Here is a 47,314-nt window from a genome sequence, read left to right as displayed (position 1 = left end):
ACGCCGCCGACGACTTGGAGACCCCGGCCGAGCAGTAGTCGGCGGCTGTTCGGTCGGGCCTATCGCTTAGACCCCACCCTAAAGGACGGGGCTTCCGCTTACTATACGTCAGTCGTCGCCCGGCGGCTCGAGATAACTACCGAGTGCGTCGACGACGGTTTGGACGAACGACTCCTTGAGTCGCCCCTGCCGGCGAACGATCGCGGCGTGCTTGGGCGAGGCGTAGCTTTGCCGAGGCATTCCGCCTTCGACCCAATCGGCGTCAGCAAGAGGGATCCCCTCATCGTGGGGCGTCGTCGCCAGCGTGATCGTCATATACTCTTCGTCACCGAACGGGTGGCTACCGTTGTTGAGGATCAGCCACGGCCGCGGGTTTTCACCCGTTTTGAACGGATCGGGTCCCCAAACGACATCAGGCGTTTCGAACTTCGAGCGAGTTTCTCATCGATACTCCGAGATCGTTCGATACGGTACGTAGTATCCGATCTCGTCGATCCACGTCGATAGCCACTCGTCAGCAGTCACTTCATCGATCTTCCCAGCGTCGATCGCAGCCAACAGAACTCCGACGGACCCGACAACAGTCACGCCCTGATCTTTCGCAAACGACCGGGCATCCCCGTCGTCGGTCAGTAGGCGGCCGTCCGCTGCGTCCGCCAAGGCGAATGCTTGGGCCTCGCCAGGATCGAGATGCCCACCAACAACGGCCTCTCTATTTGCGACGGTATCCGAAATCGTCGCGACAGGAATCTCGTCGTCGAGTGTATCGAGTGCTGACTGAAGATACGGATGGTCGTCGACGCCGTGTTCGAGTTCCTCGCGAACGACTGGAACCGTACAAATTTCAGAGAGACCTACAACCACCCACAGCTGGTCGATATACCCGAAATTCGAGAGGACAGTCGTATTCAGGACGCTCGGATTTGCTGGAATCCCGTCATCTATCATTTCGCAGGTGACTCCACGTCGTCCGAGTCCTCATCATCGAATTCGAGTTCGGTTGCTGCCTCTACCTCGGAGGCTGCGTCGTCTTCGTCAACGAGCCCGAGACGGAGCTCGACGCCGTGCTCACGGAGGATATCACGCATCGTCCAGCGGTCGACATCGGCGAGTCTCGCAGCATCACCGAGTGTGATCCGCTCGCGTTCGTAGAGGGCGACCGCAGCTGCAATACGTTCGTTCTCGTTGTCCTCGAAGTATTCACGCACGAACTCGCGCAACGCATCGCTCTTGCCGCCAAACACACCAGCCTCGACAGCCCCCTCAATGAGGAGGTCAAGATCATCTGGATAGGACCCGGTGATTCGTGCCATTGTTCTATCTCAAACTACGCCTTCATACTATTTATGAACTGTCCTGGAATGCTATATGCATTGAGACAGTTGGTCTCAACTCCTGGAGATCGTCACCGTACATCCGACGGGGACCCGACGACAAGGATCCACCTTATACGCCGTCAGCATCCGTACCGACGTGTGGACACCTTCACGACGCTTTCCGCCGAGCGCCCCGATCCGGCGTCGCTCCCGGAGTGGTGTGACGTCGACGTGCGGTCGATCCCGGCGGTTCCCGAGCGGTGCATCGAGGCCTTCAGCGACCCCGGGGACGCCGTGATCGACCCCTTCGCGGGCTTCGGCACCACGATCGCCGCTGCCGACCGACTCGACAGGGACGCCTACGGCATCGAACGCGATCCACGACGCGTGGCGTACGTCCGGGAACGCGTCGCGCATCCCCGGCGCGTCGTGGTCGGGGACGCCCGCGATGGCCGGTCGGCGTTTATAAGCGATGGCGAGACCGGTAACGGTGCCGAGGCCGATGGCGCTCCCGAGGCCGATGCCGAGACCGATGACGGGACCGAAACCGGCGACGACGATCCCGTCGATCCGCCGGCGTTCGACCTCTGTTGTACCGCGCCGCCGTTTATGCTCGACTGGATGGATACCGACCCCTTCGCGGGCTATGAATCCGACGGGACCTACGACGCCTACCTCGATGACGCCACCGCGGCCTTCGAGGCGATCGCCGATCTGCTCGCCCCCGACGCCGTCGCGGCGGTCGAGGTCTCGAACGTCCGGTTCGGCCCCGGGGTGAGCACCCTCGCGTGGGACCTCGCGGACGCGATCGGCGATGCGGAGGGGCTTCGGTTCCGCACCGAGGTCGTGGTCGGGATCGAGGCCGACGTCGATGGCGATGCTGAACCCCGAGAAGCCGAGGTGGCCGACGACGATGGTCCACCGTGGAGCCCCGAAACCGGGCGCTACGGTTACGGCTACGACCACTGTTACTGTCTCGTCTTCGATCGCGAAACGTGAACGGGATCGGGAGAACGTCCGCTCGAGCGGGTTTATAAACGTCGTCGAACGGCTCAGTCGTCGGCCGGCGAGGCGGCCGCGCCGTCGCCGGCTCCGAGGTCGGTCGCGATCGGCTCGATCCGGTCATCGGGAAGGGTGCCGTCCTCGCGGAGCCCGCGCGCCTCGTAGTACTCCTGAATGGCTGCCTCCAGGTCCGGGATCTCGTAGGGGAGGGCGTCGGCGTCAGCGTCGATCCCGCGCCGGTTATTGAAGTGGCGCTCGCGCTCGATCGTCCGCGCGCCGACCGCGAGCAGCTCCTCGTAGTCGGTCTCCAGCAGCGCGGCGAGGCGCTCGTCGGTGATGTGGCCGCTGGCGAAGGCGCAGACGATCGCCGAGTCCCGGATCGCGTTGCGGTTCTCGTGCTCGACGAGGAGGTCGGCCTTCCCGAGAGTCCCCTCGGGGTCGATCTCGCCGGCGTACTCGGGTGAGAGCAGCCCGCCGTACATGTGGTCGGCCCCACGGTTCGCGACCGCGTACGAGAGGCCCTGTCCGTGCAGCACGCGGCCGTCGTGGGCGGCGAACTCCATCCCCTTGACGGTGTAGTCGTCGACGCCGAGCTGATCGTGCACGCGGTGTACGCCCTCGGCGAGGTCGTCGCCGATCCCCTCGCGGCGGGCGATCTTCTCGACCGTCTCGCGGGCCAGCTCGGCGTTTCCGAACTCGTCCTCGCTGGCGAGATAGGCCGCAACGGTGACCCCCGCGGAGATCGTGTCAAGCCCGTACCGGTCACACAGGTCGTTCGCCTTCATCACGTCGACGATGTCGCCGACACCCTGGTTCGACCCGAACGCGTAGACCGTCTCGAACTCCGGCCCCTCCGTCTCGAAGCCGGTCTCCTCGTCGCGGGTCGGCAGCTTGCAGGCGTAGGCACACCGCGAGCACGCGCCCTTCTTGTACTTCTTCTCCTCGACGGCGTTCCCGCCGATGTCGGCGGCCGATTCGAACTCGTACTCGGAGAAATATCGCGTGGGTAACGAGAAGTTCTCGTTGATGAACTCCGTGTTGCCGGTGGTCCCCTGCCGACGCATCAGGTCGTCCGAGGTGGCCGCCTCCCGGTGGATCTCCATCTCCGGCGGGTCGGGGATCTCGATCTCGGGCGCCGAGTCGCCCTCGAAGGTGACCGCCTTGAGGTTCTTCGACCCCAGCACCGCGCCGAGCCCGCCGCGGCCGAACGCCCGGGAGTCGAAGGTCATCACGGACGCGAATCGGACTCGGTTCTCGCCGGCGGGGCCGATCGCGATGCAGTTCTCCGGGCCGAGGTCCCGGGTTTCGGCGACGTGATCGGAGACCTCGGGCACCGTGGCGCCGATGAGCTCCGGGACCGGCTCGAACTCGACCTCCTCGTCGGTGACGTGGGCGATCAGGAGCTCGTCGCTCGCCCCGGTCACCTCCAGCGTCGAGATGCCCGTCGCGGCGAACTCCCGGGAGAGGAAGCCGCCGGCGTTCGTCGAGACCAGCCCGTCGGTCAACGGCGAGAGGCCGGTCATCGAGAGTCGCCCGGTGAAGGAGGTGCTCGACAGCTGCAGCGGGCCGGTCGCGAGGTACGCACGGTTCTCCGGCCCGAACGGGTCGGCGTCGAACGGGATGCGGTCGTGTGCGAGCGCGGTCGCGACGCCGCGGCCGCCGATGAACGACTCGAGGACGTCGTCGATCGGCGTTCTGGTCGCCGATCGGTCGGTGAGATCGATGGTGAGCAGTGGGCCCTCCGCGTGAAGCATACATATAGCCTCGAGGTAGATCCCCAAATAGCCTTGCCTCGCGGAGCGAACGTCGGCCTCGCTATCGACGTTCGGCCTGCGCCGCAGCCACCAACTGATCCACCATCCCGGAATCGACGTGGCGGTGTGCGTAGGTGCCGACGGTCCGATACGCGGTCAGCCCGTCGTGGTCGCCGTCGATCCCGTCGCCGCGGCGGACGTCGAAGGCGAACCTGGCATCGACGGCGGGATCGATCGTGTGCTCGGAGTAGTGAAACTCGTGGCCGCGATGCGTCCGGCCGTCGGTCGCCGCGGGCGTTCCCCGGACGGCCCGAAGCTCGACGTGGTCGAGCGCCTGATACCGGTCGTGCATTCGGACGTCGCCGGGCAACACGCCGGCCATCGGGTACGTCTCCCCGTCGGCGGTCGTCAGCGACTCCGAGAGGGCCATCAATCCGCCACACTCTCCGAGGACTGGAAGCCCGTCCGCGGCCCAATCGGCGATCGTCGACAGCGCCGGCGAGTCCGATAGCGCCTCGGCGTGCAACTCCGGATAGCCGCCGGGCAGATAGACGGCGTCGCAGTCGGGCAGGTCGTCCCCGGCGACCGGCGCGAACGGTTCGACCGTCGCGAGCGCCGCGAGTCGCTCGCGAACCGCCGGATAGAGGAACCGGAACGCGGCGTCCTCGGCGACCGCGATCGTGGGCTCGTCGCCCTCGGTACCGGTCGCCGCTGCCGACGCGCCCGGACGCTCCGGATCGGTGGCGGAACGCGTTCCGGAACCGGACTGCGTCTCGAGATCGGAGGCGGACCCCGCCGATCGACGGGCGACCGACAGGAGGCGATCCACGTCGAGCGCCGACGCGGCGGTCGTGAGAACGTCCGGATCGATCGGAGCCTCGTCACCCATTCGCAGGCCGAGATGCCGGTCGGGGATCTCGAGGTCCTCCGTCGGCGGGATCCGACCGAGGTAGGTGATCCCGTCCGGCAGCGACTCCCGAATCCCGTCCGCGTGCCGGCCCCCGTGAGCGCGTTGGGCGATGACGCCGGCGACGTCGAGGGACGGGGGATCACCGTCGAACGCGGTTCGAACGTCCTCCGGAAGCGGACTGTGCGCGGCATACTCACGGAACCCGAGCGCGGTCGCGCCGACGCTTTGCATTCCGGCGCTTGCGTCGACGACGAGGACGACCGGGAGATCGAGGGCGGCGGCGGTGGCCGCAGTCGAGGTGACGCTGCCGTCGTACAGCCCCATCATCCCCTCTATCACGGCGACGTCCCCGTCGGTACGCGCGATCGAACGACGGACGCCGTCGACGCCCTGCATCCAGGTGTCCAGGGTTCGTGAGGGGGCCCCGGTCACCGCGGCGTGGTGGCTCGGATCGATGAAGTCGGGGCCGGCCTTTGCCGGAACGGGGTCGTAGCCGGCGTCGTCGAGGGCCTGGAGGACCGCAAGCGTCGCGACCGTCTTGCCGACGCCGGAGGCGGTGCCGCCGATGACGATCCCGGCGTCGGGTGCGGTCGTCGGACGAGTATCAACCATAGGAAATCGTTCGCGAGGAACGGGTTCATCCTTCCGGTGGCCACCGATCCCTCCCCACCGGGCGTCTCGCTGGACGTCTCGCCGATCGTCGCGCGAGGAGCGTGGGCGGGGTGGATCGACCTGAGACCCGCCGATCGACCATCGGTCTGCCGGTGAGAACACGGGAATCGAGTGAACGGAGAAATACATTTAGAAACCGTTATGAAGAATCTAAGAGCATCACAGGCGTTTCTAAAACGTTAGGGTGACCTGTTGAAAGGTCGTAAAACGTCGCGAGTCGGCGTTAATCGACGTGAATCTGCGCTAACGCTCGTCCTATTATATACTCCTGTGGACCAGTGATGAAATTGAGGCAGGTGACACAGATGTCGAACCACTCCCTCCGACCCAACACGACGCTTCCCACGCGGCTCCGCCGGAGCACCGGCCGACGGCTCCGAGCGGTGGCCTTCTGGGCAGCGGTGTTGCTCCCGCTGACGTACCTCCCGGTCCTGCACGGGATCGTCATCGACGCGAGCGCGGAGCTGTTCCTGCTCCTGCTGGCGTCGAACGTCGTGGCCGCATACGTCGGTCACGACTACAGTCCCCGCACTGACCACGAACACCGCACCGACGAACACGGATCGTCCCACGACGAACACGGAGCGCCCCCGCGTGACGGCCGCGAATCACCCGCCAGGAACGCACACAACCTATGAGCACCAACACCACCAGCACGGACGGATCGTACGGCTCCCCGAAGGCACGGCGACTCGCGGAGTTCCTCCGCGAAGAGGCGAAAAACGGCGAAGTGTACATCAAGGGGAAGTTCATCGCCGACGACGTCGACCTCTCGCCGAAGGAGATCGGTGCGCTGATGCTCCAGCTCCAGGGCTCGCTCCCCGACCTCGAGATCGAGAAGTGGTCCTACACCGGTGCGACCACCTGGCGCGTCCAGTCGCAGTAGCGACCGGGGACCCCGTCGATCGTCACCGCATCACGGTTCGATTTTCGATCGCCGCAACCAACGCACATTTACGCCTGCTCGTCCGAGAACCGGTGAATGAGCGCGGACCCGAGCACGGCCGAAGAGATCATGGCCGGCGTCCATCACGCCCTGCGTGAATACGGGTACGCGGACCTCACGATGCAGGACATCGCCGACGCCTGCTCGAAGAGCAAGTCGCTGTTACACTACCACTACGACACGAAGGAGGATCTGCTCGTGGCGTTTCTCGACCACCTCATCACGACGTTCGAACGGTGTGTCGAGACCGGACGGGACCGTCCTGCGACCGAGCGGCTCGTCGAGTTCATCGCCTGGTTCGGCTTCGATCCCGACGAAACCGACCGGGAACATTTCCACATCGCGCTGTTGGAGTTGCGGTCACAGGGACCGTTCAACGACCGGATCCGCTCCCGGCTCCAGCGAAGCGACCGGGTCTTTCGGGACACGGTTGCGGAGATCCTCGAGCAGGGCATCGAGGAGGGCGTCTTCGAACCGGTCGACGTCACCGAGACGGCCGCGCTGCTCGTTGCGACGCTCGACGGCGCGCGGACGAGACAGATCACGCTCGGAGAACTCGACGTCGACGGCGACACCTACACCCGAACGGTGGCACGAACCCTCATCGACAGGGTTGTCGACCCGATCCTCGTCGACGGGGTGGAGCTCCCTGACGTCTCGGCCGTCGAGATACTGCTCCCCCGCGACGAGCCGGTCACGGTTCCGTCGGCCGACGACCCACCCGCGACCGGCGACGACCGGTGACGATCGTCACCGGTCGTCGTCGATAGCCGTCGATCGACGCCCCGCATTCGTCGGCGTCGATCCGGACCACGTCACTCGATGTATAACGAGTAGACGATCACGCCGAACCCGAACGCGGTCAGGACGCTGTTTATCGCGATCCCGATCGCGAAGTCGAGATTGAGTATCTGGTGAGAGATCCCGCCGAGCATCGCGCCGACCGTCACGACCCCGAAGCCGATCGACAGGGCACGTAACGAGGGATCCCCGGTGCGGCGGTACGCGCGCCCCGCGTAGTACGTGATGCTGCCACCGAGCAGTAGGATGGCGGTCTTCGCGGCGATGATGAGCAGGTTGATGTACACGTCAGTAGCCATTGGTTGGTCCTCCGTGTGCGGGTGTCGTGGGTCGATTCATGTTTCCTCTCTGACCTGTGACCAGAGGGCGGCGAGCCGTTCGTCCGTCGCCCGCTCGGGTCGCGAGAACTCGATCGACAGCGTGTTGTCCTCGTCCAGTTCGACGGTGACCGAATCGAAGGCGACGTCGTACCGCGTCGTATGCTGGCCGTCACGGCGGATCTCCGTCGACTCCTGCAACAGGTCGGCCTCGGTCAGTCGTTCCAGCTTCCGATAGGTGGTCGACAGCGGGATGTCACACTCCTCGGAGAGCTCGCTTGCGGTCTTCGGCGCGTCGAGCGCGGCGATGATGTCGACGGCGTCGTCGTCGCTCAACGCCGACAGCACCGCCTGCGGGTCGGGCGGTTCCTCTCGCCGTGACGGGTCCCGCACCATACTCGGGCCTACCGCTCGGATCGGATAAAGGCACCCGATCCGTCGTGTGGAACCCGTCCTGGAGACGACGCCGTGGAACCCGCCCTGAAGACTATGCCGTGAGGCTCACCCTGGAGACGGCACCATCACTCGACGGTCAAGACCCTCGATCCCTACTCCGTCCCGGATCCGGACAGCCGAGCGTACACCGGCCAGGAGGAGTCTCCGTCCGGCGGGCTCGTCTTCTCGCCGTCGATGACGACGCGGGCGTTTCCGTCGTCGCCGCTTCCGTCGGCATCGCGACGCACCTCGCCGACGACCGCGGCCGGAGTCCCCCGATCCTGAAGCGCCGCCACGACCTCGTCGGCGACCGATGGGGAAACCGCAGCGAGGAGGGTGCCGGCGGTCGTGGCCCGCCAGGGGTCCATCCCGAGCGCGGCGCAGGTCTCCTCGACGCCGGGTTGCCACGGGACGTGATCGGCGTCGACGCGAAGCCGAACGTCGCCGGCGCTCGCCAGTTCGTGGAACGCACCCAGCAGGCCGCCCTCGGTCGCGTCGTGCATCGCGTGGACGCCCTCGTGATCAGCGATCGCGATCGCGTCCTCGACGAGGCGAACGTCGTCGAGGCGCCGCTGGGCAGTCGCAACCGTTTCGGCCGACAGGCCATCGAGCGCTTCGGGATACAGCGAGGCGAACAGGCCGGTCGCCTCGACGGCCGGGCCCTTGGTCACGACGATCCGGTCGCCGGGGCGCGCGCCGTCCGGACGCACGATCCGGTCGGGATCGCCGCGGCCGATCGCCGTCGCGGCCCCGACCCAGGGGAACGTGCTGCCCGGATACCGCGCGGTGTGGCCGGTCGTCACCGCGATCCCGAGATCGGTACACTCCTCGTGGATCGCGGTCCAGACTCCGTCGAACGCCTCGTCGGTCATTTCCCCGGGCAGCGAGAAGGCGATCGACAGATGGCTCGGGGCGATCCCCGAGACCGCGACGTCCGAGAGAACGATATGGAGCGCGAACCGACCCGCGCGCTCGAACCCGAGATCCGGCAGGATCGAGATCGGGTCCGTCGCGAGCACAGTCGCGGTTTCCTCCTCGGAACCCCGGATCACCCCGAAGTCGCAGCCGTGTTTCGGTCCGAGCCGGACGTCCTCGCGGTCGGCCCCGAGCTGGGGCGCAATGCGGCGCCGGAAGAACGCCTCGGAGATCTTCCCGTCAGTCGGCATTCCGGCCACCTCGCGCGCCGACGCGTTGCATACGGGATCGTTGCCAGGAACTATTTATAAACACGGCGAGACGTGTCGGTATGCTCCGCGAGGCGATCGCGACACCCGGCCGCGGCCCCGACGTCGTGGCGACGGTGCTCGCCGGAACGGCCCTCCTCGTCCTCGGTCGGATCGCTGCCCTGGCCTGGTTCGTCGGCGTCGCCGTCGATCCCCGTGTCGTGGCCCTCCTCCCGATCGCCGGCGCACCGCTGTTCATCCTGCGCGGCTACGACGTCGCCGTCGTCCGGGCCGGGATCGAGGGCGATCCCGGCGCACCCGCGTTTCGAAACCTTTCGTCGCTGTACGTCGACGGCGTCAAGTCGGTCGTGCTGTCGATCGGCTATGCACTTCCCGTCGTGCTCGTTCCCGTGATCGGGGTCGCGGCAATGACCGTTCAGTCCGCCCGCGAGTCGGGCGTCCCGGTTGGTGAAGCGCTCGTGTGGTCACGATTCGCTGGCTCCGGCGTGTTCGGGAGCGGGGTGGACGTCGCCCCGATCGGAATCGTGTCGGGACTGATGGAGGGGATGCGGTCCCTCGCCGTCGCGATCGTGACCCTCGTTCCCGATCCGGGGAGCGCATCGGCCATCACGATCGCGATCGGCGTCGTGACGATCGCCACGACGTGCAGCGCGGCTGCGGGCGCCATCTACGTCCAGCCCGCGGGGCTCGCCTGCTTCGCCGCGACCGGCCGACTGCGTGACGGGCTCCGCCCCCGCCGCGTCCTCCGCGTCGCCGGCTCCGGGGAGTACGTCGTCGGCTGGCTCCTGGAGGCGGTCGTCGGCATCGTCGGCACGGCGGCGGCGCTGGCGCTGTCGCCGTTCCTCGTCGGGATCGCCGGCCTGTTCGTGGTTCGGGTGGTGACCCGGTCGCTGTACGGTCGCGGTTCCGCCCCTGTGCTCCGGCCCGATGCCGGCGGCGGCAGCGGTGGCACCAGCGGCAGCGGTGGCACCGGCGGCGGTGACGGCGGCGTCGACAACGGCGATGGCGGTGATGATCACGATGGTGGCAGTGACGATGGTGGCAGTGACGCTGATCGCAACGACGACGACGGACCTCCAGCGGACGACCGCGTCGCGATCGAATCCGATGATCGGGCGGAGCTCCCGGTCGGTCGCGAGACGGACCCGGCGATCCAGGTCGGACGCCGCGTCGGTCCCGTCGATGCTAGTGAGTCGGCCGATGAGTCGAGCGGTGAGTCGGCCGATGAGTCGAGCGGTGAGTCGGCCGATGGGTCGAGCGGTGAGTCGGCTGACGAGTCGGCCGACGGATTCGTCTGGGGCGCTGGCGGGACGGCGGGTCGAGAAGACAAGCGTTGATACCTCGGCGGGCGAACCGTCGGTATGCGAATCACGGAGCGCGGCCACGGGGAGGAGGGACGCGAGCGGATCGCCCTCGTCCCGGAGACCGTCGACGACCTCTGGCACCTCTCACACGTCCTCGAACCGGGCGACCGCGTCGAGGGGGACACGACGCGGCGGATCCAGCGAAACGACGACCGAATGCGGGACACCGGCGGGGAGCGGGAGCACCTGTTCGTCACGCTCGCGGTCGAGACCGTGGAGTTCGCCCGGTTCGCCAACCGGCTGCGGGTCGGGGGCGAGATCGTCGGGTGCTCGCGGGAGGACCAGCTCGGGCAACACCACACGATCAACGTCGAGGAACACGACGAGATAACCGTCGAGAAGCGCTTCAAACCGGACCAGCTCGACCGTATCGAGGAGGCGACGGAGGCCGCGGAGAACCCCGACGTCGCGATCGCGACCGTCGAGGAGGGGGCGGCGTTCATCCACACGGTCGAACAGTACGGCACCGAGGAGTACGCCTCCTTCACGCGGCCGACCGGGAAGGGCGAGTACGCCCGCCCGCGAACCGAACTCTTCGAGGAACTCGGGTCCGCGCTCGTCCACCTCGACGCCGACGCGGTCATCCTCGCGGGCCCGGGGTTCACGAAGCGGGACGCACGCGAGTACGTCGCCGAGGAGTTCCCCGAACTGGACGCGTCGATCCGCGTCGTCGACACCGCGAGCGTGGGCGACCGCGGCGTTCACGAGGTCCTCAAGCGGGGCGCCGTCGAGGAGGTCCAGACCGAGACCCGGATCGCGAGGGAGGCGGAACTCATCGACGAGCTGACCGAACGGATCGCCGAGGGCGCGAAGGCCACCTACGGCCCGGAGGACGTCGCCGAGGCCGCGGAGTTCGGCGCGGTGGAGACGCTGTTGGTCGTCGACGACCGCCTCCGGACCGAGCGCCAGGACGACGGCGACTGGGAGATCGACGTCAACGGCGTGATCGAATCGGTCGAACAGCAGGGCGGCGAGGTCGTCGTCTTCTCGAGTGAGTTTGCCCCTGGCGAACAGCTCCACAATCTCGGCGGGATCGCGGCGATCCTTCGGTATCGGCTGGAGTGATCGCCGGACGTGAGGGGGTCCCCGCCTACCGCCCCGTCAGCGCCTCGCTACCGGGCGACAGGGAGATCGTCTCTCCAAGCCCCTGCTCGACGGCGCGTTCGTACAGGAGGTTGGCGGCCGCGACGGTCTCGATCCCGGTGCCGCCGGAGTCGAAGACGGTCACCGCCTCCGGGTCCGTGCGACCCGGCGCCGATCCGACGATGATCTCGCCGAGTTCGGCGTGGACGTGTGCCTCCGGGTCCGCCTCGTTGATCAGCCCCGCGTCGATCGCCGCGAGGAACGACCCGGCGTCCTGCAGCACACGGTCGCGGAGATCGGGAACGTAGGTGGCTCGAGCGACCGTCTCCGGCGGCAGTTCGTTCTTGCCGGGCGTGTACTGTCCCATCGCCGTGATGTGGGTCCCTGGCTCGACGTCGGCGTCGTCGATCACCGGGTCCGAGGCGTTCGTCGCCGTGATCACGACGTCGGCGTCCGCGAGCGCCGCGGCGGATGAGTCCACCGCCTCCACGGGGAACGACAGCGTCTCGGTCAGCTCCGTGGCGAACGTCTCCCGGCTTTCGGGGGTCGGCGAGTACACCCGGCCGGCCTCGAAGTCCCGAACCGTTGCGGTCGCCCGGAGCTGGCCACGGGCCTGTGCGCCGGCACCGATGACGGCGACCTCGGCGGCATCGTCGCGCGCGAGCGCGTCGACGCCGACCGCGCCGGCCGCGCCGGTCTTAAAGGGGTTCATCGACGCGCCGTCGATGAGCGCGAGCGGCTCGCCCGAGTCGGCGTCGAACAGCGGCGTCATAAACCAGACGTCCTGCTCGCCGAAGCCGGCCGCGTACATGTACCCACCCATCGCGCCGGTTTCGGGGAGGATCGCGGCGTAGGTGGTCAACATCCCCGCCGGATCCCGGTTCACGAGTTTCGTCCGCGGCTCGGCGGGTGCACCCTCGCCGACCTGCCGGTAGCCGTCACGGACGGCGTCGACGTACTCGGCCGGCTCCGCGAGCCCCGCGACCTCGTCGCTGGTGAGAAACAGTGTCTCTGTCACACTCGTCGTTCGGCGGCGAGCGATAAAACGGTTATCGAGAGCCGAGAGCTGATACCGGAGACCGAGACCGAGCGATCGTGGACGACCTCAATCCGCGTTCTGTGCGGACATCCCGGAGTTCCCTGAGGGCGTCCGTGCGGCGTGATCGACGCCGGCGGCGCCGCGGCCGTCCGGGTCGATGGAGGGCGTCTCGGGGACTGGACCCTTCACGAACATCGCGTGGCCCATCAACCCGATCGCGACCGTGGCGCCGGCGGGAACCGCCGACACCACGGGGAGGCCCACGAGGGTCAACGCGAAAGTGATCCCGATGAGCGTCGCGGGGATGAGGCCGAGGATGTAGTCGTAGTATCCAGACATAATACATCAGATGGTACGTGAAATGAGTATATAATTGTTTCCCGTGACACCCATATCACAGTTGTGTTGTATTTTTATATTATTCTTATAACTTATGAGATCGCCGCGACGGACGGCGACCGCGATCGACGACCACGGCCGTGGATCGGTGCGATAAACAGTCCTCGCCACGGAGCTACCGGGCGTGAACCGCAACGATCGATCCATCACCGCCGTCGTGATGCTGGGACACGGGATGGTCCACACCTACGAGCTCGCGATCCCGATCTTCGTCACGATCTGGCTGACGGAGTTCTCGGTCATCGACCTCGGCGTGGTGACCCTCGAGGTGACGACCGCGACCCTCGGCGTCGTGGTGACGGTCGGCTACGGCCTGTTCGGGCTCGGCGCACTTCCGGGTGGAATCCTGGTCGATCGCATCGGATCCCGGCGGCTCATCACGTGGTGTCTGGTCGGGATGGGCGTCTCCTTCGGCCTGCTCGCGCTCGCTCCGAGCGTGGTGGTGATCACGCTGGCGCTCGTCGTGTGGGGACTCGCCGCCTCGGTGTATCACCCCGCCGGCCTCTCGCTCATCTCGAAGGGGATCGAGGAGCGCGGCACCGGCTTCGCGTATCACGGCATCGCCGGCAACCTCGGCATCGGCCTCGGGCCCCTCATCGCGGCCACGCTGCTTTTGGTCCTTGGCTGGCGCGTCGTCGCGGGGGTCCTCGCGATCCCGGCGCTGTTCGCCGCGGTGTACGCCTTCCGGGCGAACATCGATCCGGAGGCTGCCGTCGAAACGGACGGGAGCGACGGCGCGGACGACGACGCCGCGGCGACCGCCGGCGTCGAGTCGCTTGCGGCCTTCCGGTCGGAGTCACGCGCGCTGTTCGCGGGGAGCTTCGCGCTCGTCTTCCTGGTCGTGATGTGTTCGGGACTCTACTACCGTGGCTTCCTCACGTTCCTGCCGGAACTGTTGGGACGGCTCGAGGGGTTCGAGCCGATCGCGGTCGCGTCGCTGCTCCCCGAGGCCGTCCACGGTCCACTTGGGATCGACCCGAGCGACGGGAACACGCTCGCACCGAGCGACTACTTCTACTCCGGGCTGTTGCTGGTCGGCGTGATCGGCCAGTACGTCGGCGGCAAGTTGACGGACCGCCTGCCGGTGGAATACGGGATCGCCGTCGGATTCGGCGGCCTCACGGTGCTTGCGCTCGTGTTCCTTCCAGCGGCCGGGATGGGACTCGTGCCGCTTGCGATCGTCGGGGCGCTGATGGGCGTGTTCCTCTTCGTCGTCCAGCCGCTGTATCAGGCGACCGTCGCGGAGTACACGCCCGCCGGCACGCGCGGACTCTCGTACGGCTACACGTATCTCGGCGTCTTCGGCGTCGGAGCGCTCGGCGGCGCGATCGCGGGGACCATCCTCGAGTACGCCACCGAATCGGCGCTGTTCCTCGTCCTCGCTGGGTTTGCGACCGTCGCGTCGATCACCGGGATCGTTCTCGGTCGTCGAAACGCGGCGTAGCGCGACTCCCTCGGAACGCGACGACGGCGGAGCAGTCCGTCGTCGTCAGCCCTCGTAGCCCGCGTACTCCATCAGGTCGGCGAAGATGTCGGTATCCATCGCGTCGCGGTAGACGATCGCCGAGAGCATCCCGCCGGGATAGACGTTCCCGTTCATCACGTGGTCGACCTTGTGGCAGTGCATCGGGTAGATCCCGGGATCGGCGTCCGCCGTGAACTCGACGGTGTGTCGCTCCGCCGGCGCGACGTTACAGACGTCCATCTCGTGGCGGGCGGCCTCGGGGATCGTGCCGCCGTCCTTCTCGGTCCGCGTAAACCGATGGTTGTGGATGTGCAGCGGGTGGCTCATGTAGCCGGCGTTGACCCAGTGGAGCCGGACCGTGTCGCCGTGGTCGACGATCATCGGCGAACCGTCCTCGGGGTGGAACGTTCGGGGGGCGACCTTGCCGTTGACCGTGAAGACGTCCGGATTCCGGTTTCGCGGGCTGTAGGAGACGTCCTCGCCGGCCATCATTCGGTTGAGCCGGGAGTCCCAGTCTTTCACCGTCATGAAGTACTCCCGGTCGGCCGGCTCGTAGCCCGCCGGATCGACGCGGAAGACCCCGTACATCCCCATATCGATGTGCCGCTGGGTCTGGAAGTGGCAGTGGTAGAAGTGCGTGCCGGGGACGTTGGCCGGGATCTCGTAGGTGTGCGTCTCACCGGGCGCGACCGTGATCCCGGTCGTCGTCGGGACGCCGTCGTCCTTCCAGGCCTTCTGCGAGCCGTGGAAGTGGATCGTGTGGGGAAGGTGACCGTCGGTGTTGTCGAGGGTGACCTCGATGTCCTCGCCCTCCGTCGTCCGGATGATCGGCCCCGGAACGCTCGGGTCGCCGTCGTCGGCCCGGAACGCCCACACGCGGGGCAGCTCGACGGGGCCGCCCATCGAGTCGAGCGGGTGGGCGGCGTGGACCGCGGGCTGGGTCGACAGCGTCACCGAGCCGCCCTGCTCGTCGACGTCGACGACCTCGGGCGGGCTCGTCCGCGGCAGCGCCTCCTCGGAGGTCTGTGCCGGCGTCGAGTCGGTCACCGCCTTCGCGCCGCCGCCGTCCGAGGGTGCTTGACAGCCCGCCAGCAGCGTGGATCCGACCCCGCCGGTCGCAGCCAGGAATTCGCGTCGCGACACGTCCGATCCGGGGGCACCGATGCGGTCGTTCATCACGAGTGGAACGAAGAGACCATCATAAATAGGGGGAAAGCAGGTTCCCGACCCGCGAGAAGGGCGGCGAACGTATTCGACTGGATCCATATAAAGAACGGAACGTGTTCGACGTCGCCTTTATGTGCCAATGCGGAACAACCGACACGACCGTCCCCGTGACGACTCCTGTCGGCGGAACCCGATCGTCGTGACCGGTCCCGGGCCGAACGTGGAACCCACACGCGGATCGACGTCGATCTCGGGTCCGGCGAGTCGCACCGTCACCGGAGCTTGAAGTAGAGGGTCCGCCAGACGGCGAGCGCGACCGCACCGGTCACGACCATCACGACCACGAAGATCGCCTGCACGCCGCCGTGGAAAAACGGGGTCGCTCGGAGCCCGAGCCCGATCAGCGCGGCGGGCACCCACGACCGAACGACGAGCGGAACCGACGCCTTCGCTGACTCGACGGCACCCGGCGAGTACGCGCCGATCAGTGGCGCCACGAGCACCCACCCGATCAGGAAGGGTGCGTAGATCCCGAGCAGATACAGCGGGTTCTCGATCAGGAAGTCGGTCGGATTGTGCTGGTTCGCGCCGATCGTCAACACCACCACGATCGCGACGATATCGCCCACGGCCAGGGGGATCGCCGCCCGGTCCAGGCGGGTCTCGAGGAACGTTTCGACGTCCATACCCTCGATCCGGACGGGGGGCCCTTGGGTCGTGCGGATCGTCGCCGGCTGGCTCGTCGGGAGCGTGGCCGGATGAATCGTCGTCGAACGACGACGTACGCGCCCCCGCCGCAGCGGTCGCTCAGCGGTCGGCGTCACCGCGGTCCGGAACTTGCCCGACGACGGTGTAGGTGAATCCCCGGTCGAGAACGGTCGCGTCGAACCCGGTCGTCTCGAGATCGCGGCGGAGGTCGTCGGGCGCGAGGAACGTCGAGTCCATCCCGATCGCTCGTTCCCCGACCGCCAGGACGCGTCCAAGCGGGTGGGACGGATCGAACTCGCGAACCACGACGACGCCGCCGGGACGTATCGCCCGAGACAGTTCCGTGAACGCTCCGGGCACGTCGGGGAAATGGTGGAGCGCGTCGACGATCACGGCCGCGTCGACCGCGTTCGAGTGGACCGGGAGCCGCGCCGCATCGCCGCGAACGGCGCCGAATCCGCGGTCCCGAGCCCGTGTGAGCATCCCGGCGCTCGCGTCGACCACGACCGGTCCGTCGGCGTCCAGGCCGGCGGGCAGCGCTGCGGACGCGCGTCCCGAGCCGCCCCCGACGTCGATCACGCGTCGAACCGGCCCGGTCGCGACCGCGAGCGCGTCCGCGAGGACATCCGGATCGGCGCCGGGCATCAGCCGATCGTACAGCGGGGCAACGCGGTCGAAGAAGTCGACGTCGCCGGGGCCGAACATCGGCGGTTAAGAGAGGCGTTCGACCGGAGCAACGAAGACGATCTCCGTCCCGGCCGGTCCCTCCCGGCTCGTTTTGTGATTGAACCCGTTCGCCCGGTAGAACTCCCGGCTCGTCGGGTCGTCGTGTGGAACCGTCGTTCGGATCGCCTCGACCCCGTCACGGGCCAGCGAACGAGCGACGTTGCCGAGCAAGGTCGTTTCGACGTCGTCGGTCGCGTGGTCGGGATGGACCCACAGCGCGAGCAACTCGGCCTCGGATCCGTCGGCGTCCGGATGGGCGAGCGCCACGCCGATCGGCTTGCCGTCCGATTCGACGAGGAACGAACAGTCGGCCGTCGCCGCGGCCTCACGAACCCCCGCCGCGGAGACGTCGAGCATCGGTGCACCGAAATCGTCGAACACGGCTGTCTCGCCCGCTCGCGAAACCGCCGCCCGTAGTGCCTCGGCATCGCCGGGACACGCCGGTCGGACGTGCATCGTACTGATCATCACGGCCGACGACTTCGAATATCTTTCGGAGGGTCGGTCGTCCGGATCGTCCGGATCGTCCGGATGGATCCGGCTCTTCAGACGCGGTCGATCCCGATCGTGACGGCGATGCCCTCGACGTCCCACTCCTCGTGGGCGTCGGTCGCGGCGTCGGGATCGTCGAGCCACTCGGTCGCACGGGTCTCCTCGGCGATGAGGTCGCGGTGCTCGTCGACCAGGTCGGCGACGCGGTCGTCGTCGATCGTGACGCCGAGCCGGATGCTCGCGTCGACGTCGAGGTCGAGGTCCTTGCGCATCTCCTGGACGCGGCGGATGACGTCGCGGGCGTATCCCTCAGCCTCGATGTCGTCAGTGAGCGTCGTGTCGACGTAGACCGTGCCGTCCGCGAACGGGGCCGCGCTCACGCCCGCCGGCGGGGTGGCCTCGTACTCGACCATCTCCGGCTCGAGGTCGATCGGCTCGCCGTCGACGGTGACGTCACCGTTCTCGACGGCGGAGCGGGACGCGCCCTCGACGGCGGTCATCACCTCCTGCGCCTGGCCGCCGAAGGCGGGCCCGATCTCGGCCATCTCCGGCTGTGCGAGCTCCTCGAGCTCCGCGAACCGCTCGGTCACCACGAGCGACCGCGCGTTCACGCGGTCGAGGATCAGATCCTCAAGCGCCGCGACGGCGTCGGCGACGTCGTCGTCCTCGGTCTCGACGATCACGCGCGAAACCGGCCAACGGAGCTTCCGGCCGGCCTGCTGGCGCGCGGTCGCGGCGGCCTCCTCCACCTCGCGCATCACCGCGACGTCGTGTTCGAGGTCCGGATCGTGGAGCTCGTCGTCCGCCGTCGGGAACGGGAGCGCGTGGACCGTCGTCGCCTCGCCGTCGAGCGTTCGGTACATTCGCTCCGTGAGGTAGGGCGCGATCGGGGCAAGCATCCGGATCGTCTCGTCGAGGACGGTGGCGATCGTGGCGTACGCGCCGCGTTTGGAGGCCGAGTCCGCCTCCTCCCACATCCGGTCGCGCACCGCCTTGATGTAGAATCGGGAGACGTCCTGGGTGACGAACTCGATCAGCGCGTTGACGGCGTCGCTGACGCGGTACTGGTCCCACGCTTCCGCGACCTCCTGCTCGACCGACTGGAGTCGCGAGAGGACCCACTCGTCGACGAGTTCGAGCTCGCCGTCCTCGAGGGACGCCTCGGCCGGATCGTAGTCGTCGAGATCCATATACGGCAGCGGGAACCGGAACGTGTTCCAGAGGATGTTGAGTTTGCCCTGGATCTCGCCGAGCCCGTCCCACTCGAAGGAGAGGTCGATCCCCTGCTGGTCGTGGCTCAACAGATACGTCCGGAGGGGGTCGCGGCCGGCGCGCTCGATCGCCTCCTCGGGCGTGACGATGTTGCCGACCGACTTCGACATCTTGCGGCCCTCGCTGTCGTTGACGAACCCGTGCATCAACACCTGCTCGTAGGGCGTCTCGCCGAAGGCGGCCGTCGCCATCCCGAGCTGGGACCAGAACCAGCCGCGGGTCTGGTCGTGCGCCTCGACGATCAGGTCGGCGGGCCACAGCTCCTCGAAGGCCTCGGTCTCGCCGGGGTAGCCGATCGTCGCCCAGGAGGCCACCGAGGAGTCGAGCCAGACGTCGAAGACGTCCTCGACGCGCCGGTAGGTCGTCCCGTCCTCGGTGATCGTGAGATCGTCGACGGTCGGCCGGTGGAGGTCGACCTCGGTCGGGTCGATCGACTGGTCGACGCGCTCGGCAAGCTCCTCGCGCGTGCCGATCACGATCATCTCCTCGCCGAAGGACTCGGGATCGGCGTCCTCTGGCACCCAGATCGGGATCGGGATGCCCCAGTAGCGCTGCCGGGAGACGTTCCAGTCCGGCGCGTCCTCGATGAAGTCCCGGAACCGCTGGTCGCGGGCCCAACTCGGGAACCACTCCGAGTCGGTCATGTTCTCGAGGAGGTCGTCCTTGACGTCGGTGATCGAGATGAACCACTGGTCGGTGACGAGCTGGATGATCCCCGTGTCACACCGCCAGCAGTGGCCGTAACTGTGCTCGACCGTGCCGTGGGCGAGCATCCGCCCGTCCTCGATCAGGTCCGCGATGATGTCGTCGTTCGCGTCGCGGACGAACTGCCCGGCGTACTCCCCCGCGGCGCCGGTGAACTCGCCGTTCGGCTCGACCGGGCAGGCGATCTCCAGTCCGAGCTCGCGGCCGCGCTCGAAGTCGACCTCACCGTGGCCGGGCGCGGAGTGGACGAGACCGGTTCGGTCCGCCTCGACGTAGTCGGCGGCATATACCTGTCCGGCGCCCTCGAAGTCGGGATACTCGGCGAGGTGGTCCGCGAGCGGGTGGTCGTACGCCCAGCCGACGAGCTCGGCACCCGACAGCTCCGCCTCGATCTCGTAGTCGTCGTAGCGGCCCTGCGTGAGGACGTCCTCGACGCAGTCGGCGGCGACGTACAGCAGGTCCTCGGTCGCCGCCTCGCCCCCGTCGCCGTCCGTGGTCGCGCGGACCGCGTTGTAGGTGAGCTCCTCGTCGACCGCGACGAAGGTGTTCGCGGGAATCGTCCACGGCGTCGTGGTCCAGATGACGAGGCTCCCCTCACGATCGCTCAGGGGGAATTTTACGTAGATGGACGGGTCCTCGACGTCCTCGTACTCGACCTCGTTGTTCGCGAGGCCGGTCTCACACCGGGGACACTGGGAGATCGACCGCTTGCCGCGCTCGACGAGGCCGCGGTCGGCGACCTCCGAGAACGCCCACCAGGCGGACTCCATATACTCCGGATCGATCGTCTTGTAGGGGTCGTCCCAGTCCATCCACGCGCCGATGGACTTGAAGTCCTCGTCCATCGCCTCGCGGTTGGACTCGGCGAACTCCATGCACTCCTCGATGAACGCCTCCATTCCGTATTCCTCGATCTCGGTCTTGGAGTCGAACCCGAGCTTCTCCTCGACTTTCACCTCGATCGGGAGCCCGTGCATGTCGTACCCCGGCCGGTCGGTCACCCGATGGCCGGTCATCCGCTTGTAGCGGATGATCGCGTCCTTCAGCGTCTTGTTCCAGGCGGTTCCGAGATGCATCTGCCCCGAGGTGTACGGCGGGCCGTCGACGAAGAAGAACGGCGGGTCGTCGGCGTGGGCCTCCGTTGCCGCCTCGTAGGCGTCGGCGTCGTCCCAGTACGACTCGACCGTGGACTCGACGTCCGCGGGAGTATACTGGTCGTCGATCTGCTCCATATCCGAGCGTGTTGGGCCGTGTATTTGAATACGACGGAGTCGCGGTCCGCGTCGCCGTCGCGGTCTCCACCCCGTTCACGGGCCGCCGTCGTGGTGCCCGCAGTCCCCACTCCCGTTCACGAGCCGCGGTCGTGGTGTCTGCAGTCCCTCACGGTTCGCCGTCGAGCCCGATGTCGTCGAAGGTCGCCATCTCTCGGTGGGTCGCACAGGCCGATCGATAGATCGGCAGTGCCAGACAGGCGCCGGTTCCCTCGCCCAACCGGAGGTCGTACGCGAACAGCGGGTCGAGGTCGAGCGCGTCGAGTTGGATCGCGTGTGCGGGCTCCGCGCCCGCGTGTGACGGAAGCAGGAAGGGGCGGACGGCGGGATCGATCGCGTCCGCGACGAGGGCGGCGGCCCCGCTGATGACGCCGTCGACGACGACAGGGGTTCGGTCGGCCGCACAGCCCAGCGCGACGCCGGCGAGCACGCCAACCTCGAACCCGCCGACGCGAGCAAACGCGTCGATGGGGTCGGGCAGCTCCGACGATGGGTCGGATTCACCGATGGACGTCGCCCCGCTCTCGGTCGACGAGAGCGCCGCATCGAGACCGTTCGTCGCGAGCGCGTCCTCGACGACGGCCACCTTTCGTTCGAGCGCCTCGTCGTCGATCCCGGTTCCGTATCCGGTCGCCTCGGCCGGGGCGGCGTCGGTCAGCGCGGCCGTGATCGCCGCCGCGATCGTGGTGTTCCCGATCCCCATCTCGCCGAGCGCGACGACGTCGGCGTCCGCAAGCTCCGATCCCGCGATCCGAACGCCGGCCTCGATCGCCTCGATCGCGTCGGCCCGGGACATCGCCGGGCCGCGGGATGCGTCGTTCGTTCCGGAGTCGATGCGAACCGAGAGTGCTCCCGGAACCGGATCGCCCACGATCCCGGCGTCAACGACGAGCGTCTCGGCGCCGACGGCGTCGGCGATCGCGTTGACCGCGGCGCCCCCGTTCAGGAAGTTCTCGAGCATCGCCCGCGTGGCGGCCTGCGGGTACGCGGAGACGCCGCGATCGACGACGCCGTGGTCGCCGGCCGCGACCACGACGGTCGCGTCGTCGAGGTCCGGGTGGGGATCGCCGGTGAGCCCGGCGATCGCGACCGCGAGGTCCTCGAGCCGGCCGAGGCTTCCGGGCGGCTTCGTGAGCGTCGGCTGTCGCTCGAGCGCGGCGCGTTCGGCCGTCCCGTCGATCGACGGGATCTCCGGGCGGTCGAGATCGTGGGGTGACGGCTCGTTGTCGACGGCGTGGGTGACGCCGTCAGGATGGTGCCCCACCATCGGTCAGGCGTCGAAGTCCGGAAGGTCGTCCGGCGCCTCGTAGTCGGCTTCCCAGTCGATGTACTCCGCCTTGAGCGTCTCACAGACGATCTGACCGAGCTCGGTCAGGCCGGCGTTGATCCCGGAGACGGTCCCCCACGAGTCGAGGTCGGGGTGGAGATCACGCTCTCGCCAGTCCTCGGGCAGACCGGGAGCGTGGTAGCCGACACGGTCGGCAAACGAATCCCAGAAGAAGTCGAACCGGGAGACGAGATCGAGGTCGCGAACGATCTGCCACTCGGCCTCGTCGAGGTCGCTCGTCGCCGCCCACTCCTCGAAGGCGTCCGCCCACGCGCCCTCCCGGAGGAGGGCCTCGATCTCCTCACGCTTGTACTCCGAGTCTCCGGCCACGTCGGCGTCCTCGTACTCGTTCGGATCGATCGCCGCGAGTTCCGGCGAGTCGGGAACCGGCACGTCGAGAGTCATACGCCGGTATTGGGGCGGCGACCGAAAAGACCCGTCGACTCCGGCGGTCGGGGTCGACCCGATTATCCGAACCCACCTGCGGCGGACGAACCCACCGTCCGCCGTCCGGAGCTCCCGTCTGGAGCTAGCGTCCGAAGCTACCGTCCGGAGCTACCGTCCACCGACACACCGAGCTCCCACCGACACACCGAGCTTCCACCGACACCGAGCTTCCGGGGACTTAACGGGCCGCCGATCGATCCCGAGGTATGCAACGAACGCGACGGGAGTTCCTCGGGCTGCTCGGCGGCGGCGCGGCCGGTTCGACGGCGGGCTGTGTGGCTCCGGCACGCAACGATCCGGTCGGTGAGCGGCGGTTCGCGATGCTCTACGAGGACGTCGCACCCTCGGTGGCGCGCGTCCAGACGACGGCGGACGGCCGAACCGGACAGGGGTCCGGGTTTCGCTACCGAACGGGGCTCGACGACGACGACTCCTACGTCGTGACGAACCAGCACGTCGTCGGGCCCGATCCCGATGCGGTCCGGATCCAGTACGCCGACGGCGAGTGGGTCGAGGTCGCGGTCGTCGGAACCGACCCCTACAGCGATCTCGCGGTCTTGGATCCGGGTGCGGACATCGGCTCGGAGCCGTTGCCGCTCCGAGAGACCGTGCCGCCGATCGGCACCGAGGTGCTCGTCGTCGGATCGCCGCTCGGCTTCTCGGGGAGCGCGAGCCAGGGGATCATCAGCGGGCGCAACCGGAGCATTCCCGCGGCGGGGAACTACACGATCGCCGACGCGATACAGACCGACGCCGCGTTGAACCCCGGAAACAGTGGCGGCCCCATCCTGACCCTCGACGGCGACGTCGTCGCGGTCGCGACGGCCCGCGCCTCCGGCAGCGACAACGTCGGGTTCGGCGTCTCCGCCCCGTTGGCCCGTCGCGTCGTCCCGTCGCTGATCGAGAATGGTCGGTACGACCATTCACACATGGGGATCGCGATCCGTGACGTCGGACCGTTGCTCGCCGAGGCGAACGATCTGCCCGCGGCCCGCGGGGTCTACGTCACGGCGACCGAAGCCGGAGGCCCAGCGGATGGCGTGCTCCGCGGATCGACGGGCCAGACGGTCGTCGACGGGACCCCGATCCCGGCCGGCGGCGACGTCATCGTTGGGCTCGGGAAAACGGCGATCGACACCCAAAGCGGGCTGTCGCGGTACCTCGCGCTCGAGACTGCCCCGGGAGACGTGATCGACGTCCGGATCCGGCGGGAGGGATCCGAACGGACCGTCCAACTCGAGCTCGGAACGCGCCCCGATCCCCGGAGCTGAGCGGCGGCGATCGACTCGTCGACGCGTCGCGACCGACTCGGTATGCGATCGCAAAACACCGTCAGTACACATCCGTGACGTTTAAGTATCGATGACGGGTTCCTCAACACGCACGTACTGCAGGGGCGCGGCGCCCCGAGTCCGGAAGGGCGACGATACACGCGGGTTGCGGTAGCCAAGTCTGGCCCAAGGCGCAGGGTTGCTAACTCTGTGGCGGTCACGCCTCCGGGGTTCGAATCCCCGCCGCAACGCTCGAATCGAACCGGCGGACGATGGACGTCCATCGTCCGCACCGACACTCCAGACACCAATGAGTGCAGAAGAACCACAGGACGGCTCGGCGGAGGAGGACGAAGACCTCCAGTACTTCGTCCGGATCGGGGGCGCGGACCTCGACGGGACGAAGTCGGTCGAGCGGAGCCTGACAGACCTCAACGGAATCGGCACGCGCACGGCGCGACTCGTCGCGGAGACCGCCGACGTGGACCGCACAGCCACGTTCGGATTGCTCGACGACGACGACATCGACGCCGTCGTCGACGTCGTCGAGAACTTCGAGGACCACGTCCCGGAGTGGATGGTCAACCGGAAGAAGGACTTCTTCACCGGCGAGACCGACCACAAGATCGGGACGGACCTCTCGGAGCAGCGACGACACGACATCAACCGCATGAAGATGATCGACTCCTACAAGGGAGTCCGACACAAGCGCGGACAGAAGGTCCGCGGACAGCGAACCAAGTCCACGGGACGAACCGAGGGCACCATCGGCGTTAACGTCGAGGAGATCCGCGAGGACATGGCTGAGGAAGAGGCAGCGGCCGAAGAGGCCGGTGAGGAAGAATGACGACCGGCAAGAACACCAAGTCCTACGAGACGCCCAACCACCCGTACCAGGGCGACCGGATCGCCGAGGAGGCGGACCTCGTTTCGCGGTACGGACTCAAGAACAAAGAGGAGTTCTGGCGCGCACAGTCCGAGCTCCGAAACATGCGCCGTGAGGCGCGACGACTGCTCGGCGAGGCACAGGGCGACGTCGAAGCCGCCCAGGAGGCCGGATCGGAGTTCCTCGCGCGACTCCGTCGGCTCGGCATCCTCGGCGAGAACGACGACATCTCGTCGGTGCTGTCGCTCGACGTCACCGACCTGCTCGAGCGTCGTCTCCAGACGGTCGCCTACCGCAAGGGACTGGCGTCGTCGACGAAGCAGGCGCGGCAGTTCATCGTTCACGGACACGTCACCGTCGACGGCGCACGCGTTACGCGCCCGTCCAAGAAGGTCGATACGGCCGAGGAAGGGACGGTCACCTTCGACGAGACGAGTCCGCTCGCCGACGAACTACACCCGGAACGCGCGGACGCACAGGAGTAACCATCCATGAGCGACTCAGAAGACGGAAAGTGGGGAATCGCCCACGTTTACGCATCGTTCAACAACACGCTCATCACGGTCACCGACGAGACCGGCGCGGAGACGATCGCGAAGTCATCCGGCGGGACCGTGGTGAAACAGAACCGCGACGAGGCGTCGCCGTACGCCGCCATGCAGATGGCCGAGGTCGTCGCCGAGGAGGTCAAGGCGGCCGGCCTCGAGGGCGTGCACGTTCGCGTGCGCGGCCCCGGCGGCAACCTCAACAAGTCGACGGGCCCCGGTGCCCAGGCGACGATCCGAGCGCTCGCGCGCGCCGGCGTGGAGATCGGCCGGATCGAGGACGTTACCCCGATCCCGCACGACGGAACGAAGGCGCCGAAGAACAAACGGATCTAACATGAGCGAGGTCGACTACGACGTGCAGTACATCGAACGCGACGACCGGAGCGCGCGGGTGCTGATCCGCGGGCTGTCGCCGGCGTTCGCCAACGGCATCCGCCGGGCGATGATCGCCGACGTCCCGACGTTCTCGATCGACACCGTTCGGTTCGTCGAGAACTCCTCGGTGATGTTCGATGAGATGCTCGGGCTCCGGCTCGGGCTCGTCCCACTTACGACGCCGATCGACGACTTCGAGATCGGTGACGAGGTGACGCTCGCGCTCGACGTCGAGGGGCCCGGAACCGCCTACTCCGGGGATCTCGCGTCCGCGGAGCCGCTCGTGAAACCCGCCGACGAGAACATCCCCATCATCGAGTTGAAGGAGGGGCAGCGGATCGAACTCGAGGCGGACGCGGTACTCGACACCGGCAAGGAGCACGCCAAACACCAGGGCGGCGTCTCCGTCGGCTATCGACACCTCCAGCGCGTCACCGTCGACGGCGACATCGGCGAGTTCGACGAGGAGGAGACGCGGATCCTGCGGGGCGTCATCGAGACGGAGGACGGGGAGATCGTTCCGTCCGAGACCTTCGACCACGACCTCACGGAGCGGTATCCCGGAAAGGACCTCACCGTCGAGGACGTTTCCGGCGCCTTCGTCTTCCACATCGAGACCGACGGCTCCGTCGACGTCGAGGAGCTGATCCTGCGGGCGATCGACACGATCGAGGACCGCGCGGACGAGCTGCGAACCACCATCGCCGTCTGAATAGCCAATGTCCCTTCATCCCACCACTCCGACGCGCTCGCTCGCGACCGTCCATCAGGGGCGGCCCGCGAGCGACGCCGCAATCGCCGGCAAACGCGACGGGGCGGCCCCGACGGACCGATCGACGCGGTCGACGATCTCGTCCGGACGGACCGAAAGTGGTTTGAAGGGCGCCGAAGTACCGTGGAGTGCACGCAGGGATAGCCAAGTCAGGCCAACGGCGCAGCGTTCAGGGCGCTGTCCTGTAGAGGTCCGCAGGTTCAAATCCTGCTCCCTGCACTCCACTTCTCGCGACCCGGCGACGCGACCGGTCGCCACCACCGACATCTTTGAGACCTTCATTTCGGAGGAGACCAATGAGTAGCAAGACGAATCCACAACTACAGAACCTCATCGCCGACCTCAAGTCGGCATCCCGCGACGCCGACGCCGCGGTCTGGCAGGACGTCGCGGATCGGCTCGAAAAGCCACGGCGCACGCACGCTGAGGTCAACCTGGGGCGCATCGAGCGCTACGCCCAGGAAGACGAGACGGTCGTCGTCCCCGGCAAGGTGCTGGGCAGCGGTGTGCTCGAAAAGAACGTCACCGTCGCCGCCGTCGACTTCTCGGGAACGGCCCGACGAAAGATCGACCAGGCCGGCGATGCGGTGTCGCTTGCACAGTTCGTCGAAGAGAACCCCGCCGGATCGAACGTTCGGGTGATCCGATGAGTCTCGCCGAGTTCGACGCGGACGTCGTCGTCGACGGCCGCGACTGCATCCTCGGTCGCGTCTCATCCATCGTTGCCCAGCGCGCGCTCGACGGCGAGCGCGTCGCCGTGGTCAACGCTGAACACGCGGTGATCACCGGCAACGAGGAGGACACGATGGACACCTACCACACGCGTGCGAACCTCGGCTCCGACAGCGGGCCCTACTACCCGAAGCGTCCCGACCGGATCTTCAAGCGAACGATCCGAGGGATGGTTCCGTACAAGAAGAAAAACGGCCGCGAGGCCTTCGAGAACGTCCGCGTGTACGTCGGCAACCCCTACGAGCGCGACGACGACCACGAGGCGACCGTTCTCGATGGAACCTCGCTTGACCGCCTGTCGAACATCAAGTTCACGACGCTCGGAGACGTCTCCGAGAGTCTGGGTGCTAACGTCACATGGTAACCAACACATCTGGCAAGAAGAAGACGGCCGTCGCCCGCGCCACCGTGCGCGATGGTGAGGGTCGCGTACGAATCAACTCCCAGCCGGTCGAGCTGGTCGACCCGGAACAGGCCCGCCTCAAGATGCTCGAACCGTTCCGCATCGCCGGCGAGGACCTCCGCGACCAGGTCGACATCGACGTCACCGTCGACGGTGGCGGGTTCAGCGGCCAGGCGGACGCCACGCGAACGGCGATCGCCCGCGGACTGGTGCAACACCTCGGTGACGCGGAGCTTCGCGACGCCTACATGAACTTCGACCGGACGCTGCTCGTCAACGACGTCCGACAGTCCGAACCCAAAAAGTGGGGCGGACCCGGTGCACGCGCCCGGTACCAGAAGTCCTACCGCTGAGGTGATCCATCCATGATGATCCCTGTCCGGTGTTTCACGTGCGGCAACGTCGTCGGTGAACACTGGGACGAGTTCAAAGCGCGCGCCCGTGAGGGCGATGAGGACCCCGGCGAGGTCCTCGACGACCTCGGTGTCGACCGCCACTGCTGCCGGCGGATGATGGTCAGTCACACCGATCTCGTCGACGTCGTCTCGCCGTACCAGTAACATATGTCAACGAACCACAACCGCTACGAGAAGGCGCGTATCCTCGGTGCACGGGCGCTACAGGTATCCTACGGCGCGCCGGTGCTGATCGATACCGACGAGACGCAGCCGATCCTCGTCGCCGCCGAGGAGTACGACGCCGGCGTGCTCCCGTTCACGGTCCGGCGGGAGGAGGCGTAGTGACCCGCATCACGTCCGTCTCGCTGCGTCGCGTGCTCGACTCCCGGGGGAACCCGACGGTCGAGGCCGACGTGCTGACCGAATCCGGCGGGTTCGGACGTGCCGCGGCGCCCTCGGGCGCCTCGACCGGCGAGTACGAGGCGGTCGAGCGGCCGCCGGCGGAGGCGATCGCCGCCGCCCGTGAACACGCGGTGCCCCGACTCGAGGGCGCCTACGCGGGCGATCAGCGCGCGGTCGACGCCGCGCTGCGTGCGGCCGACGGGACCGAGGACTTCTCCGCGATCGGGGCCAACTCGGCGGTCGCGATCTCGATGGCCGCCGCGAAGGCGGCCGCGGACGTCATCGGTGCGCCGCTGTACCAGCACCTCGGCGGTGCGTTCCGCGGTGAGAACTTCCCGATCCCGCTCGGGAACGTGATCGGTGGCGGCGAACACGCCGCCGACGCGACCCACATTCAGGAGTTCCTCGCCGCCCCGACCGGCGCGCCGAGCGTCTCGGAGGCGGTCTTCGCCAACGCGGCGGTCCACGACGCGGTCGCGGAGATCCTCGCCGATCGGGGCGTTCCCGCGGCGAAGGGTGACGAGGGCGCCTGGGCGCCGTCGATAGACGACGCCGAAGCCTTCGAGGTGATGGCGACGGCGACGGAGCACGTCCAAGAGGACGTCGGCTTCACGGTCCGGTTCGGCCTCGATATGGCCGGCGCGGAACTGTACGATGCCGACGCCGAGGCATACGTCTACGGCGATCGAACCCGATCGCCGGACGAGCAGGTCGCGTACGTCGCCGAACTCGTCACGGAGTACGATCTCGCGTACGTCGAGGACCCCCTCGACGAGGACGACTACGACCGGTTCGCCGAACTCACCGACCGAGTGGGCGACCGGACGCTGATCTGCGGGGACGACCTGTTCGTCACAAACGTCGACCGACTCCGAACGGGGATCGAGACGGGCGCCGGAAACAGCATCCTGATCAAGCCGAACCAGATCGGGACGCTCTCGGACGCCGTCGACGCCGTCGAGCTGGCGGTTCGAAACGGCTACGACCCCGTCATCTCTCACCGCTCCGGCGAGACCGAGGACACGACGATCGCCCACCTGGCCGTCGCCACCGACGCCCCGTACATCAAGACGGGGACTGTCGGCGGCGAGCGGACGGCGAAGCTCAACGAACTGATCCGCATCGCCGAGGACGCGGTGTGATGCCGAACCGACATCCAACGACACCCACCACCCACTCATGACTGAGGACAACGACACGGTCGAACTCGACGCCGACGCGGACGCCACGGCGGACGACGCCGCGGCGGACGACGCCGACCTCGAGGACGCGGCCGACACGACAGCCGAACAGCCAGACGACGCGGCGGACGCCGCGGAAGCGGCCGACGCGGAAGCAGCCGATGCCGACGCCGAGGCGGACGAGGAGCCCCGCTTCGACGACGACGTGATGCCCGACGAGGACGCCGACCTGCTCATCCCTGTCGAGGAGTACCTCGGCGCCGGGGTCCACATCGGGACCCAACAGAAGACGAAGGACATGGAGCGGTTCATCCACCGCGTCCGCGACGACGGCCTCTACGTGCTCGACGTCTCGAAGACGGACGAGCGCATCCGCGTGGCCGCCGACTTCCTGTCTGGGTACGCCCCCGAGCAGGTGCTCGTCACCTCCTCGCGACAGTACGGTCGCTTCCCGGCCGAGAAGTTCGCCGACGCGATCGGCGCCCGCGCCCGGACCGGCCGCTTCATCCCGGGGACGCTGACGAACCCCGATTACGCCGGCTACATCGAGCCGGACGTCCTGGTCGTCACGGACCCGATCGGCGACGCCCAGGCCGTCAAGGAGGCCATCACCGTCGGGATCCCCGTGATCGCGATGTGTGACTCCAACAACCAGCTGTCGAACGTCGACCTGGCCATCCCGACGAACAACAAGGGTCGCCGCGCGCTCTCGGTCGTCTACTGGCTGCTCGCCAACGAGACGCTCGACCGCCGCGGCGCCGACACGGTCTACGCCCTCGAGGACTTCGAGGCTGACCTGTAGCTGTCCGAAGATTTCCTTTCGGTTCCGTTCGTCACCGTCGACACGTGTCGCGACCGATGAGCGGCTGCGTCGGCAGAACGATGGGACGGCGACGCCCGTCCGCCCGGGATCACCGTCCGCGACATCGGTGCCGTCGACGTCGCCGACCGCCAGCCACGGTGAGCGGCGGACGGGATCGTCGACGTGTCGGACGCGCTGCGTCCATTCCCCAGTTCCCCCGGTGACCGCCCGAGCGGGTCGGACCATCACCTCACCCGTTCTCCGGGCGGCGAGTATATAAGAACCAGCCCGTTGACTCGCGATCACACGGCATCGTCGTTCCGCGATCGGCTCGGTGGGCGGGTCCAATATGCGCCCACAAGCGCAACGCCTGTTATCGCTGAACCAGTGAGGTGGAGTATGACCGTCTGTAGCGCACCGGGGAAGGTGTACCTCTTCGGCGAGCACGCCGTGGTCTACGGGGAACCGGCGGTGCCGTGTGCGATCGAGCGCCGCGCCCGCGTGACCGCCGAGCCGCGCAGCGACGACCACGTTCGCGTCGAGGCCGAGGACCTCTCGCTCGACGGCTTCACCGTGGAGTACGACGGCGCCGTCGGCGACCACCCCGACGTGGACGTCGAGCGATCGCTGCTCGATGCGGCGATGGGATACATCGATGCCGCCGTCTCACAGGCACGCGAGGCGGCCGGGGCACCGGACGCGGGCTTCGACATCGCCGTCGAGAGCGACATTCCCCTCGGGGCCGGGCTCGGATCCTCGGCCGCGGTCGTCGTCGCGGGGATCGACGCGGCCACGCGCGCGCTCGGAGAACCGTTATCGCCGCGGGAACTCGCCGATCGAGCCTACCGCGCGGAGTACGACGTCCAGGACGGACAGGCGTCGCGGGCGGACACGTTCTGTTCGGCGATGGGCGGCGCGGTGCGCGTCGAGGGCGACGACTGTGAACGGATCGAGACGCCGAACCTCCCGTTCGTCGTCGGTTTCGACGGCGGCGCCGGCGACACCGGCGCGCTCGTGGCGGGCGTCAGGGAGCTCAAGTCGGAGTACGATTTCGCCGCCGACACGGTGACGTCGATCGGCGACATCGTCCGCGAGGGCGAACGGATCCTGGGGGCCGCAGACCCCGACGCGGAGCCCGAGGCCGAACTCCTCGCGGAGCTCGGCGACCTGATGAACTTCAACCACGGGCTGCTGTCGGCGCTTGGCGTCTCCGCGCGCTCGCTCGATTCGATGGTCTGGGCGGCACGCGACGCCGGCGCCCACGGCGCGAAGCTGACGGGAGCTGGTGGAGGCGGCTGCATCGTGGCGCTGGACCCGACGCCGGAGACGAAGACGGCGCTGTCGTTCACACAGGGATGTGCCGACGCGTTCCGGGCCGAACTGGCGACCGAGGGCGTTCGTGTGGAGGCGCCGTGATGACGGGTGAGACGGTCGTTTGTAAGCTCGGCGGGAGCGTGATCACCGAAAAGGACCGGCCCGAGACGCTCGATGCGCCCGCGCTCGACGCCGCCTGCGACGCGATCGCCGGGGCGCTGGCGGACGACGCCATCGATCGACTCGTCGTCGTTCACGGGGGCGGGAGCTTCGGCCACCACCACGCCAGCGCGCACGGGATGACCACGACCGCTGGGACCCACGACGTCGACGCCGTGATGGACGTTCACGGCGCGATGACGACGCTCAACCGGTTCGTCCTCGACCGGCTCCACGAACGGGACGTCCAGGCGCTTCCCCTCCACCCGCTATCGGTCGGGGCACGGACCGACGGGCCGGACGGGGCGCTGACGCTGCCGTCGGAGCCCGCCGCGACGCTGCTCGATGAGGGATTCGTGCCGGTGTTACACGGGGACGGAGTCGCCACCGCGAGCGAGGGCGTGACGGTGATCTCGGGCGACGAACTGGTCGTCGAGCTGGCTGCCGACATCGATGCGGACCGGGTCGGCCTCTGTTCGACGGTTCCCGGCGTCCTCGACGGCGATGGTGACGTGGTTCCCCGGATCGACGCCTTCGAAGACGTCGCCGACCTGCTCGGCGCGAGCGAGTCGACGGACGTCTCGGGCGGGATGGCGGCGAAGGTCGAGGAGCTGCTCGGGCTCGGATCGCCGGCGTTCATCTTCGGCCCGGACGACCTCGAGGGGTTTCTGCGAGGCGACTCGCCCGGGACGCGGATCGGGTAGGGACGGCCGCTCTCCGTGTCGCGGTCACTCGGCCGCGTTGATCGCTTGCTCGAGCAACCTCGTCGCGCGGTCGTACAGGGCGTCGGCGTCCGCATCGGTTCGCGCCTGAGCCGTTAGCCGGATCAGCGGCTGCGTGCCGGAGGCGCGAACGAGCATCCAGCCGTCGTCGGTCTCGATGCGGACGCCGTCGAGAGTGCTCCGGGCATCGGGTGGGAACTCCTCGGCCGCCAGCGCCTCAACGGCCGTCATCACGGCCGTCTTTCCGGTAACCTCGCGGTTTCCGCGCCGGATCGGGTACGAGGGGAGCTCCGCGACCCGTTCGGTGAGGGAGCGTTCGGCGGCAAGCGTCGCGATCCGAACCGCCGCGAGCGGGCCGTCCGGACACAGCGTCTCGGACGGGAAGATCCAGGCGCCGGAGGGCTCACCACCGAAGACGACCCCGTCCGTTGCGGCACGTTCGGCGACGGCGACGTCGCCGACGCGGGTTCGGACGAGTTCGGCGCCGACGTCGGCGAGCGCGTCGTCGACCGCGAGGCTCGTGTTGAGCGGCGCGGCGACGGTGGGATGATCGACGCCCTCGGCGCCGGTACCCGCATCGGCCACGGCGGCGCGCGCGAGCAGCGCAAGCAGCGTGTCACCCTCGAGGAACCGCCCATCGTCCGCGACCGCCATCATTCGGTCGGCGTCGCCGTCGTGAGCGATCCCGAGGTCGGCGTCGGTTTCAGCCACGTGCGTTCGAAGCGACGCGCACGTCTCGGCGGTCGGCTCGCTGGGCCGACCCGGGAACCGACCGTCCCGCTGGCCGTTGAGCGTCTCGACGGCCGCACCGAGTTCGACGAGGGCGTCGGTGGTGACTCGTCCGGCCCCGTTTCCCAGGTCGACGACGACGCGAGTTCCCGAAAGCGGGGCGGCCGACCGCTGGTCATCACCCGCTTTAGCCCCGCGGTCAGCGGACGCAGCCAGCGCTCGCCGCCCGGCTGCCACGATCGCAGCCCGGTGGCTGGCGGTCGCGGAGCGCTCGAAGACGTCGCCGAACCCGTGACGCCGACCGTGGTCGTTCGGGTCGGCCGGCTCGAAGGCGTCGGACCGAACGCGGTCGGCGATCCGGTCCTGATCGTCGGCGTCGAACGCCTGACCGGAGGGCGTCCAGAGTTTGAAACCGTTGTCCGCGGGCGGATTGTGCGAGGCAGTGACGACGACGCCGGCATCGGCGCCGGCGCCGGAAACCGCTCGGGCGATCGTCGGCGTCGCCGCGACGCCGACGTCGAGGACGTCGGTCCCCGATTCGACCAGTCCCGCAGCGAGCGCGTCGACGAACGCCCGCCCGGAATCGCGGACGTCGCGACCCACGACGACGGCGTCGGTTTCCATCCCGAGCGCACGGCCGATCGAAACCGCGAGGGCTGCCGTGATCTCCTCCCCGACCGGACCGCGAACGCCGCTCGTTCCGAACATACCGTCGGGTGGCGGAGACGGCCTAAAAGCGATCGGGTCACGTCCGTCGGCGGCGACGGCGGCAACCGCGTGCGGTCGGTGGATGGGTCCGCCGGCGGACCGGATCCACTCGTGACACAACCCTTATTCGCCCGACACGCCTTCCCTGGGTATGGACGAATCCGGCGTACGCGATCTCCTTCGGTCGGTGACCGACCCCGACCTGGATGGTGACATCGTCTCCCTCGGGCTCGTGAACGACGTGACGGTGCGGGAGGACGGAACCACCGTCAGCGTCTCGCTTGCCCTCGGCGCACCCTACTCGTCGACCGAGACGGCGATCGCCGAGGAGGTTCGATCGACGCTGTCGGACGCCGGTCTCGAGCCGGAGCTGTCGGCGCGGATCCCGACCGCGGTCACGCCGGACGAGCAGGTCCTTCCGAAGGTAAAAAACGTCATCGCGGTCGCCTCCGGCAAGGGCGGCGTCGGGAAGTCGACGATGGCGGTCAACATCGCGGCCGGCCTCTCGGACAGGGGTGCAAGCGTCGGCCTCTTCGACGCCGACGTCTACGGGCCGAACGTGCCGCGGATGGTCGGCGCCGAAACGCCGCCGCGGACCGACGGCGAGACGATCGTGCCACCCGAGCAGTACGGGATGCGCGTGATGAGTATGGACTTTCTCACCGGCGAGGACGACCCCGTCATCTGGCGCGGGCCGATGGTTCACAAGATCATCACGCAGCTCGTCGAGGACGTCGACTGGGGCGAACTCGACTACCTCGTGCTGGACCTGCCACCGGGGACCGGCGACACGCAGCTGACGATCCTTCAAACGCTGCCGTTGACTGGCGCAGTGATCGTGACGACGCCGGAGGAGGTGGCGCTCGATGACGCGGTCAAGGGCCTCCGAATGTTCGGGAAACACGACACGAACGTGCTCGGCGTGGCGGAGAACATGGCCGGGTTCCGGTGTCCGGACTGCGGGAGCGTCCACGACGTCTTCGGCGAGGGCGGCGGCGAGCGACTGGCGGCCGAGCACGACCTGCCGTTCCTCGGCGGCGTTCCCCTCGACCCGGCCGTTCGAACCGGCGGCGACGGCGGGGAACCGATCGTGTTGGACGAGGGGGAGACGGCCGACGCGTTCGCGGCCATCAGCGAGGCCGTCGCGAACAACGCCGGCATCGTCCGCCGTCGGCAGGCAAGCGACCAGCCCTGAGGATGACTGACGGCGAAGACCGGGAAACGTGGGACGGCAAAGACCGGGAAACGGGGGACGGCAAAGGCCGGGAAACGGGGGACGGGGATCGAGGGATCGACGCCGTCGGGAGGGCTGGATCCGGCGTGATCCTCGACGGCGACGCCGAAACCCGGCGGGCACTCCGAGCGATCGCGGAGGACGTCCGCGGGGAGAACTCGGAGAGCCAGCAGGTCGCGGCGATCCTCTATCGGGTCTCGGACCTGTACGACCCGGCCGAGGACACCTCGCCGGAGGCGATCTATCGGAACGTCAGGCAGATTATGCGCGTCAAAGCTCGGGGCGGCCTGGACCGCTGACCCTGCGGACTCGAGCCGGACGAATTCGGCCCGACGAGTTCCGGATCACCGCATCGAGCGGAACGTAACGACTATGCCACCCGATCGCGAAACCGGGGTATGGACTGGCCACACGACCCCGACGGCGAGGAGGGGAGCGAGGGCAAGCGGAAGTACGGCCACGCGGTCCTCGCGAAGAAGATCGACGAGGAGGAGGACTTCCCGCTGTCCGCCGCCGAGTACGTCGAACAGTACGGCGACCACCCGGTTCGGATCGACTACGAGACCGTCGTCTCCGTCGAGGAGATCTTCGAGCACGTCGATCAGGAGGAGTTCGCGGACTTCATCGAGTTCCACCAGGAACTCGGCCGGGCGATGCGCGGGGCGGGATACTGGTTCTACGAGGGTTCCGATCAGTTCGTCAGGTCCCGGGCATAACGGCCGTCAACAGCCGGTTCGGTCATCGACCGAGAAACTAGAACGCGACACGGCATAACTGTACTGGAGACAGGTTTTACCCCTTCCCGTCCGATCTAGTGGTATGAACAGTGATACCAGTACACGTGATCTGATGCACCGGGAGTTTCCGGGCGTCAGCGAATCGGACACGCTGGACGAGGCCGCAGCACTGCTGGTCTCCGAGTCGGCCGACTGTCTCGTGGTCGTTCGTGGCGAGGAGCCCGTCGGGTGTCTGTCCCTTCGCGATGCGCTTGCAGCGGTGATCGACGGCTCCGATCCGGCGACGACGACCGTCGAAGACGCGATGAGCCGGTCGACGCCGACGATCGACGCCGGCGAGCCGATCGACGTCGCCGAGGAGCGATTGGTCGCCGAGGGCACGAGCCGGCTGATCGTGACCGACGGGGAGCGTGCGGTCGGGCTCCTCACCGAACACGACGTCCTCGCTGCGCGGCCAGCACAGCGGCTCGAGGAGGCGAACGCCGGGGCGGGTACGAACGGGGCTCGGCGGACGAGCGCTTCGGAGCCGGCCGCCGAGCGAGCGACCGCCGAGGAACCCACACAGAGCATCTGTGAGGTCTGTGGTTCCCTGGCTGCGACTCTTGAGACCCACAACGGCCAGCTGGTGTGTGCTGACTGCCAGGAAGTCTAGTTGGCCGGCGGGACCCGATCCGGATGGGAACGACCGATCATCCGGATGGGAACGACCGATCGTCCGATCGACGACTCGAGGGGAATCGAAAATCCCGTATCGCCCCGGACCACGCGTATTTCGCATTGTACCGGATATTTATTACCCAGTGCGTTGTTGTACCGAACCGATATGACGCGTACAATTCGACGACGTGACGTGCTCTCCGGCGCGGCCGGCCTCAGCATCGTTTCCATCGCGGGCTGTTCCGGGAACGGAAACGGCGGCGGCAACGGCAATGGCGGCGGGAACGGAAACGGTGACGGGAACGGCGGTGGCAACGGAAACGGCGGCGGCAACGGAGACGGCGCGGTCCCGACGATTGACTACGGGGTTCTAATGCCCGAAACCGGCGATCTCGGGAGCCTCGGCGGTCCGATCCGTGACGGCGCGCTGTTGCCCGCCCATCAGCTCGAGGGTGAAACCGGATTCACCGTCGACACCGACACGGGCGACACGCAAACGAACCCGCAGACGGGGATCTCGGAGGCGAACAGCCTCGTCAACGCGGGCATCCCCGCCGTCGTGGGACCCGCAGCATCCAACGTCAACCTCCAGGTCGCACAGCAGATCTACATTCCGAACCAGATCGTCGGGATCTCGCCGGCCTCCACCGCACCGGCGGTGACCGACCTCGAGGACGACGACTACGTCTTTCGAACGTGTCCGTCCGACGCGCTGCAGGGACCGGTGCTTGCGGATCTCGCCGTCGATCGGTTCGAGGCGTCGACGGTCGGCACGCTCTATCTCAACGACAACTACGGACAGGCGCTCGAGGACGAGTTCGTCTCCGCCTTCCAGGACAACGACGGGCAGGCGGTCAACCGCGTCTCCTTCGAGCCCGAACAGGCGTCCTACTCCTCACAGATCAGCGAGGCGCTCAACGACAACCCGGACGTGTTGATGATCGTCGGGTTCCCGCAGTCGGGGATCACGCTGTTCCGCGACTTCTACAACGAGTACGCGAGCGATTACGACGTTCCGATCCTCGTCACCGACGGGCTCAACGACTCGACGCTCCCCGAGGAGGTCGGCAACCCGATGAACAACGTCTGGGGGACCTCTCCGGGATCCACCGGCCCCGGCAACGATCGGTTTACCGAGCTGTACCAGGACCAGTACGACCGCGAACCCGGCGTGTTCAACGCTCACGCCTACGACGCCGCCGCCGTGATCATCCTTGCGAGCGCCGCGTCCGACACGGACGACCCGACCGGAACCGACGTCCGTGACTCCCTCCGAGCGGTCGCCAACCCCGACGGCACGGAGGTGACGCCGGAGAACCTCGCGGAGGGCGTCGAGATGGCTGCCGCCGGCGAGGCGATCAACTACCAGGGCGCGTCCTCGCAGGTGAACTTCGACGACAACGGCGATATGCAGGCCGTCTCCTACAACGTCTTCCGGTACCAGGACGGGAACGTCGAGAACGTCGAGACGATCGACGTCGAGTAGGGCAGCCGGAGACCGCCCACGCGTCGGTCGTCTCGGCGTGTCTGCCTCGCCACGCGTGCGCCCGTCGCGCCCGGAGCTACCCACCCAGGAACTGCTGTCGGACTTCCTCGTCCGCCAACAGCCGGGTACCGGCATCGGTGTACGCGTTCTGCCCCTGCGTCAGGACGTAGCCGCGGTCACAGCGCCGCAGCACCTCCGTGGCGTTCTGTTCGACCATCAGGACCGCGGTTCCGTTCTCGTTGATCTCGTCGATCCGATCGAACATATCGTCGACGAGGTCCGGTGCGAGCCCGGCGGAGGGCTCGTCCAACAACAGGAGGTCGGGATCGAGCATCAGGGCACGTCCCATCGCGACCATCTGTCGTTGGCCACCCGACATCGTTCCCGCCTTCTGATCGCGTCGGTCACGGAGGACGGGAAACCGGTCATACACCGCCTCGATCCGTGATTCGGGGACCGTATCCAGAATGTACGCACCCATCTCGAGGTTCTCGCGGACGGTCAAGCCGTCGAAGACGTTGTTCGACTGTGGGACGTAGCTGATCCCCTTGTGGATGATTCGTTCGGGCGGCAGTTCGTGGATCGGTTCGGACTCGAAGGTGATCGTCCCGCCCAGATACGTCGTCAACCCGAAGACGGTCTTCATCACGGTCGATTTCCCGGCGCCGTTCGGGCCGACGATCGTCACGTACTCGCCGTCGCCGACGTCCAGATCGATCCCCGAGAGGATCTGGAGCTCGCCGTATCCGGCATCGAGATCGCGAACACGAAGGATCGCGTCATCTGGGGCGCCAACGTCGGCGTCCGTTCGCGTTTCGTCGGCGTCCGTTCGCGTTTCGTCGGCGTCCGTCCGTGTTTCGTCGGCGCCAGCGTCCCGCGTTCGGTCGACCGGCTCGGGATCGCTCATTCGGAACTCCCTCCGAGGTACGCGTCGATGACCTGCTCGTTCGATCTGATCTCCGCCGGTGGCCCCTCCGCCAACAGCGATCCCTGGTGCATGACGATGACGTGTTCACAGTGGTCCATAATCACGTCCATATCGTGTTCGACGAGCAGGAACGTGTACCCCTGATCGCGGAGGTCGTGGATCCGATCGAGCAACTTCTCCTCGAGGGTCGGGTTCACACCTGCCAACGGCTCATCGAGCAACAGGAGGTCCGGATCCGTCATCAGCGCACGCGCCATCTCCAGCAGTTTCCGTTGCCCGCCGGACAACGCTCCGGCCTTCTGACGGGCGAGGTGGTCGATCTCGAAGAACTCGAGGGTCTCCCAGACGCGCTCGCGAAGCTCGCGTTCCTGGTCGATCACCGACCCGCGGGCGCCGGGCACCACCGACCGCCACAGCTGCTCGCCGACCTGGTCGGTCGGCGCGAGCATCAAGTTCTCGAGGACCGTCATCTCCGGCAGCTCGCGAGCGATCTGGAACGTCCGAACCAGTCCGCGGGTCGCGATCTGGTCCGGCCGAAGGCCGGTCACGTCCGCGCCGTTGAACCGAACGGATCCCGAGTCGGGCTCGAGCGCACCCGCGATACAGTCGAACGTGGTCGATTTGCCGGCGCCGTTCGGGCCGATCAATCCGGTGATGGTTCCGGCCTCGACCGCGAAGCTCACGTCGTCGACGGCCACGATGCCGCCGAAGGTCTTCCGGAGGTTTCGAACCTGCAGGGGGACGTCCGGCGGCGTCTCCGCGGCCTCCCGTTCGACCCGTGAATCCTGCGTTTCGGGCGCTGTAGACGCGTTTTCCTCGGAGGCGGCGTTCGTCGTGCCCGCCGCGTCCGCGATGGTGGCCGCGTCCGCATCGACGGTCGGTTCCACGCCGGCGTCATCGGTCTCCTCGCCGGCGTCGGCATCCTTACTCATCCCCGTCACCCCCGGTCTCTCCACCGTGGTCAGCAGCAGCCGTCGTGTCGGGTCGGGAGGTGGGTTCCTCCCCTGACCGTGCAGCCGGGGCGTTTCCCTCGGGACGGACGCCGAGGTCGATCGCCGCGGCGGTTTCGGTTCGATGGCCGAGAACGCCCGCTGGCCGACGTTGCATGATCACGATCAGGACGACGCCGAGGAGAACGAACTGGAGCGCACTGATGTTCTCGAGGGCGTACGCCAGGAACGGCATCGGATCGAGCCCGAACAGCGGCCCGACGGCGCCGGCGAACGTCGCCGGAGCGCTTCCCAGGTCCATCGCGTTCTGGACGATGCCGCCGAACTGTCGCGGGCCCTCGAACAGCAATCCGACGAACAGGATGGCCCCGACGATGCTCCCGGTGTTCGATCCCGACCCACCGATGATGACCGCGACGAAGACGTAGAACGTGACGATCGGCCGGAACGAGTTCGGATTCACGTAGCCGTACGACCCCTGCCAGAGGATTCCGCCGAGCCCCATCAGCGCACAGCCCACGATGAACACCTTGATCTTGAAGAGCCGGGTGTCCTTGCCGAGCGACTGTGCCACGAGCTCGTCGTCCCGGATCGCCTTGAGAACGCGGCCGAACGGCGAGGCACCGACCCGCGAGAGCAGCCAGTAGACGCCGACGACGAAGGCGACGACGACGAGCGTGTAGGCGGCATCGACCACGATCGATCGTCGTATCCCGGCCCCGGTCAGCACCGTAAGCAGCGCCTCGCCGGCACCGTCGTCGAACAGCGCGTCCGTCGGACGGACGGGGAGGTTGAGTCCGGACCCGCCGCCCGTTCCGAACCCGAACGTCGAGACGGTCCAGCTCGACAGCTGGCTCGAGTTCATCGTCAAGCGGATGATCTCCGAGAGTCCCAGCGTCACGATCGCGAGGTAGTCGGCCTCGAGCCGGAGCGCCGGGAGCGCGGCGATCAACCCGACGAGTCCCGCGGCGATCATCCCCCCGAGGACCCCGACCGGAAGCGGAAGTCCAAGCCCCATTCCGGACGTGGCGTCCGGCGGCGTCGAGAGCAGACCCATCGTGTAGACGCCGACCGCCATGAACCCGGCAACCCCGATGTTGAACAGGCCGGTGTATCCCCAATGGAGGTTCAACGCGAGCGCGAGCACCGCGTAGGAGGCAGCGAAGAACGTGAGAAGCCGGAGGGTACTGGCGATCGCGTTGATCGTGTTCGTCGTGAGCTCGAAGTCGTTGGCGACGAGCACGAACAGCGTAAACAGCCCGTATATCGAGGCGAGCGTGGCGAGAACGATCGCGAGATCGTGTCCGCCGAACGCCCGGGCGATCGCCTCTTGGAGGACGCCGGCGACCGATTCGGTCCGCGCCGATCCATCGTCGGCGTCGTCGACGTCGCCGCCGTCGACGCTACCGCCGTCGTCGACGCTACCGCCGTCGTCGACGCTACCGCCGCCATCCGGACGGGGACCGTCACGTATGCGGTCATCGTCGCTCATGCGGTCGTCACCCCACTGAAGAGCCCCTCCGGACGATACAACAGCACGATGACCATGATCAGAAACGCCGCTGCGGCGTTGAAATCGCCGGAGATCCACACGAGCGAGACCTCGTGCACGAGCCCGATGACGAGCCCGCCCGCGATCGCGCCGTAGATCGATCCGATCCCGCCGAGAATGACGGCGGCGAAGATGAAAAGCAGGAGGAACCAGCCGATGTTGAACTCGATGGTCCCACGCTCAAGCACGTACAGGTATCCCGCGACGCCGGCCAACGCGCCGCCGAGGATCCAGGTCGCGGTGACGACCCGTTCGGTCGGGATGCCGGTCACGAGCGCGAGGTCCTTGTTGTCGGCCATCGCCCTCATCGCGGTCCCCAGTTTCGTTCGCTGTAGAAGCAGGTGCATTCCCCCCATCAGGACGAGCGCGACGACGAACAGCGTCAGCTCGTGGAGGTTGACGCTGACGCCTGCGATCGTGGTTCGAACGCCGTCGGTGGCCGTCACGCCGCGGCTTCGGGAGCCGAAGACGAACTGTACGACGTACCGTAACCCGAGCGCGACGCCGATGCTGGCGATGAGCAGCGGGATCCCGCCCCGGTCCCGCATCGGTCGGTAGACGACCCGATCGATCGCGACGGTTACGAGCACCGTCGCGACGGCCGCGACGACGACACCGATCGCGATGGCAAGCGGTGCCTGGATGATCGAGGCCCCGATCTCGTTGGGGCTCGGGCCGCTGGCCGCCCGCACGAGGAGAAGCGTTCCCGCTTCGGCGAGTCCCCATCCCGAGACCAGCAACGCCGCCCCCCAGCCGGTGAACGCGCCCGTCGTGATGAGGTCTCCGTGTGAGAAGTTCGCGAAGTTGAGAATGCTGTACGTCATCGAGAGTCCGATCCCGGCAAGCCCGAAGATGAGTCCGACGATCACGCCGTTCCAGACCAGCCCGCCGAACTGCGCGACCGACATCGATCCACCGAAGGTGCGGCCCGCGGCAAGCGGTATCTCGACGCCGGCGAGGCGAGCACCGATATCCAAAACGAGAAGGATCCCCACGAGCCACGCGAGCAGAAGCGGAAGAGACCGGGACCCCCGACCCCGATCGAGGAGTTTAGTAGTGCCCATGCGTTAGGTTCACACGATTGTGGGAGCGGCGAACATAAATAACTCTTCGCTCTGAATCCCGAATCCCGAATGCACTCACGCCAGCCGCCTCCGACCCGGAGGAACGATCACGCCACGTCGATCCCGCCGTGCCGTGAATGGGTCGTCCGGAGACGCCTCGGATCCACGGCCCGGATCGAACGATGACCGGATCGAAAGCGGGATCGACGAACGGGGACGAGTCCTCCGACTCGATCGTCGCCGCGACGATGACCGACCTCGATGCGCTCGTCGATCTCTGGGTCGAACTCGCCGCCCACCAGCGCGGTGAGGGCTCCCACCTCCGGGCAGCCCCCAACGAGCCGGTCGTTCAGACCGTCCTCGCCGACCACATCGTCGCGGACGAAGCGTTCCTCGCGAGGGGGAGCCCCGAGGACCCACCGGTCGGATTCATCACGGTCTCCCGCGAACACGGGCCCTTCGAGCAGGACGTCGATCGGGGATTCGTGGACGCGTTGTTCGTTCGCCCCGCCGACCGCGGACGCGGCATCGGGTCACGACTGCTCGAACGCGGGGAGGAACGACTCGCCACGATGGGGGTAGAGGCCGTCGCGCTCGAGGTGTTGGCGAGCAACGTCGACGCGCGTCGGCTGTATCGCCGTCACGGATACCATCCACACCGGGTCGAACTCGAGAAGGATCTGTCCGACCGGTGATGACGATCTCCGTCGATCGACCCACGGGCCGGTGGAATCCGGCGACGGCGCCACCCGATCGGATCGAAAACCGATACTGACTCAAAGGAGGGTCGACAAGCCGGATCCGTGCCAGGGGAGCATGGGCGGTTCATGCACTCGACTTGTAATCGAGACTTCCGGGGTTCAAATCCCTGCCCTGGCTTCGTCCGGTGCGCGTTCGTTACTCCCTGCGATTCGTCCCCTTTCTGACGATCCGTTCGACGCGTTGGCCCTGATTCGTGAATTCGACCCGAGATCAGCGCCGTCGCTGCCCGGCGTTTCGGTTCGGTTGAACGCGGAACAGGTCCGTTCGGCCTTACAGCCGACCGACGTTCTCGACTGAGACGGATTCGACGCCCTCGACGCCGCTGAACGCCTCCTCGACGGCCTCCGTGCCGCCCGCGTCGTCGGGGACGATCACGGTCGGCAGCAGCGCGACGAGACCGAAGGCGACGTCGTCGCGTTCGAACCCGCGGATCTTCGCGCCCTGGGGCAGCGAGTCCTCGAGCAGCTCCTGGAGCTCGTCGAGGTCGACCTCGGGGCTGTTCGGCATTACCTTGACCTTGGCTGCGACGTCACCCATCGTTAGGGCCCCCGGAAGCCGCAGTCGGGACACTCATACAGGTTGCTCTGCTTGCGGCATTTCGCACACCGGCTGATGTTGGTGCCGCACTCGGGGCAATCGAACCGAGCGGCGTTCATTCCGGCGACCTGTATCCCACAGGAGACACACTGGTTGGCCGCCTGCTTCTGACTGTCGCTCATACTCTGATGAACCGGTGCGCGACTTTTAACCGTTGTTCTTTGCGTCCGCACCTCCATCACGAATTCACCGCCTTCGAGACGATCGGGGCCGATCACCGGAGGAAGCGAACCGAAGCGACTCTCTTAGGAGGCCACGAGCAACGGGCCGATCAACACCCCCATCAAGTGGACGCGGCGGGTCCCGAGCCGTGGCGGAACGAGTCCGAGAACGGTGGCCACCACGAGCGTGGCGACGCCGACGACGCCCGCAAACAGGAACGAGAGCTCGCCGATGAGCGCGAGCACGCCGATCGAGACCCGCGTGTAGTCGGCGTTTCCGACGACCCGAAGGTACGTGTCCCCGACCAGCAGCAGCACACAGAACCCGATCCCGGCGGCCATCGCGGTCGCCGCAAGCAGCACGGGCAGGGCGAGCGGGACGGCGATCTCCTCGAGCGCGACCATCACGCCGGTCCGGGGCGTGCCGAGCGCGAACAGCGCGAACAGCGCGAAGACGGTGTTGCTCGTCGACGCACCGCTCGTGGCGACCACGAAGCCCCGGTCGGCCTCGGACGGCGGGATCGCGGGGACCGCGGCCGTCGCGGCGATCGCCGCCGACACGCCCGGGAGGTAGCCGACGATCGCTCCCGCAACCGATCCAGCGGTGGCGGTGATGCCGAGGGAGCGGCGCTCCATGGCGATCCGGGCATCGGACTGCGGCGGCACGCCGGCCCCGTCGATCGCGTCGATGAGGACCGGCGCGCCGAACAGTCCGGTAAAAAGCGGCGCGAGCATCCCGCCGGCGGCAAGCGGCGCGTTGGGATCGATGTCGAGCGTCGCCATCCCGAGTGCGGCACTCGCGAGAAAGGTTCCGAACCCGGCGAGCGCGGCTCGACGCGAGGACTCGGTCACGAGGAGGAACCCGACGATCGCCGCGAGGACGAGACCGATGTGGGCCCGTATCGTCGGATACGCGTGCACCATCACCCAGGTGATCGGGACCGCGATCGGGACCGCAAGCAGGACCGCAAGCCCCGAACCGACGGCGGACAACCGGAGTGCTTCACGCCCCCGGCCGGCGATGACCAACCGGTGGCCGGGGAGGGACGCGATCGCCATCGCGGCATCGGGAACGCCGAGCGCGAGGGAGGGGACGATGTCGAGAAACGTGTGGACGACGCCCGCACCCAGCATCGCACAGCCCACGAGCAGCGGATCAGCGGGAATGCCGGGTGCGGCGCTGGCGAGAACCAACGCGAAGTTGTTCGCGTGAAGGCCGGGTATCAGCCCGCTCACCGTGCCGAGAACGGCGCCGCCGACCACGAACGCGAGCGCGGCGACGGCGAACGTCGGGTCGACGACCGGCCGAAACACGGGGTCCATCCCGACGAGATGGCCGCGGCTTCGGGGATAAACCCTCGGTGAGATACGGGTGGCTGAAGCGGAGCCCGGACCGGGACCGGGACTGGGACCGGATCGAGACGTCGATCAGGCCGCGCCGGCCGCCGACTGGGCCTTCTTGCGCGTGACGTAGCCGGCGATCCGGTTTCGAACGCCCTTGGACTCGACGGTCGTGAGCGCCTCGACGCTCTCCTTGTTCGTCTCGAAGTCGGTGTTGAACGAGTCGGGGTACTCCTGGATGAGGACGGTCCCCAGCTGTTTGATGTACTTGGGTTTGATGGCCATACCGTCGATATCGGCGGCGCGAACTAAAAGGGTTCGTTCCGCCACGAGCCCCTCGTTCGGCGCCACCGAGCCCGTTCAGCGCCGATCTCGAAGGGGTCCATCAGCGTCGGTCGCGCCATCCGGTTACGTCGTCGATGCGCTCGAACGCCGCCCGTTCACGCGGTCCGCCGCAGCGGTCGACCGTGTCGGAGAAATACCGCAGCCGATCAAGCAGTTCGTCCTCGTCGAACCCCTCGACGTCGAGGCGCGAGGCGGCCACGGTTGCGTCGATGACCGCACCGTAGCCGCGGTTCGTCCGCGGGACCCGCTCGTCGAGGATCCGTCCCGCAACCGGGGCAAGCGCCCACGTGTGAATCTCGGTTCCGGCGTCGGTGGTGCGGTCGATCCGCGTGAACTCGACCTCGACGTACGCGTCCGTATTCGCCAGGATGGGGTCCGATCGTTCGTCGATCGTGAGCGCCGCGTCCACGAACGCCAGCGGGTCGCTCGTGAACTGGATCACGCCGCGTCCGGTTCGCTCGACGTTTCGGCGCGTCCGGGTGCGGCCGTAGGTTTGGGCAGTCGCCATCGGCTCGGTCGTCGCCGACGGCGTCGAGTCGTCCGCCGCCGCGTCCGCCGTCGCGTCCGCCGCCGCTTCAGCCACCGATTCAGCCGTCGCTCCGTCCTCCGTCCCGCCATCCGGCTCGTTCGGGTCCGGGGCGTGGACCCCGAGCGCAGCCATGTTCCACCGTCCGTTGGGGCCACGCGTCGCGACGATCGTCTCCGTCACCCCGCGGAGACCGACGGGCCAGGTAGGGCCGGTCGCTCGGGGCACCACGCGCGTGTGCTGGTCCCCGAATCGGTCGGGATCGACGAGCCGCGGTTCCGACCGGGCGTCGTCATCATCATTATCATCATCGGTCCGTATCCCGTCAGCAACGTCCCGATCGCGTTCGTCGTCGGAACGGGTCATACCGATAGCCCCCGTTCGAGCGCGACGAAGAGCCCGGCCGCGACCGTGTCGGCCGTCGTCCCGGGATTGATCCCCTCCTCAACGAGCGCGTCCGCGAGCGCGTCCGCGGCCTCGAGATCCCCTCGAACGTCGGCCGCGCGTTCGGAGACCTCATACGCGACCGCCGGTCCGTGGGAGGTTGCAACCAGGGTGTCCGGCCGATCGGCGAGGACCTCCAGGAACGCACGGGCGGTCCGGTCGCCGATGGGTCCGGTATCGTCACGGATCGATGCGGCGACCGCGAACGGTCGTTCGAACCCGGTCGTCCAGTCGACCGCGTTCCAGTCGGGGATTCCCCCTTCGGCCTTCGTCCCTCTCCCTCCCTCTTCCTCCATCCCGCCCTCTTCCTCCATCCCTCCCCCTGC

Annotated in this window: 55 protein-coding genes and 3 tRNA genes; 30 read left to right on the top strand and 28 right to left on the bottom strand. The window is 67.6% G+C overall.

The features are described from left to right. Positions 1-108: 108 nt before the first annotated feature. The 3 genes from OQF70_RS12180 to OQF70_RS12170 form a co-directional block, all read right to left on the bottom strand. A complete protein-coding gene (locus OQF70_RS12180) occupies positions 109-315 on the bottom strand; it encodes a hypothetical protein (RefSeq protein WP_280537889.1) in 207 nt (68 codons plus the stop codon). Positions 316-441: 126 nt separating this feature from the next. Continuing rightward, positions 442-948 carry a twitching motility protein PilT gene (locus OQF70_RS12175; protein ID WP_280537887.1) on the bottom strand — a complete coding sequence of 169 codons (507 nt, stop codon included), beginning with the start codon at positions 946-948 and terminating at the stop codon, positions 442-444. Beyond that, positions 945-1,313: a UPF0175 family protein gene (locus OQF70_RS12170; protein ID WP_280537886.1), complete on the bottom strand. Its 369-nt coding sequence runs from the start codon at positions 1,311-1,313 to the stop codon at positions 945-947. The genes OQF70_RS12175 and OQF70_RS12170 overlap by 4 nt, the downstream gene beginning before the upstream one ends. A 162-nt stretch (positions 1,314-1,475) precedes the next feature. Between OQF70_RS12170 and OQF70_RS12165 the strand changes: the two genes are divergently transcribed. Then, positions 1,476-2,315, top strand: coding sequence for a DNA methyltransferase (locus OQF70_RS12165; RefSeq protein ID WP_280537885.1), 840 nt, complete (start codon positions 1,476-1,478; stop codon positions 2,313-2,315). A 53-nt stretch (positions 2,316-2,368) separates the two neighbouring features. Here OQF70_RS12165 and OQF70_RS12160 read toward each other — a convergent pair whose 3' ends face one another. Further along, a complete protein-coding gene (locus tag OQF70_RS12160; RefSeq protein WP_280537883.1) occupies positions 2,369-4,072 on the bottom strand; it encodes an aldehyde ferredoxin oxidoreductase C-terminal domain-containing protein in 1,704 nt (567 codons plus the stop codon). A 61-nt stretch (positions 4,073-4,133) separates the two neighbouring features. Continuing rightward, the gene (locus OQF70_RS12155) at positions 4,134-5,594 is read right to left on the bottom strand and encodes a cobyrinate a,c-diamide synthase (protein WP_280537880.1); all 1,461 of its coding nucleotides are present in this window, start codon (positions 5,592-5,594) and stop codon (positions 4,134-4,136) included. Between the two features lie 365 nt (positions 5,595-5,959). Here OQF70_RS12155 and OQF70_RS12150 point away from each other — a divergent pair, with 365 nt between their 5' ends. The 3 genes from OQF70_RS12150 to OQF70_RS12140 all read left to right on the top strand — a co-directional run bounded on the left by OQF70_RS12150 (position 5,960) and on the right by OQF70_RS12140 (position 7,344). Further along, a complete protein-coding gene (locus tag OQF70_RS12150; RefSeq protein ID WP_280537879.1) occupies positions 5,960-6,292 on the top strand; it encodes a hypothetical protein in 333 nt (110 codons plus the stop codon). Further along, positions 6,289-6,540, top strand: a complete 252-nt coding sequence (locus OQF70_RS12145; protein ID WP_280537877.1) for a hypothetical protein — start codon at positions 6,289-6,291, stop codon at positions 6,538-6,540. Before OQF70_RS12150 ends, OQF70_RS12145 begins: the two co-directional genes overlap by 4 nt. 96 nt (positions 6,541-6,636) lie before the next feature. Continuing rightward, the gene (locus OQF70_RS12140; RefSeq protein ID WP_280537875.1) at positions 6,637-7,344 is read left to right on the top strand and encodes a TetR/AcrR family transcriptional regulator; all 708 of its coding nucleotides are present in this window, start codon (positions 6,637-6,639) and stop codon (positions 7,342-7,344) included. A 71-nt stretch (positions 7,345-7,415) separates the two neighbouring features. Here OQF70_RS12140 and OQF70_RS12135 read toward each other — a convergent pair whose 3' ends face one another. The 3 genes from OQF70_RS12135 to OQF70_RS12125 form a co-directional block, all read right to left on the bottom strand. Further along, positions 7,416-7,700 carry a hypothetical protein gene (locus tag OQF70_RS12135; RefSeq protein ID WP_280537873.1) on the bottom strand — a complete coding sequence of 95 codons (285 nt, stop codon included), beginning with the start codon at positions 7,698-7,700 and terminating at the stop codon, positions 7,416-7,418. 36 nt (positions 7,701-7,736) lie between these two features. Then, the gene (locus OQF70_RS12130; protein ID WP_280537872.1) at positions 7,737-8,114 is read right to left on the bottom strand and encodes a helix-turn-helix domain-containing protein; all 378 of its coding nucleotides are present in this window, start codon (positions 8,112-8,114) and stop codon (positions 7,737-7,739) included. 152 nt (positions 8,115-8,266) lie between these two features. Beyond that, positions 8,267-9,319 (bottom strand): AIR synthase family protein, encoded by a 1,053-nt coding sequence (locus OQF70_RS12125; RefSeq protein ID WP_280537871.1) that lies wholly within the window; start codon positions 9,317-9,319, stop codon positions 8,267-8,269. A gap of 80 nt (positions 9,320-9,399) precedes the next feature. Between OQF70_RS12125 and OQF70_RS12120 the strand changes: the two genes are divergently transcribed. Together OQF70_RS12120 and OQF70_RS12115 are read left to right on the top strand one after the other, a co-directional pair. Next, positions 9,400-10,674, top strand: a complete 1,275-nt coding sequence (locus tag OQF70_RS12120; protein ID WP_280537870.1) for a DUF4013 domain-containing protein — start codon at positions 9,400-9,402, stop codon at positions 10,672-10,674. A 24-nt stretch (positions 10,675-10,698) separates the two neighbouring features. Further along, complete coding sequence (locus OQF70_RS12115; protein ID WP_280537869.1) at positions 10,699-11,766, top strand: mRNA surveillance protein pelota; 1,068 nt, start codon at positions 10,699-10,701, stop codon at positions 11,764-11,766. 25 nt (positions 11,767-11,791) lie between these two features. Here the strand turns inward: OQF70_RS12115 and OQF70_RS12110 are convergent, their stop codons facing one another. Continuing rightward, entirely contained in the window at positions 11,792-12,802 is a 1,011-nt protein-coding gene (locus OQF70_RS12110; RefSeq protein ID WP_280537868.1) for an ornithine cyclodeaminase family protein, read from the bottom strand. Positions 12,803-12,889: 87 nt separating this feature from the next. Next, on the bottom strand, positions 12,890-13,162 hold the full coding sequence (locus OQF70_RS12105; RefSeq protein ID WP_280537866.1) for a hypothetical protein: 273 nt from the start codon (positions 13,160-13,162) through the stop codon (positions 12,890-12,892). Positions 13,163-13,382: 220 nt separating this feature from the next. On the opposite strand from OQF70_RS12105, the gene OQF70_RS12100 reads away from it, so the two are divergent. Next, positions 13,383-14,666 (top strand): MFS transporter, encoded by a 1,284-nt coding sequence (locus OQF70_RS12100; protein WP_280537892.1) that lies wholly within the window; start codon positions 13,383-13,385, stop codon positions 14,664-14,666. Positions 14,667-14,711: 45 nt separating this feature from the next. Here OQF70_RS12100 and OQF70_RS12095 read toward each other — a convergent pair whose 3' ends face one another. From OQF70_RS12095 to OQF70_RS12065, 7 genes are all read right to left on the bottom strand, one after another. Continuing rightward, positions 14,712-15,863, bottom strand: a complete 1,152-nt coding sequence (locus OQF70_RS12095; RefSeq protein ID WP_280537864.1) for a multicopper oxidase domain-containing protein — start codon at positions 15,861-15,863, stop codon at positions 14,712-14,714. Between the two features lie 263 nt (positions 15,864-16,126). Further along, positions 16,127-16,540: a DUF3054 domain-containing protein gene (locus tag OQF70_RS12090; protein ID WP_280537862.1), complete on the bottom strand. Its 414-nt coding sequence runs from the start codon at positions 16,538-16,540 to the stop codon at positions 16,127-16,129. Positions 16,541-16,661: 121 nt separating this feature from the next. Beyond that, positions 16,662-17,267, bottom strand: a complete 606-nt coding sequence (locus OQF70_RS12085) for a methyltransferase domain-containing protein (RefSeq protein WP_280537861.1) — start codon at positions 17,265-17,267, stop codon at positions 16,662-16,664. 6 nt (positions 17,268-17,273) lie between these two features. Then, positions 17,274-17,744, bottom strand: coding sequence for a GNAT family N-acetyltransferase (locus tag OQF70_RS12080; protein ID WP_092816459.1), 471 nt, complete (start codon positions 17,742-17,744; stop codon positions 17,274-17,276). A gap of 89 nt (positions 17,745-17,833) precedes the next feature. After that, complete coding sequence (ileS, locus tag OQF70_RS12075) at positions 17,834-20,989, bottom strand: isoleucine--tRNA ligase (protein ID WP_280537860.1); 3,156 nt, start codon at positions 20,987-20,989, stop codon at positions 17,834-17,836. A 148-nt stretch (positions 20,990-21,137) separates the two neighbouring features. Then, positions 21,138-22,295 carry a nicotinate-nucleotide--dimethylbenzimidazole phosphoribosyltransferase gene (locus OQF70_RS12070; protein ID WP_280537859.1) on the bottom strand — a complete coding sequence of 386 codons (1,158 nt, stop codon included), beginning with the start codon at positions 22,293-22,295 and terminating at the stop codon, positions 21,138-21,140. Between the two features lie 3 nt (positions 22,296-22,298). After that, the gene (locus OQF70_RS12065) at positions 22,299-22,760 is read right to left on the bottom strand and encodes a hypothetical protein (RefSeq protein ID WP_092816297.1); all 462 of its coding nucleotides are present in this window, start codon (positions 22,758-22,760) and stop codon (positions 22,299-22,301) included. Positions 22,761-23,008: 248 nt separating this feature from the next. Here OQF70_RS12065 and OQF70_RS12060 point away from each other — a divergent pair, with 248 nt between their 5' ends. The 16 genes from OQF70_RS12060 to OQF70_RS11985 all read left to right on the top strand — a co-directional run bounded on the left by OQF70_RS12060 (position 23,009) and on the right by OQF70_RS11985 (position 32,749). Beyond that, on the top strand, positions 23,009-24,073 hold the full coding sequence (locus tag OQF70_RS12060; RefSeq protein ID WP_280537858.1) for a trypsin-like peptidase domain-containing protein: 1,065 nt from the start codon (positions 23,009-23,011) through the stop codon (positions 24,071-24,073). A 165-nt stretch (positions 24,074-24,238) separates the two neighbouring features. Beyond that, positions 24,239-24,324: transfer RNA gene (locus OQF70_RS12055), tRNA-Ser, on the top strand. Between the two features lie 59 nt (positions 24,325-24,383). Then, entirely contained in the window at positions 24,384-24,920 is a 537-nt protein-coding gene (locus OQF70_RS12050; protein WP_092816301.1) for a 30S ribosomal protein S13, read from the top strand. Further along, entirely contained in the window at positions 24,917-25,444 is a 528-nt protein-coding gene (locus OQF70_RS12045; protein WP_092816303.1) for a 30S ribosomal protein S4, read from the top strand. The genes OQF70_RS12050 and OQF70_RS12045 overlap by 4 nt, the downstream gene beginning before the upstream one ends. 6 nt (positions 25,445-25,450) lie before the next feature. Continuing rightward, positions 25,451-25,840, top strand: a complete 390-nt coding sequence (locus tag OQF70_RS12040; protein WP_021074203.1) for a 30S ribosomal protein S11 — start codon at positions 25,451-25,453, stop codon at positions 25,838-25,840. A 1-nt stretch (position 25,841) separates the two neighbouring features. Next, entirely contained in the window at positions 25,842-26,594 is a 753-nt protein-coding gene (locus tag OQF70_RS12035) for a DNA-directed RNA polymerase subunit D (RefSeq protein ID WP_280537855.1), read from the top strand. Positions 26,595-26,788: 194 nt separating this feature from the next. Then, a tRNA-Leu gene (locus OQF70_RS12030) sits at positions 26,789-26,873 on the top strand. A 77-nt stretch (positions 26,874-26,950) separates the two neighbouring features. Continuing rightward, a complete protein-coding gene (locus tag OQF70_RS12025) occupies positions 26,951-27,304 on the top strand; it encodes a 50S ribosomal protein L18e (RefSeq protein WP_092816307.1) in 354 nt (117 codons plus the stop codon). Continuing rightward, positions 27,301-27,750 carry a 50S ribosomal protein L13 gene (locus OQF70_RS12020; RefSeq protein ID WP_280537854.1) on the top strand — a complete coding sequence of 150 codons (450 nt, stop codon included), beginning with the start codon at positions 27,301-27,303 and terminating at the stop codon, positions 27,748-27,750. The genes OQF70_RS12025 and OQF70_RS12020 overlap by 4 nt, the downstream gene beginning before the upstream one ends. Then, positions 27,744-28,142 carry a 30S ribosomal protein S9 gene (locus OQF70_RS12015; RefSeq protein WP_092816311.1) on the top strand — a complete coding sequence of 133 codons (399 nt, stop codon included), beginning with the start codon at positions 27,744-27,746 and terminating at the stop codon, positions 28,140-28,142. The genes OQF70_RS12020 and OQF70_RS12015 overlap by 7 nt, the downstream gene beginning before the upstream one ends. 12 nt (positions 28,143-28,154) lie before the next feature. Next, positions 28,155-28,349, top strand: a complete 195-nt coding sequence (locus OQF70_RS12010) for a DNA-directed RNA polymerase subunit N (protein ID WP_039401999.1) — start codon at positions 28,155-28,157, stop codon at positions 28,347-28,349. A gap of 3 nt (positions 28,350-28,352) precedes the next feature. Further along, positions 28,353-28,529: a DNA-directed RNA polymerase subunit K gene (locus tag OQF70_RS12005; protein ID WP_092816313.1), complete on the top strand. Its 177-nt coding sequence runs from the start codon at positions 28,353-28,355 to the stop codon at positions 28,527-28,529. Further along, positions 28,529-29,731 (top strand): phosphopyruvate hydratase, encoded by a 1,203-nt coding sequence (eno, locus tag OQF70_RS12000; RefSeq protein WP_280537852.1) that lies wholly within the window; start codon positions 28,529-28,531, stop codon positions 29,729-29,731. The genes OQF70_RS12005 and eno overlap by 1 nt, the downstream gene beginning before the upstream one ends. Before the next feature lie 37 nt (positions 29,732-29,768). After that, complete coding sequence (gene rpsB / locus OQF70_RS11995; RefSeq protein WP_280537850.1) at positions 29,769-30,572, top strand: 30S ribosomal protein S2; 804 nt, start codon at positions 29,769-29,771, stop codon at positions 30,570-30,572. 399 nt (positions 30,573-30,971) lie between these two features. Further along, a complete protein-coding gene (mvk, locus tag OQF70_RS11990) occupies positions 30,972-31,988 on the top strand; it encodes a mevalonate kinase (RefSeq protein WP_280537848.1) in 1,017 nt (338 codons plus the stop codon). After that, positions 31,988-32,749 (top strand): isopentenyl phosphate kinase, encoded by a 762-nt coding sequence (locus OQF70_RS11985; protein ID WP_280537846.1) that lies wholly within the window; start codon positions 31,988-31,990, stop codon positions 32,747-32,749. The genes mvk and OQF70_RS11985 overlap by 1 nt, the downstream gene beginning before the upstream one ends. Positions 32,750-32,773: 24 nt before the next feature. Here the strand turns inward: OQF70_RS11985 and OQF70_RS11980 are convergent, their stop codons facing one another. Further along, complete coding sequence (locus OQF70_RS11980; RefSeq protein WP_280537845.1) at positions 32,774-34,204, bottom strand: phosphoglucosamine mutase; 1,431 nt, start codon at positions 34,202-34,204, stop codon at positions 32,774-32,776. Positions 34,205-34,355: 151 nt separating this feature from the next. On the opposite strand from OQF70_RS11980, the gene OQF70_RS11975 reads away from it, so the two are divergent. From OQF70_RS11975 to OQF70_RS11955, 5 genes are all read left to right on the top strand, one after another. After that, complete coding sequence (locus OQF70_RS11975; protein ID WP_280537843.1) at positions 34,356-35,399, top strand: Mrp/NBP35 family ATP-binding protein; 1,044 nt, start codon at positions 34,356-34,358, stop codon at positions 35,397-35,399. Positions 35,400-35,401: 2 nt separating this feature from the next. Beyond that, positions 35,402-35,737 (top strand): hypothetical protein, encoded by a 336-nt coding sequence (locus OQF70_RS11970; RefSeq protein WP_280537841.1) that lies wholly within the window; start codon positions 35,402-35,404, stop codon positions 35,735-35,737. A gap of 99 nt (positions 35,738-35,836) precedes the next feature. After that, positions 35,837-36,154: a DUF5785 family protein gene (locus OQF70_RS11965; protein WP_280537839.1), complete on the top strand. Its 318-nt coding sequence runs from the start codon at positions 35,837-35,839 to the stop codon at positions 36,152-36,154. Positions 36,155-36,257: 103 nt separating this feature from the next. After that, entirely contained in the window at positions 36,258-36,827 is a 570-nt protein-coding gene (locus OQF70_RS11960) for a CBS domain-containing protein (RefSeq protein ID WP_280537837.1), read from the top strand. 171 nt (positions 36,828-36,998) lie between these two features. Beyond that, the gene (locus tag OQF70_RS11955) at positions 36,999-38,318 is read left to right on the top strand and encodes an ABC transporter substrate-binding protein (RefSeq protein ID WP_280537835.1); all 1,320 of its coding nucleotides are present in this window, start codon (positions 36,999-37,001) and stop codon (positions 38,316-38,318) included. A gap of 76 nt (positions 38,319-38,394) precedes the next feature. Here the strand turns inward: OQF70_RS11955 and OQF70_RS11950 are convergent, their stop codons facing one another. The 4 genes from OQF70_RS11950 to OQF70_RS11935 are packed head-to-tail and all read right to left on the bottom strand — an operon-like array spanning position 38,395 to position 42,812. After that, complete coding sequence (locus OQF70_RS11950) at positions 38,395-39,225, bottom strand: ABC transporter ATP-binding protein (RefSeq protein ID WP_280537833.1); 831 nt, start codon at positions 39,223-39,225, stop codon at positions 38,395-38,397. Then, positions 39,222-40,178 (bottom strand): ABC transporter ATP-binding protein, encoded by a 957-nt coding sequence (locus tag OQF70_RS11945; RefSeq protein ID WP_280537831.1) that lies wholly within the window; start codon positions 40,176-40,178, stop codon positions 39,222-39,224. Before OQF70_RS11945 ends, OQF70_RS11950 begins: the two co-directional genes overlap by 4 nt. After that, positions 40,171-41,688 (bottom strand): branched-chain amino acid ABC transporter permease, encoded by a 1,518-nt coding sequence (locus OQF70_RS11940; RefSeq protein ID WP_280537830.1) that lies wholly within the window; start codon positions 41,686-41,688, stop codon positions 40,171-40,173. Before OQF70_RS11940 ends, OQF70_RS11945 begins: the two co-directional genes overlap by 8 nt. Beyond that, positions 41,685-42,812, bottom strand: a complete 1,128-nt coding sequence (locus tag OQF70_RS11935; RefSeq protein WP_280537828.1) for a branched-chain amino acid ABC transporter permease — start codon at positions 42,810-42,812, stop codon at positions 41,685-41,687. The genes OQF70_RS11940 and OQF70_RS11935 overlap by 4 nt, the downstream gene beginning before the upstream one ends. Before the next feature lie 248 nt (positions 42,813-43,060). Here OQF70_RS11935 and OQF70_RS11930 point away from each other — a divergent pair, with 248 nt between their 5' ends. Both OQF70_RS11930 and OQF70_RS11925 read left to right on the top strand, forming a co-directional pair. Then, positions 43,061-43,507, top strand: coding sequence for a GNAT family N-acetyltransferase (locus OQF70_RS11930; protein WP_280537890.1), 447 nt, complete (start codon positions 43,061-43,063; stop codon positions 43,505-43,507). 110 nt (positions 43,508-43,617) lie between these two features. After that, a tRNA-Thr gene (locus OQF70_RS11925) sits at positions 43,618-43,691 on the top strand. 153 nt (positions 43,692-43,844) lie between these two features. Here OQF70_RS11925 and OQF70_RS11920 read toward each other — a convergent pair. The 6 genes from OQF70_RS11920 to OQF70_RS11895 all read right to left on the bottom strand — a co-directional run. After that, entirely contained in the window at positions 43,845-44,111 is a 267-nt protein-coding gene (locus OQF70_RS11920) for an elongation factor 1-beta (RefSeq protein ID WP_092816341.1), read from the bottom strand. A 2-nt stretch (positions 44,112-44,113) separates the two neighbouring features. Further along, a complete protein-coding gene (locus OQF70_RS11915) occupies positions 44,114-44,293 on the bottom strand; it encodes an HVO_2753 family zinc finger protein (RefSeq protein WP_280537826.1) in 180 nt (59 codons plus the stop codon). Between the two features lie 123 nt (positions 44,294-44,416). Beyond that, positions 44,417-45,655 (bottom strand): tripartite tricarboxylate transporter permease, encoded by a 1,239-nt coding sequence (locus OQF70_RS11910; RefSeq protein WP_280537824.1) that lies wholly within the window; start codon positions 45,653-45,655, stop codon positions 44,417-44,419. A gap of 105 nt (positions 45,656-45,760) precedes the next feature. Continuing rightward, positions 45,761-45,958, bottom strand: a complete 198-nt coding sequence (locus OQF70_RS11905) for a 30S ribosomal protein S17e (protein ID WP_092816347.1) — start codon at positions 45,956-45,958, stop codon at positions 45,761-45,763. A gap of 100 nt (positions 45,959-46,058) precedes the next feature. Further along, positions 46,059-46,910 carry a DUF447 domain-containing protein gene (locus tag OQF70_RS11900; RefSeq protein ID WP_280537823.1) on the bottom strand — a complete coding sequence of 284 codons (852 nt, stop codon included), beginning with the start codon at positions 46,908-46,910 and terminating at the stop codon, positions 46,059-46,061. Beyond that, on the bottom strand, positions 46,907-47,314 hold a 408-nt coding region (locus OQF70_RS11895), incomplete at its 5' end, for a triphosphoribosyl-dephospho-CoA synthase (RefSeq protein ID WP_280537822.1). The genes OQF70_RS11900 and OQF70_RS11895, both read right to left, overlap by 4 nt.

It is taken from the genome of Halopenitus sp. POP-27, from assembly GCF_029889855.1.
In the GTDB taxonomy this organism is placed as follows: Archaea; Halobacteriota; Halobacteria; order Halobacteriales; family Haloferacaceae; genus Halopenitus; species Halopenitus malekzadehii.
The sequence above is the reverse complement of the archived record's forward strand: the minus strand, read 5'-3'. Positions and strand labels throughout refer to the sequence as shown.

What these genes read in the sequence shown, in the direction of transcription:
- OQF70_RS11915 (WP_280537826.1), bottom strand. Translation starts at nt 44,293, where the DNA reads ATGAGCGACAGTCAGAAGCAGGCGGCCAACCAGTGTGTCTCCTGTGGG.
- OQF70_RS11950 (WP_280537833.1), bottom strand. Translation starts at nt 39,225, where the DNA reads ATGAGCGATCCCGAGCCGGTCGACCGAACGCGGGACGCTGGCGCCGAC.
- OQF70_RS12005 (WP_092816313.1), top strand. Translation starts at nt 28,353, where the DNA reads ATGTCAACGAACCACAACCGCTACGAGAAGGCGCGTATCCTCGGTGCA.
- OQF70_RS12070 (WP_280537859.1), bottom strand. Translation starts at nt 22,295, where the DNA reads ATGGTGGGGCACCATCCTGACGGCGTCACCCACGCCGTCGACAACGAG.
- OQF70_RS11905 (WP_092816347.1), bottom strand. Translation starts at nt 45,958, where the DNA reads ATGGCCATCAAACCCAAGTACATCAAACAGCTGGGGACCGTCCTCATC.
- OQF70_RS12145 (WP_280537877.1), top strand. Translation starts at nt 6,289, where the DNA reads ATGAGCACCAACACCACCAGCACGGACGGATCGTACGGCTCCCCGAAG.
- OQF70_RS11975 (WP_280537843.1), top strand. Translation starts at nt 34,356, where the DNA reads ATGGACGAATCCGGCGTACGCGATCTCCTTCGGTCGGTGACCGACCCC.
- OQF70_RS11985 (WP_280537846.1), top strand. Translation starts at nt 31,988, where the DNA reads ATGACGGGTGAGACGGTCGTTTGTAAGCTCGGCGGGAGCGTGATCACC.
- OQF70_RS12010 (WP_039401999.1), top strand. Translation starts at nt 28,155, where the DNA reads ATGATGATCCCTGTCCGGTGTTTCACGTGCGGCAACGTCGTCGGTGAA.
- OQF70_RS12035 (WP_280537855.1), top strand. Translation starts at nt 25,842, where the DNA reads ATGAGCGAGGTCGACTACGACGTGCAGTACATCGAACGCGACGACCGG.
- OQF70_RS11920 (WP_092816341.1), bottom strand. Translation starts at nt 44,111, where the DNA reads ATGGGTGACGTCGCAGCCAAGGTCAAGGTAATGCCGAACAGCCCCGAG.
- OQF70_RS11940 (WP_280537830.1), bottom strand. Translation starts at nt 41,688, where the DNA reads ATGAGCGACGATGACCGCATACGTGACGGTCCCCGTCCGGATGGCGGC.
- OQF70_RS12085 (WP_280537861.1), bottom strand. Translation starts at nt 17,267, where the DNA reads ATGTTCGGCCCCGGCGACGTCGACTTCTTCGACCGCGTTGCCCCGCTG.
- OQF70_RS12180 (WP_280537889.1), bottom strand. Translation starts at nt 315, where the DNA reads ATGACGATCACGCTGGCGACGACGCCCCACGATGAGGGGATCCCTCTT.
- OQF70_RS11910 (WP_280537824.1), bottom strand. Translation starts at nt 45,655, where the DNA reads ATGGACCCCGTGTTTCGGCCGGTCGTCGACCCGACGTTCGCCGTCGCC.
- OQF70_RS12060 (WP_280537858.1), top strand. Translation starts at nt 23,009, where the DNA reads ATGCAACGAACGCGACGGGAGTTCCTCGGGCTGCTCGGCGGCGGCGCG.
- OQF70_RS12125 (WP_280537871.1), bottom strand. Translation starts at nt 9,319, where the DNA reads ATGCCGACTGACGGGAAGATCTCCGAGGCGTTCTTCCGGCGCCGCATT.
- OQF70_RS12120 (WP_280537870.1), top strand. Translation starts at nt 9,400, where the DNA reads ATGCTCCGCGAGGCGATCGCGACACCCGGCCGCGGCCCCGACGTCGTG.
- OQF70_RS12020 (WP_280537854.1), top strand. Translation starts at nt 27,301, where the DNA reads ATGAGTCTCGCCGAGTTCGACGCGGACGTCGTCGTCGACGGCCGCGAC.
- ileS (WP_280537860.1), bottom strand. Translation starts at nt 20,989, where the DNA reads ATGGAGCAGATCGACGACCAGTATACTCCCGCGGACGTCGAGTCCACG.
- OQF70_RS11930 (WP_280537890.1), top strand. Translation starts at nt 43,061, where the DNA reads ATGACCGACCTCGATGCGCTCGTCGATCTCTGGGTCGAACTCGCCGCC.
- OQF70_RS11970 (WP_280537841.1), top strand. Translation starts at nt 35,402, where the DNA reads ATGACTGACGGCGAAGACCGGGAAACGTGGGACGGCAAAGACCGGGAA.
- OQF70_RS12155 (WP_280537880.1), bottom strand. Translation starts at nt 5,594, where the DNA reads ATGGTTGATACTCGTCCGACGACCGCACCCGACGCCGGGATCGTCATC.
- OQF70_RS12175 (WP_280537887.1), bottom strand. Translation starts at nt 948, where the DNA reads ATGATAGATGACGGGATTCCAGCAAATCCGAGCGTCCTGAATACGACT.
- OQF70_RS12135 (WP_280537873.1), bottom strand. Translation starts at nt 7,700, where the DNA reads ATGGCTACTGACGTGTACATCAACCTGCTCATCATCGCCGCGAAGACC.
- OQF70_RS12140 (WP_280537875.1), top strand. Translation starts at nt 6,637, where the DNA reads ATGAGCGCGGACCCGAGCACGGCCGAAGAGATCATGGCCGGCGTCCAT.
- OQF70_RS11980 (WP_280537845.1), bottom strand. Translation starts at nt 34,204, where the DNA reads ATGTTCGGAACGAGCGGCGTTCGCGGTCCGGTCGGGGAGGAGATCACG.
- OQF70_RS12130 (WP_280537872.1), bottom strand. Translation starts at nt 8,114, where the DNA reads ATGGTGCGGGACCCGTCACGGCGAGAGGAACCGCCCGACCCGCAGGCG.
- OQF70_RS12095 (WP_280537864.1), bottom strand. Translation starts at nt 15,863, where the DNA reads ATGAACGACCGCATCGGTGCCCCCGGATCGGACGTGTCGCGACGCGAA.
- OQF70_RS11955 (WP_280537835.1), top strand. Translation starts at nt 36,999, where the DNA reads ATGACGCGTACAATTCGACGACGTGACGTGCTCTCCGGCGCGGCCGGC.
- OQF70_RS12115 (WP_280537869.1), top strand. Translation starts at nt 10,699, where the DNA reads ATGCGAATCACGGAGCGCGGCCACGGGGAGGAGGGACGCGAGCGGATC.
- rpsB (WP_280537850.1), top strand. Translation starts at nt 29,769, where the DNA reads ATGACTGAGGACAACGACACGGTCGAACTCGACGCCGACGCGGACGCC.
- OQF70_RS12150 (WP_280537879.1), top strand. Translation starts at nt 5,960, where the DNA reads ATGTCGAACCACTCCCTCCGACCCAACACGACGCTTCCCACGCGGCTC.
- OQF70_RS12170 (WP_280537886.1), bottom strand. Translation starts at nt 1,313, where the DNA reads ATGGCACGAATCACCGGGTCCTATCCAGATGATCTTGACCTCCTCATT.
- OQF70_RS12100 (WP_280537892.1), top strand. Translation starts at nt 13,383, where the DNA reads ATGCTGGGACACGGGATGGTCCACACCTACGAGCTCGCGATCCCGATC.
- OQF70_RS11945 (WP_280537831.1), bottom strand. Translation starts at nt 40,178, where the DNA reads ATGAGTAAGGATGCCGACGCCGGCGAGGAGACCGATGACGCCGGCGTG.
- OQF70_RS12160 (WP_280537883.1), bottom strand. Translation starts at nt 4,072, where the DNA reads ATGCTTCACGCGGAGGGCCCACTGCTCACCATCGATCTCACCGACCGA.
- OQF70_RS12080 (WP_092816459.1), bottom strand. Translation starts at nt 17,744, where the DNA reads ATGCACGTCCGACCGGCGTGTCCCGGCGATGCCGAGGCACTACGGGCG.
- OQF70_RS12105 (WP_280537866.1), bottom strand. Translation starts at nt 13,162, where the DNA reads ATGTCTGGATACTACGACTACATCCTCGGCCTCATCCCCGCGACGCTC.
- OQF70_RS12090 (WP_280537862.1), bottom strand. Translation starts at nt 16,540, where the DNA reads ATGGACGTCGAAACGTTCCTCGAGACCCGCCTGGACCGGGCGGCGATC.
- OQF70_RS12065 (WP_092816297.1), bottom strand. Translation starts at nt 22,760, where the DNA reads ATGACTCTCGACGTGCCGGTTCCCGACTCGCCGGAACTCGCGGCGATC.
- OQF70_RS12025 (WP_092816307.1), top strand. Translation starts at nt 26,951, where the DNA reads ATGAGTAGCAAGACGAATCCACAACTACAGAACCTCATCGCCGACCTC.
- OQF70_RS11965 (WP_280537839.1), top strand. Translation starts at nt 35,837, where the DNA reads ATGGACTGGCCACACGACCCCGACGGCGAGGAGGGGAGCGAGGGCAAG.
- OQF70_RS12040 (WP_021074203.1), top strand. Translation starts at nt 25,451, where the DNA reads ATGAGCGACTCAGAAGACGGAAAGTGGGGAATCGCCCACGTTTACGCA.
- OQF70_RS12015 (WP_092816311.1), top strand. Translation starts at nt 27,744, where the DNA reads ATGGTAACCAACACATCTGGCAAGAAGAAGACGGCCGTCGCCCGCGCC.
- mvk (WP_280537848.1), top strand. Translation starts at nt 30,972, where the DNA reads ATGACCGTCTGTAGCGCACCGGGGAAGGTGTACCTCTTCGGCGAGCAC.
- OQF70_RS11960 (WP_280537837.1), top strand. Translation starts at nt 36,258, where the DNA reads ATGAACAGTGATACCAGTACACGTGATCTGATGCACCGGGAGTTTCCG.
- OQF70_RS11900 (WP_280537823.1), bottom strand. Translation starts at nt 46,910, where the DNA reads ATGACCCGTTCCGACGACGAACGCGATCGGGACGTTGCTGACGGGATA.
- OQF70_RS12045 (WP_092816303.1), top strand. Translation starts at nt 24,917, where the DNA reads ATGACGACCGGCAAGAACACCAAGTCCTACGAGACGCCCAACCACCCG.
- OQF70_RS11935 (WP_280537828.1), bottom strand. Translation starts at nt 42,812, where the DNA reads ATGGGCACTACTAAACTCCTCGATCGGGGTCGGGGGTCCCGGTCTCTT.
- OQF70_RS12050 (WP_092816301.1), top strand. Translation starts at nt 24,384, where the DNA reads ATGAGTGCAGAAGAACCACAGGACGGCTCGGCGGAGGAGGACGAAGAC.